The sequence below is a fragment of the Lacinutrix jangbogonensis genome (genome assembly GCF_000797445.1).
GTDB classification, from domain to species: Bacteria; Bacteroidota; Bacteroidia; order Flavobacteriales; family Flavobacteriaceae; genus Lacinutrix; species Lacinutrix jangbogonensis.
The window spans coordinates 173,014-230,684 of record NZ_JSWF01000028.1; the positions used below are offsets into that span (position 1 = coordinate 173,014).

At 30.4% G+C, this 57,671-nt stretch carries 60 protein-coding genes and 1 pseudogene (2 of these 61 only partly in view); 10 read left to right on the top strand and 51 right to left on the bottom strand.

From position 1 onward, the window contains the following. A protein-coding gene (locus RH82_RS09710; protein WP_034060296.1) for an alpha/beta hydrolase family protein crosses the window boundary here: on the top strand, positions 1-12 show its 3' end. 828 nt of this gene lie to the left of the window's left edge; the window shows 12 of its 840 coding nt (coding positions 829-840); the start codon falls outside the window, past its left edge; it ends in the stop codon at positions 10-12. A gap of 16 nt (positions 13-28) precedes the next feature. Here the strand turns inward: RH82_RS09710 and RH82_RS09715 are convergent, their stop codons facing one another. Beyond that, positions 29-826, bottom strand: a complete 798-nt coding sequence (locus tag RH82_RS09715; RefSeq protein ID WP_034060298.1) for a universal stress protein — start codon at positions 824-826, stop codon at positions 29-31. 90 nt (positions 827-916) lie between these two features. Between RH82_RS09715 and RH82_RS09720 the strand changes: the two genes are divergently transcribed. The 3 genes from RH82_RS09720 to RH82_RS09730 all read left to right on the top strand — a co-directional run bounded on the left by RH82_RS09720 (position 917) and on the right by RH82_RS09730 (position 3,628). Continuing rightward, positions 917-2,251, top strand: a complete 1,335-nt coding sequence (locus tag RH82_RS09720; RefSeq protein ID WP_034060301.1) for an MATE family efflux transporter — start codon at positions 917-919, stop codon at positions 2,249-2,251. A 138-nt stretch (positions 2,252-2,389) separates the two neighbouring features. Then, on the top strand, positions 2,390-2,839 hold the full coding sequence (locus RH82_RS09725) for a 6-pyruvoyl trahydropterin synthase family protein (RefSeq protein ID WP_034060303.1): 450 nt from the start codon (positions 2,390-2,392) through the stop codon (positions 2,837-2,839). A gap of 36 nt (positions 2,840-2,875) precedes the next feature. Further along, on the top strand, positions 2,876-3,628 hold the full coding sequence (locus RH82_RS09730) for a UDP-2,3-diacylglucosamine diphosphatase (protein WP_034060305.1): 753 nt from the start codon (positions 2,876-2,878) through the stop codon (positions 3,626-3,628). Here RH82_RS09730 and RH82_RS09735 read toward each other — a convergent pair. The 6 genes from RH82_RS09735 to RH82_RS09760 all read right to left on the bottom strand — a co-directional run bounded on the left by RH82_RS09735 (position 3,625) and on the right by RH82_RS09760 (position 9,082). Further along, complete coding sequence (locus RH82_RS09735; protein WP_034060307.1) at positions 3,625-4,284, bottom strand: peptidoglycan-binding domain-containing protein; 660 nt, start codon at positions 4,282-4,284, stop codon at positions 3,625-3,627. The genes RH82_RS09730 and RH82_RS09735 overlap by 4 nt on opposite strands. 79 nt (positions 4,285-4,363) lie before the next feature. Further along, the gene (locus RH82_RS09740; RefSeq protein WP_034060309.1) at positions 4,364-5,623 is read right to left on the bottom strand and encodes an MFS transporter; all 1,260 of its coding nucleotides are present in this window, start codon (positions 5,621-5,623) and stop codon (positions 4,364-4,366) included. Positions 5,624-5,681: 58 nt separating this feature from the next. After that, complete coding sequence (locus RH82_RS09745; protein ID WP_034060312.1) at positions 5,682-6,005, bottom strand: OmpA family protein; 324 nt, start codon at positions 6,003-6,005, stop codon at positions 5,682-5,684. Between the two features lie 59 nt (positions 6,006-6,064). Next, complete coding sequence (locus RH82_RS09750; RefSeq protein WP_034060315.1) at positions 6,065-6,814, bottom strand: hypothetical protein; 750 nt, start codon at positions 6,812-6,814, stop codon at positions 6,065-6,067. A gap of 82 nt (positions 6,815-6,896) precedes the next feature. Beyond that, entirely contained in the window at positions 6,897-8,585 is a 1,689-nt protein-coding gene (gene recJ, locus RH82_RS09755) for a single-stranded-DNA-specific exonuclease RecJ (RefSeq protein ID WP_034060318.1), read from the bottom strand. Positions 8,586-8,659: 74 nt separating this feature from the next. Continuing rightward, positions 8,660-9,082 carry an OsmC family protein gene (locus tag RH82_RS09760; RefSeq protein ID WP_034060320.1) on the bottom strand — a complete coding sequence of 141 codons (423 nt, stop codon included), beginning with the start codon at positions 9,080-9,082 and terminating at the stop codon, positions 8,660-8,662. Positions 9,083-9,140: 58 nt separating this feature from the next. Here RH82_RS09760 and RH82_RS09765 point away from each other — a divergent pair, with 58 nt between their 5' ends. Further along, positions 9,141-9,731 carry a carboxymuconolactone decarboxylase family protein gene (locus RH82_RS09765; protein ID WP_034060322.1) on the top strand — a complete coding sequence of 197 codons (591 nt, stop codon included), beginning with the start codon at positions 9,141-9,143 and terminating at the stop codon, positions 9,729-9,731. A gap of 328 nt (positions 9,732-10,059) precedes the next feature. After that, positions 10,060-10,905: pseudogene (locus tag RH82_RS09770) on the top strand (IS256 family transposase, variant Zn-binding type); the annotation flags it as partial. A gap of 255 nt (positions 10,906-11,160) precedes the next feature. Here RH82_RS09770 and RH82_RS09775 read toward each other — a convergent pair. Genes RH82_RS09775 through RH82_RS09785 form a run of 3 tightly spaced genes read right to left on the bottom strand, consistent with a single transcriptional unit; the run spans position 11,161 to position 12,781 of the window. Then, complete coding sequence (locus RH82_RS09775; protein ID WP_034060324.1) at positions 11,161-11,808, bottom strand: hypothetical protein; 648 nt, start codon at positions 11,806-11,808, stop codon at positions 11,161-11,163. A gap of 5 nt (positions 11,809-11,813) precedes the next feature. Then, positions 11,814-12,443 carry a hypothetical protein gene (locus tag RH82_RS09780; protein WP_034060326.1) on the bottom strand — a complete coding sequence of 210 codons (630 nt, stop codon included), beginning with the start codon at positions 12,441-12,443 and terminating at the stop codon, positions 11,814-11,816. After that, a complete protein-coding gene (locus tag RH82_RS09785; RefSeq protein ID WP_034060328.1) occupies positions 12,443-12,781 on the bottom strand; it encodes a PadR family transcriptional regulator in 339 nt (112 codons plus the stop codon). Before RH82_RS09785 ends, RH82_RS09780 begins: the two co-directional genes overlap by 1 nt. 107 nt (positions 12,782-12,888) lie before the next feature. Between RH82_RS09785 and RH82_RS09790 the strand changes: the two genes are divergently transcribed. Next, positions 12,889-13,944: a ferredoxin--NADP reductase gene (locus RH82_RS09790; protein WP_034060330.1), complete on the top strand. Its 1,056-nt coding sequence runs from the start codon at positions 12,889-12,891 to the stop codon at positions 13,942-13,944. A 28-nt stretch (positions 13,945-13,972) separates the two neighbouring features. Here RH82_RS09790 and RH82_RS09795 read toward each other — a convergent pair whose 3' ends face one another. From RH82_RS09795 to RH82_RS09800, 3 genes are read right to left on the bottom strand one after another with little or no spacing between them, the layout of a single operon-like run. After that, the gene (locus RH82_RS09795; RefSeq protein ID WP_316930922.1) at positions 13,973-14,659 is read right to left on the bottom strand and encodes a glycosyltransferase family 9 protein; all 687 of its coding nucleotides are present in this window, start codon (positions 14,657-14,659) and stop codon (positions 13,973-13,975) included. After that, positions 14,626-15,006, bottom strand: coding sequence for a glycosyltransferase family protein (locus RH82_RS19115; protein ID WP_316930923.1), 381 nt, complete (start codon positions 15,004-15,006; stop codon positions 14,626-14,628). The genes RH82_RS09795 and RH82_RS19115 overlap by 34 nt, the downstream gene beginning before the upstream one ends. A 60-nt stretch (positions 15,007-15,066) precedes the next feature. Continuing rightward, positions 15,067-15,672 carry a DUF4254 domain-containing protein gene (locus RH82_RS09800; protein WP_034060572.1) on the bottom strand — a complete coding sequence of 202 codons (606 nt, stop codon included), beginning with the start codon at positions 15,670-15,672 and terminating at the stop codon, positions 15,067-15,069. Positions 15,673-15,747: 75 nt separating this feature from the next. On the opposite strand from RH82_RS09800, the gene upp reads away from it, so the two are divergent. Beyond that, complete coding sequence (gene upp / locus RH82_RS09805) at positions 15,748-16,407, top strand: uracil phosphoribosyltransferase (RefSeq protein WP_034060573.1); 660 nt, start codon at positions 15,748-15,750, stop codon at positions 16,405-16,407. Here the strand turns inward: upp and RH82_RS09810 are convergent. Continuing rightward, positions 16,396-17,319 carry a DUF6427 family protein gene (locus RH82_RS09810; protein ID WP_034060332.1) on the bottom strand — a complete coding sequence of 308 codons (924 nt, stop codon included), beginning with the start codon at positions 17,317-17,319 and terminating at the stop codon, positions 16,396-16,398. The genes upp and RH82_RS09810 overlap by 12 nt on opposite strands. A 41-nt stretch (positions 17,320-17,360) precedes the next feature. Here RH82_RS09810 and RH82_RS09815 point away from each other — a divergent pair, with 41 nt between their 5' ends. Continuing rightward, a complete protein-coding gene (locus RH82_RS09815; RefSeq protein WP_034060335.1) occupies positions 17,361-17,588 on the top strand; it encodes a DUF6341 family protein in 228 nt (75 codons plus the stop codon). On the opposite strand, the gene purD is transcribed toward RH82_RS09815, so the two are convergent. Continuing rightward, on the bottom strand, positions 17,583-18,854 hold the full coding sequence (gene purD / locus RH82_RS09820) for a phosphoribosylamine--glycine ligase (protein ID WP_034060336.1): 1,272 nt from the start codon (positions 18,852-18,854) through the stop codon (positions 17,583-17,585). The two genes, RH82_RS09815 and purD, sit on opposite strands and share 6 nt — an antisense overlap. Before the next feature lie 310 nt (positions 18,855-19,164). Between purD and RH82_RS09825 the strand changes: the two genes are divergently transcribed. Continuing rightward, the gene (locus tag RH82_RS09825) at positions 19,165-20,475 is read left to right on the top strand and encodes a phenylacetate--CoA ligase family protein (RefSeq protein ID WP_034060340.1); all 1,311 of its coding nucleotides are present in this window, start codon (positions 19,165-19,167) and stop codon (positions 20,473-20,475) included. Positions 20,476-20,477: 2 nt separating this feature from the next. Here RH82_RS09825 and RH82_RS09830 read toward each other — a convergent pair whose 3' ends face one another. From RH82_RS09830 to RH82_RS10010, 36 genes are all read right to left on the bottom strand, one after another. After that, complete coding sequence (locus RH82_RS09830; RefSeq protein ID WP_034060342.1) at positions 20,478-21,266, bottom strand: glycosyltransferase family 2 protein; 789 nt, start codon at positions 21,264-21,266, stop codon at positions 20,478-20,480. Positions 21,267-21,268: 2 nt separating this feature from the next. Further along, complete coding sequence (locus tag RH82_RS09835; protein WP_034060344.1) at positions 21,269-22,678, bottom strand: exopolysaccharide biosynthesis polyprenyl glycosylphosphotransferase; 1,410 nt, start codon at positions 22,676-22,678, stop codon at positions 21,269-21,271. A gap of 3 nt (positions 22,679-22,681) precedes the next feature. Then, complete coding sequence (locus RH82_RS09840; protein WP_034060346.1) at positions 22,682-23,674, bottom strand: UDP-glucuronic acid decarboxylase family protein; 993 nt, start codon at positions 23,672-23,674, stop codon at positions 22,682-22,684. Then, positions 23,674-24,972, bottom strand: coding sequence for a UDP-glucose dehydrogenase family protein (locus tag RH82_RS09845; RefSeq protein ID WP_034060349.1), 1,299 nt, complete (start codon positions 24,970-24,972; stop codon positions 23,674-23,676). The genes RH82_RS09840 and RH82_RS09845 overlap by 1 nt, the downstream gene beginning before the upstream one ends. A 150-nt stretch (positions 24,973-25,122) precedes the next feature. Further along, entirely contained in the window at positions 25,123-26,154 is a 1,032-nt protein-coding gene (locus tag RH82_RS09850; RefSeq protein WP_052158295.1) for a polysaccharide biosynthesis protein, read from the bottom strand. Positions 26,155-26,158: 4 nt separating this feature from the next. Then, the gene (locus RH82_RS09855; RefSeq protein ID WP_034060352.1) at positions 26,159-27,295 is read right to left on the bottom strand and encodes a DegT/DnrJ/EryC1/StrS family aminotransferase; all 1,137 of its coding nucleotides are present in this window, start codon (positions 27,293-27,295) and stop codon (positions 26,159-26,161) included. Between the two features lie 3 nt (positions 27,296-27,298). Beyond that, complete coding sequence (locus RH82_RS09860) at positions 27,299-27,805, bottom strand: sugar transferase (RefSeq protein WP_034060354.1); 507 nt, start codon at positions 27,803-27,805, stop codon at positions 27,299-27,301. An 87-nt stretch (positions 27,806-27,892) separates the two neighbouring features. Continuing rightward, a complete protein-coding gene (locus RH82_RS09865) occupies positions 27,893-29,245 on the bottom strand; it encodes an exopolysaccharide biosynthesis polyprenyl glycosylphosphotransferase (protein WP_034060357.1) in 1,353 nt (450 codons plus the stop codon). 362 nt (positions 29,246-29,607) lie between these two features. Continuing rightward, positions 29,608-30,306: a WecB/TagA/CpsF family glycosyltransferase gene (locus RH82_RS09870; protein ID WP_241148037.1), complete on the bottom strand. Its 699-nt coding sequence runs from the start codon at positions 30,304-30,306 to the stop codon at positions 29,608-29,610. After that, a complete protein-coding gene (locus RH82_RS09875) occupies positions 30,266-31,471 on the bottom strand; it encodes a hypothetical protein (RefSeq protein WP_034060361.1) in 1,206 nt (401 codons plus the stop codon). The genes RH82_RS09870 and RH82_RS09875 overlap by 41 nt, the downstream gene beginning before the upstream one ends. Before the next feature lie 15 nt (positions 31,472-31,486). Beyond that, on the bottom strand, positions 31,487-32,470 hold the full coding sequence (locus RH82_RS09880; RefSeq protein WP_052158296.1) for a polysaccharide deacetylase family protein: 984 nt from the start codon (positions 32,468-32,470) through the stop codon (positions 31,487-31,489). A gap of 51 nt (positions 32,471-32,521) precedes the next feature. Beyond that, the gene (locus tag RH82_RS09885) at positions 32,522-33,472 is read right to left on the bottom strand and encodes an O-antigen ligase family protein (protein ID WP_162182455.1); all 951 of its coding nucleotides are present in this window, start codon (positions 33,470-33,472) and stop codon (positions 32,522-32,524) included. Positions 33,473-33,774: 302 nt separating this feature from the next. Further along, positions 33,775-34,845, bottom strand: a complete 1,071-nt coding sequence (locus RH82_RS09890) for a glycosyltransferase family 4 protein (protein ID WP_034060364.1) — start codon at positions 34,843-34,845, stop codon at positions 33,775-33,777. A gap of 42 nt (positions 34,846-34,887) precedes the next feature. Beyond that, positions 34,888-35,736 carry a sulfotransferase domain-containing protein gene (locus tag RH82_RS09895; RefSeq protein ID WP_034060365.1) on the bottom strand — a complete coding sequence of 283 codons (849 nt, stop codon included), beginning with the start codon at positions 35,734-35,736 and terminating at the stop codon, positions 34,888-34,890. Then, a complete protein-coding gene (locus RH82_RS09900) occupies positions 35,726-36,709 on the bottom strand; it encodes a peptidoglycan bridge formation glycyltransferase FemA/FemB family protein (RefSeq protein ID WP_034060366.1) in 984 nt (327 codons plus the stop codon). The genes RH82_RS09895 and RH82_RS09900 overlap by 11 nt, the downstream gene beginning before the upstream one ends. A 5-nt stretch (positions 36,710-36,714) precedes the next feature. Then, positions 36,715-37,740: a D-glucuronyl C5-epimerase family protein gene (locus tag RH82_RS09905; RefSeq protein WP_034060369.1), complete on the bottom strand. Its 1,026-nt coding sequence runs from the start codon at positions 37,738-37,740 to the stop codon at positions 36,715-36,717. Then, entirely contained in the window at positions 37,730-38,815 is a 1,086-nt protein-coding gene (locus tag RH82_RS09910) for an O-antigen ligase family protein (RefSeq protein WP_034060371.1), read from the bottom strand. The genes RH82_RS09905 and RH82_RS09910 overlap by 11 nt, the downstream gene beginning before the upstream one ends. 153 nt (positions 38,816-38,968) lie before the next feature. Then, positions 38,969-39,700: a polysaccharide deacetylase family protein gene (locus tag RH82_RS09920; protein WP_034060375.1), complete on the bottom strand. Its 732-nt coding sequence runs from the start codon at positions 39,698-39,700 to the stop codon at positions 38,969-38,971. Beyond that, the gene (locus tag RH82_RS17850; protein ID WP_052158297.1) at positions 39,700-40,569 is read right to left on the bottom strand and encodes a sulfotransferase family protein; all 870 of its coding nucleotides are present in this window, start codon (positions 40,567-40,569) and stop codon (positions 39,700-39,702) included. Before RH82_RS17850 ends, RH82_RS09920 begins: the two co-directional genes overlap by 1 nt. Positions 40,570-40,574: 5 nt before the next feature. After that, positions 40,575-41,882: an oligosaccharide flippase family protein gene (locus RH82_RS09930; protein ID WP_034060377.1), complete on the bottom strand. Its 1,308-nt coding sequence runs from the start codon at positions 41,880-41,882 to the stop codon at positions 40,575-40,577. Between the two features lies 1 nt (position 41,883). After that, positions 41,884-42,633 carry a 3'(2'),5'-bisphosphate nucleotidase CysQ gene (cysQ, locus tag RH82_RS09935; protein WP_034060380.1) on the bottom strand — a complete coding sequence of 250 codons (750 nt, stop codon included), beginning with the start codon at positions 42,631-42,633 and terminating at the stop codon, positions 41,884-41,886. A gap of 11 nt (positions 42,634-42,644) precedes the next feature. Next, positions 42,645-43,898: a sulfate adenylyltransferase subunit 1 gene (locus RH82_RS09940; protein WP_034060383.1), complete on the bottom strand. Its 1,254-nt coding sequence runs from the start codon at positions 43,896-43,898 to the stop codon at positions 42,645-42,647. A 54-nt stretch (positions 43,899-43,952) separates the two neighbouring features. Further along, positions 43,953-44,858, bottom strand: coding sequence for a sulfate adenylyltransferase subunit CysD (gene cysD, locus RH82_RS09945; RefSeq protein ID WP_034060386.1), 906 nt, complete (start codon positions 44,856-44,858; stop codon positions 43,953-43,955). Beyond that, on the bottom strand, positions 44,855-45,454 hold the full coding sequence (gene cysC, locus RH82_RS09950; protein WP_034060387.1) for an adenylyl-sulfate kinase: 600 nt from the start codon (positions 45,452-45,454) through the stop codon (positions 44,855-44,857). The genes cysD and cysC overlap by 4 nt, the downstream gene beginning before the upstream one ends. 10 nt (positions 45,455-45,464) lie before the next feature. Beyond that, on the bottom strand, positions 45,465-45,917 hold the full coding sequence (locus RH82_RS09955; RefSeq protein ID WP_034060388.1) for a DUF2061 domain-containing protein: 453 nt from the start codon (positions 45,915-45,917) through the stop codon (positions 45,465-45,467). Between the two features lie 23 nt (positions 45,918-45,940). Then, a complete protein-coding gene (locus RH82_RS09960; RefSeq protein ID WP_034060390.1) occupies positions 45,941-46,411 on the bottom strand; it encodes a hypothetical protein in 471 nt (156 codons plus the stop codon). 11 nt (positions 46,412-46,422) lie between these two features. Beyond that, on the bottom strand, positions 46,423-47,637 hold the full coding sequence (gene wecC / locus RH82_RS09965) for a UDP-N-acetyl-D-mannosamine dehydrogenase (RefSeq protein WP_034060392.1): 1,215 nt from the start codon (positions 47,635-47,637) through the stop codon (positions 46,423-46,425). A 2-nt stretch (positions 47,638-47,639) separates the two neighbouring features. Then, positions 47,640-48,764 (bottom strand): non-hydrolyzing UDP-N-acetylglucosamine 2-epimerase, encoded by a 1,125-nt coding sequence (wecB, locus tag RH82_RS09970; protein ID WP_034060393.1) that lies wholly within the window; start codon positions 48,762-48,764, stop codon positions 47,640-47,642. Between the two features lie 139 nt (positions 48,765-48,903). After that, a complete protein-coding gene (gene rfbD / locus RH82_RS09975) occupies positions 48,904-49,779 on the bottom strand; it encodes a dTDP-4-dehydrorhamnose reductase (RefSeq protein WP_034060395.1) in 876 nt (291 codons plus the stop codon). An 84-nt stretch (positions 49,780-49,863) separates the two neighbouring features. Continuing rightward, the gene (gene rfbC, locus RH82_RS09980; protein ID WP_034060397.1) at positions 49,864-50,412 is read right to left on the bottom strand and encodes a dTDP-4-dehydrorhamnose 3,5-epimerase; all 549 of its coding nucleotides are present in this window, start codon (positions 50,410-50,412) and stop codon (positions 49,864-49,866) included. 18 nt (positions 50,413-50,430) lie between these two features. Further along, positions 50,431-51,291, bottom strand: coding sequence for a glucose-1-phosphate thymidylyltransferase RfbA (gene rfbA / locus RH82_RS09985; RefSeq protein ID WP_034060399.1), 861 nt, complete (start codon positions 51,289-51,291; stop codon positions 50,431-50,433). Continuing rightward, entirely contained in the window at positions 51,292-52,308 is a 1,017-nt protein-coding gene (rfbB, locus tag RH82_RS09990) for a dTDP-glucose 4,6-dehydratase (RefSeq protein ID WP_034060401.1), read from the bottom strand. It lies immediately after the preceding gene. 226 nt (positions 52,309-52,534) lie between these two features. Continuing rightward, on the bottom strand, positions 52,535-53,791 hold the full coding sequence (locus tag RH82_RS09995) for a nucleotide sugar dehydrogenase (RefSeq protein ID WP_034060403.1): 1,257 nt from the start codon (positions 53,789-53,791) through the stop codon (positions 52,535-52,537). Between the two features lie 99 nt (positions 53,792-53,890). Continuing rightward, complete coding sequence (locus tag RH82_RS10000) at positions 53,891-54,958, bottom strand: hypothetical protein (protein ID WP_034060405.1); 1,068 nt, start codon at positions 54,956-54,958, stop codon at positions 53,891-53,893. 17 nt (positions 54,959-54,975) lie between these two features. Then, complete coding sequence (locus tag RH82_RS10005) at positions 54,976-56,664, bottom strand: DUF6909 family protein (RefSeq protein ID WP_034060407.1); 1,689 nt, start codon at positions 56,662-56,664, stop codon at positions 54,976-54,978. A 43-nt stretch (positions 56,665-56,707) separates the two neighbouring features. Next, positions 56,708-57,671: the 3' portion of a GH3 family domain-containing protein gene (locus RH82_RS10010; RefSeq protein ID WP_034060408.1), read on the bottom strand. It continues 521 nt past the right edge of the window; 964 of the gene's 1,485 nt are visible here — the last part of the coding sequence; its start codon lies beyond the right edge, outside the window; its stop codon occupies positions 56,708-56,710.

Below are 57,671 nucleotides of genomic sequence, written 5' to 3' on the forward strand. Positions count from 1 at the left end.
CAGATTTGCTAGAACGTTCTTAACCGTTTTATTTTAAACCGCTAAGTACTAAAACTGGAAATTCACTGATATGAAAATCTTTTTTCAACATTACATTCTTCTCCCAAAGCATTGTGAAAAAACCACGTTTACGTCTAACAACACATAACAAATCTGGATTACTTGATTTATAATGTTCTAAAACGCCTAGATAAGTTGTAGCATTTTGAGATTTAGTGGTACTTGTTATCATACTATCTAATTGACTGCTCACGTTAAAATCATCAGGGTTGTAAAATGGTGTTTCTACTAAAAGTAAATTCACTGTAGCATTAAAACTGTTTTTAATAGACTTTAATGGTTCTAAGGCTTCTTCCCTATTAATTATCGCAGATTTTAATGCAAATAAAATCGAAGCAATAGGTTTAAAAACAAACCCTTCAGGAACTATTAATGCAGGAATATTGGTCTGTTTAATGATTTTTCCAGAGGTTTTACCTAAATACACCTCATCTTTAATAGAGTTAGTTCTTGGTTCTAAAATAATCATATCAATATCAAAAGCCTTACAAACTAAATCAATAGTATTAACTAATTTTCCTTTAAACGTCCTCGTAATAACTTCTACATCTTTGTGATCAATTTGCGATACATGATGCTCTAGAAACGCCTTACTTTCACGTTCAATAATATGATCGATCTTTATCATAGTTCCGGCTTTAGTATAAACGTTATATATTTGAACAACGTAAAGTCTAGCACCCGTAGCTTCAGCAAAATCTACAGCGTATTGTAAGTGACTTTTAGCATTTTTAGACGATCCAACTGGAACTAAAATATTTTTCATGACGTGATAATTAAATGAATTTACGCTACAAAAATACAGTTTTTATGCTAAATCTTACGACCTTAGCTTATACTAAAAATTAAAGCCATTTTGAGCACTAATATTAGCTTAAAGCATATAAATAAAATAGCTATTCCAGCACTCATTTCAGGAGTATCAGAACCTATATTATCTTTAACAGACGCAGCGATAGTTGGAAATGTAGATTTTAATGCTACAGAATCTCTTGCAGCGGTTGGGATCGTTTCTACATTTTTATCCATGTTAATCTGGGTATTTGGCCAAACTAGAAGTGCTATTTCTTCTATTGTTTCGCAATATTTAGGAGCTAACAAGTTAGATGAAATTAAAAATCTTCCTGCTCAAGCAATTTTTATTATCACAACGCTAGGTATATTAATTATAATGGCTACTTATCCTTTTGCCGAAGCTATTTTTAAACTTTATAATGCAGAAAGCCAAATTCTAGAATATGCTGTAGATTACTATAACATTCGCGTTTTTGGTTTTCCATTTACACTATTTACTATTGCTGTTTTTGGAGCTTTTAGAGGCTTACAAAACACGTATTACCCAATGATTATTGCCATAATTGGAGCGGTTGCAAATATTATTTTAGATTATGTTTTGGTTTATGGTTTTGCAAATGTTATTCCTGCTATGCATATTCAAGGTGCTGCTTATGCCAGTGTAAGTGCGCAATTTTTAATGGCATTACTTTCAGCTTATTACCTTGTTAAGAAAACAGATATTCCGTTAGTTGTTAGCTTTCCTTTTAACAAAGAAATAAAACGCTTTTTATTAATGATAGGCAATTTGATTATTAGAACCATCGCTTTAAATGTAACCTTATATTTCGCTACAAAATATGCTACAGGTTATGGCAAAGAATATATTGCAGCTTACACCATCGCGATAAATTTATGGTTTTTAGGTGCGTTTATAATTGACGGTTATGCGAGTGCTGGCAATATTCTATCTGGAAAATTAATTGGCGGAAAAGAATACAGTAAACTCATATCTTTAAGCAATAGCTTAATAAAATATGGCATTGCAATTGGAATAATTATCGCTATTCTAGGTACCATATTTTATTATCCAATCGGAAAAATATTTATTAAAGAACCTGATGTTTTAGAACAATTTTATAGCATTTTTTGGATTGTTCTAGCCATTCAACCTTTATGTGCTTTAGCATTTATATTCGATGGTATGTTTAAAGGGCTTGGGAAAATGGCAGACTTAAGAAACCTTTTATTACTATCAACATTTGTTGTTTTTCTGCCTATACTTTATGTTTTAGACAAATATGATTTAAAACTAACAGGGATTTTTATCGCGCTAACATTTTGGATTGCAGTTCGTGGTTTACCGTTAATAATAAAATTTAGAAAAGAATTTTTACCACTATCACAAAAGAATTAACTTTGGCGCGAGCTTAAGGCTCATTAAAACATAAAAGATGGAAATATTAAACTTTTTAGGAGGCAGTGGGTTTTTTGCTATACTAGCCTTTGTTATCGTCATAATCTATTTATATAACAGGTACAAAAACCGCAGATAATGGGAAATATTCGTATTACTAAACTTTTTTCTTTCGAAACAGGTCACGCACTTTATGGTTACGATGGGAAATGTAAAAATGTTCATGGACATAGCTACAAACTATCTGTAACTGTTTTTGGTAAGCCAATTTCAGATAATACAAATGTAAAGTTTGGAATGGTTATAGACTTTACCGACTTAAAAAAGATTGTGAAAGAGGAAATTGTTAATGTGTTCGATCATGCTACTGTTTTCAATAAAAACACACCTCATGTAGAGTTAGCAAAAGAACTTAAAGACAGAGGTCACAATGTGCTTTTGGTGGATTACCAGCCAACAAGTGAGATGATGGTGATCGATTTTGCTGAAAAAATTAAAAACCGTTTACCGGCAGACATACAATTACACTCCTTAAAACTTCAAGAAACAGATAGTTCATATGCAGAGTGGTATGCAAGTGAAAACTAAATTCCTGAGAAAGCAAGAATTAATTATATTTACAACATGCAAATTCCAAAAGGAAAGAAAATATATTTCGCTTCAGATAATCATCTTGGTGCTCCTACAAAAGAGCAATCATTTCCACGTGAACAAAAATTTGTCGCTTGGTTAGATGAAATAAAAGAAGATGCAGCAGTTATATTTCTTCTAGGAGATTTGTTTGATATGTGGATGGAATACAAAACTGTAGTCCCAAAAGGTTTTACAAGAACGCTCGGGAAACTTGCAGAAATTAGTGACTCTGGCATTCCTATTCATTATTTTGTTGGTAATCACGACTTATGGATGAATGGCTATTTTGAAGAAGAATTAAACATTCCTGTTTACCATAAACCACAAGAATACACGTTTAATAACACGACATTCTTTATTGGCCATGGAGATGGTTTAGGTCCTGGAGATAAAGGTTATAAACGCATGAAAAAAGTGTTTACTAATCCGTTTTTTAAATGGTTATACCGTTGGCTCCATCCAGATTTTGGTATGCGTATAGCACAACATCTTTCTGTGAAAAACAAAATGATTTCTGGAGACGACGACGCTAAGTTTTTAGGTGAAGACAACGAGTGGTTAGCGCAATACTGCAAACGCAAACTAGAGACTAAACATAGAGATTTGTTTGTTTTTGGACACAGGCATTTACCATTAGATATTAAGTTAAGCGACAAATCTAGATATGTAAATCTTGGCGACTGGGTAAGCTATTATACTTATGGTGTTTTTGATGGTGAAACTATGGAATTAAAGAAATATTAATTCATCAATATCTTCAAAGTCATTAAATCTATTTTACCATCTGGAAATAAGTTATTCTTTTCTTCAAAGCTTTTTAAAGCTTCAGACGTTATGTTTTTATAAACACCATCTACAGGAATAGCATACCCATTTTTTACTAAAAGCTTTTGCATTTCGAAAACAAAGGCGCTTTTCTCTTGAGAAAACAAGGTTTTTTGTGGCATCATATCCAATAATATTTGTTTTTGTTTTAAAGTAGCTTCCGCTTTATTATAGTCTGCAATAGAAACGCCTTTTGCTTCAAACAGCTTTATATCTTGATTTGTTAGACCTTTACTTTTTAGTGTTTTAGATTGCTCTAAAACAGCCTTGTAGTACTTTAATTCCGCTACTTTTCTTCCGTATTCAGAAATTGCTAATGTTGTTTCTTCGTCATTATCTTCAGGACTTCTTACATCTATTCCATTAGCACTCCATTGCATTTGCATATAGTTGTTTGCTTCTTCTAAAGCACCATAATAATTATAAACTGTTTCTGGATTGTGGTAATTTACATCTATAGCTTCATCAGGTTTAATATTTGCGTTTTTAGGATGAAACCGTTGGTATTCTTTGTATTCAGAATAAGTGAAAATTAGGATAATTACAGCAAGTATAAAGAGAAGTATTTTTTTCATTGATTGCTTGTGATGTATAAATACAGTTGATTAGTGAAAACAAATATAAGGGAATTTCAACTTAATTAATATTTAAGTCTTAACCGTTAGCCTCAAAATCTTTAGTTAAATCTAGTCTTCTAAAACTTGGTGATGCAATTGCGGTAGTAATAACAGTAATTAATGTCATGGTTCCTCCAAAAACAACAGCAGTGGCTGTTCCCATAAGTTTTGCCGTTACACCACTTTCGAAAGCGCCTAACTCGTTAGAAGAACCAACAAACATCGAGTTAACCGACGATACGCGACCACGCATATTATCTGGTGTTTTAAGCTGAAGTATGGTTTGCCTAATAACCATAGAAACGCCATCTGTTACACCACTAAAAAATAGCGCCACAACCGAAATCCAAAACGTTGAAGACATCCCAAACACTATAATACAAACACCAAACCCAAAAATGGCGAAAAGCAATTTTAGTCCTGCATTTTTACTTATTGGAATATAAGCGGTTACTAACATTGTTAAAAAAGCGCCTACTGATGGTGCAGCTACTAAAATACCAAAACCTCTTGGTCCAACTTTTAAAATATCTTCTGCAAAAACAGCTAGAAGTGCCACTGCTCCACCAAATAAAACGGAAACCATATCTAAGGTTAATGCTCCTAATATGGCTTTAGTTTTAAACACAAAACTGACACCTTCTTTTAAACTTTGAAGTATCGGCTCTCCTATTTTAGGGTTTAATATTGGTTTTTTAGAAATCTTAAACACCATTATTAGCGAAGCCATTACCATGCCAAATACAATGCATAAAGACCAATGTACACCAATCCAGCTTATTGAAAACCCAGCAAATGCAACACCTAAAACACGTGCCATTTGCCAAGTAGAACTACTCCATGTTGCGGCATTAGGATAGATTTTTTTTGGAACAATTAAAGCGACTAATGAGAAAATAGTAGGTCCAAAAAACGAGCGTAAAAAGCCGCCAAAAAATACTAGAGCATAAATAGAATACAACAAACTGGTTTTAGACCAGGTTTGAGAAATGGTATTAGACGTTAGCCAAAACAAAGCAAAACTAATAACTGAAAATGCTACAATACATAGAGCTAGGAGGTTTCTTTTTTCACGTTGATCTACAATATGTCCTGCAAATAATGCCATTGTAAAGGCCGGAACAATTTCCATTAAACCTATAATACCAAGAGACAAAGGATCTTTTGTTAACGCATAGACTTGCCATTCTATTACAATAAATTGCATAGACCATCCAAAAATTAATAAAAAACGCATAATTAAAAAGACGTTGAACTCTTTAAACCGTAATGCTGCGTATGGATCGTTTTTAGCCATTAAATTTTAAGGTAGTTTTAAATATTAACGCAAAAGTATACTAAGGATAGTTGTTATTTTAGTTTTTCTTAATTAGTTTAAACTCCACACGTCTATTTTTTGCTCTATCGGCTTCAGTATCGTTTACCGTAATTGGTTTAGAACTACCAAAACCAAACCATTTAATCCTTTCTGGTTTTAAACCTTTATTAATTAAATAGCTTGAAACTGATTTTGCACGTTGCAAAGACAATTCATTATTTCTCTTTGCTAATCCTATAGTATCTGTATGACCATAGATTTCGATATTCAGGTTTACATTATTGGTTAAATAAATGAATAATTTATCTAATTCTTCAATAGAAATGTTTTGTAATTCAGCTTTATCGAACTCGAAAAACACGTTTTTAAAGGTGTAAGTTTTTTGAGTTTTGAGAAGAGAAACCTCTTCTTTTTTTATTATTATTTTTTTACCTCTGACGGTTTTTCAATGATTGAATCATTATCAATATTTTCAACTGAAACATCATCAATATAATAATAAGAAAACTTGGGTTTTATATTTTTTTTAATTTGTTTTTTTTTAGTCTTACTATTAGACTTAAAATTCCCAATTGAAAAATAATTCTCAAAACCATTTGAAAAAAAAGAAAATGAAACTTTTATCCAATCTTCAGTTTGCTGATAATATACATTCTTATTATTCTTAATCAATGTGAAACTTTTTGAAGTTACCCTTTTGGGTCTTATATATTTCTCACACCAATTTGAATGATAACACTTACTCAGTTCTTCTTCAGTAAACAAAACGCTTAAGTTTAAAATACTATGTGTTGATTTTTTAGCAAGGCTAACATAAAATGAGACTATATATTCTTCCCCTTTTACCAAACGCAACTTCAGTTCTCCTTGAACATATTCTCTATAATTATCATCTGTGAATACATAGATTCCAGCATAACCTTTTCCAGTTCTAGCCTTCTGAGACCCATTATAATTTTCTAAACCTTTTAGACCTCTTTCAGTTTTACAAGAATTGTAATAATCTGTACTACCAGAATTTGGTGTAGACCAGTTTTGGACATCTCTATTAAAACTACCTATAACTATTGGACAATTAATATAGGCCTCAAAACTAGGATTCAATACCAAATTTTGCGCATTTATACTTCCGAATAAAAAAAGAAAAAGTAACATTGCTTTTAATTTCATAATAATTTAAACGCATAAGCAATAGACATATTATATATTTTTGACATTAAGGGAGAAGTTTGAGTGCCAAATAACACTACTATTATTGAATATCTCGCAACTTCAATTGTAAAGACACATTACCCTTCCATTCATTCTCATCTATAGAATATGTCGCTTTAAATAGTTTCTTATTTTTAATAAGGCTTAGCTTATTGCCTAAACCAAAACCAATACACACTATTTTATCGCTATTGGGTTGTTTTACGGTAATTCGCAAATGCTTATCGTCTTCGCCAACACATTTACCATAACCTGTATCATGCAAATTATCACTCATAAAAACTGGCGACATATTTCCTGGTCCAAAAGGTGCGAACTGACTTAAAATACGATAGAATTTATCTGAGATATCGTTAAGCTCAATCTGTCTATCTATTGTAATTTCTTGGGTTAACAATCTTTTATCTATTGTAGCTTCTACAACGTCTTCAAATTTTTGTTTAAAAGCGTCGTAGTTTTCTTCTTTAAGTGTTAAACCTGCAGCATATTTATGGCCTCCAAACTGCTCGATATGTTCCGAACACGCTTCTAAAGCATTATAAACATCGAAACCCTTTACAGATCTTGCAGATGCCGCTAATTTGTCTCCACTTTTAGTAAACACTAAAGTAGGCCTATAATAAGTTTCTATTAATCGACTAGCAACAATACCAATAACACCTTTATGCCAGTCTTGGCTATAAACAACAGTAGTAACCCTTTTCTGTTCTTTTTGTTTTTCAATGTGCTCAAGAGCTTCGATTGTAATTTGTCTATCTGTTTCACGTCTGTCTGTATTAAAATCTTCTATTTCTTTTGCAAAAGCCGCAGCTTTTTCAATGTTGGTTTCTGTTAATAAATCTACTGCATATTGACCATGCTTCATTCTGCCAGCAGCATTTATTCTAGGCGCAATAACAAACACAACATCTGTAATAGTTAGTGTTTCTTTTTTAATCTGATTTATTATAGCCTTAAATCCAGCTCTAGGTTTCTCGTTAATAACTTGCAGTCCAAAATAAGCTAGAATTCTATTTTCTTCTGTAATAGGAACAATATCTGCTCCAATAGCTGTGGCTACCAAATCGAGATATTCAACCAAATCGTCAATGGTTTTTCCTTTTTTTAATGCTAATGCTTGAATCAATTTAAAACCAACGCCACAACCACACAATTCTTTATAAGGGTAATTACAATCGTCTTGTTTTGGATCTAAAACTGCAACTGCATTTGGTACCGTTTCTCCTGGTCTGTGATGATCGCAAATTATAAAATCGATATTTTTTTCTTCCGCGTAAGCGATTTTATCAATCGCTTTTATACCACAATCAAGTGCTATTATTAAGCTAAAATTATTGTCTTCGGCAAAATCAATGCCTTGAAAAGAAATGCCATAACCTTCTCCATAACGATCTGGAATGTAAGTAGCAACGTTTGGATATTCGGTTTTTAAATAGGAAGACATCAACGACACGGCTGTTGTACCATCGACATCATAATCACCATAAACCAAAATGTTTTCGTTGTTTTCTATCGCTTTTTCGATACGACCGACCGCTTTTTGCATATCCTTCATTAAAAAAGGATCATGTAAATCGCTTAAACTTGGTCTAAAAAAATCTTTAGCTTGAGCGTAAGTCTCTATTCCTCTTTGTGCCAAAAGTGCTGCAATAGGCTCTTCAACTCGCAATGCTTGTTGTAAAAACTGTACAGTTTCAAGATTCGGTTTTGGTTTTAGAGTCCAGCGCATTTTTTTTAGTTAAAAGAGAAAAATATTTACAGTGTCATTATGAGATTCTTCGTTGTACTCTGAATGACAAACATTTAATTATTATGGAATATAATATTCGTTTTAACCTCAGCAAACTGACGAAACATTTCCATGACACCACAATATTTTTCAACTGAAAGAGCAACAGCTTTGGTTATCTTTTTTTCATCTAAAGCACTACCATAAAAATGATAATCTACAATTACAGTATGGTATGTTTTTGGATGCTCGTCTGTAAGCTCGCCTGCGACTTCAATTTTAAAATCAGAGAATTCTGTTTTCATTTTTTCTGCAATAGAAACCACATCTAAACCAGAACACGCTGCTAAAGAAGATAACATTACAGCTTTTGGCCCTAATGGTTTGTAAGGGTCGTTACTGTTTTCAGACTGCCCTAAATTAAACAGATAACCATTGGGATTATCGCTTTCGAAAATCATTTTTTCTTTCCAAACAGTTGTTACTTTATGTGACATAATTGAAGAATTTTTCGTTAATTGATACTCTCAAAAATACTATTAAAAAACCAAACATATGCCACTAGTAACACCTTTAGATGCTGAACACGATTTAGAAACAAAAAAACTTGCAGAATTTTTTAATGAAACTTTAGGGTTTTGTCCTAATTCTGTGCTCACCATGCAACGCAGACCTGCAATTTCAAAAGCTTTTATAAACTTAAATAAAGCGGTTATGGCTAATGAAGGTAAAGTAACTTCTGCCTTAAAACGTATGATTGCTTGGGTAAGTAGTAATGCTACTGGTTGTCGTTATTGCCAAGCACATGCTATAAGAGCAGCAGAGCGTTATGGCGCAGAACAAGAACAGTTAGATAATATTTGGGAATACAGAACACATGCTGCTTTTAACGATGCAGAGCGCGCAGCTTTAGATTTTTCTTTGGCGGCTTCTCAAGTGCCAAATGCGGTTGATGCAGACATAAAAAAACGTTTACACGCCCACTGGACTGAAGGTGAAATTGTAGAAATGTTGGGTGTTATTTCGTTATTTGGTTACCTAAACAGATGGAATGATTCTATGGGAACAACACTTGAAGGAGATGCTATAGATAGCGGAAACCAATACCTTGGAAAACATGGTTTTGAGGTTGGGAAACATGTTTAGATGAAATTGAAACCTTGTTAGAAATAGTGAGGTTTTTTTGTTAGTTATTTTGACCGAAGTTATAACACAACATTATTTAGAAAGTCATATTAATAAAACATATAAAGTAGTAGTTTAAAATGTGTCTTTTTTCAGATTAATAAAAGATAGCAGAAAAGAAGTTAACTTTAAGTTCAGATCTTAACTGCTGTTTTTTATACACGTGGTTATGCCTCGGTATTATTGTTTTTGATGTAATAGACAAAATGGTTGCTGATAATCTTGTTAGCCCTTATATTGATTAGGTTTATAGTAAATCAAAGGCTTTGAATAAAAAAAATGTGTTTATTGTAAGAGTTCCCTAACCAAAAAATATGGGATTAGAAATGAAAAACAACGCTACAAATGTTTATCCTGCGGCACGTTTTTTACAGGAGGAAAACAGACTTACCAGCAACTTGCTAGAAAGCACGGATGTTCTAAGAGAACTATCCAGCGAAAAATGGATTTATACAAGGTTACAATTCCAAAGCACATTCCGAGTAAAATTGTAGTTTTAATGGATACAACCTATTGGGGTAGAAGCTTTGGTTTGATGTTATTTAAGGACGCCTACACCAAAGAAAATCTACTTTGGTATTATGTCCGTTCAGAAACTAATACACTTTACTTAGAAGGTGTTAATCACCTCATATCAAGAGGCTATATTATAGTTGCAATTGTCTGTGATGGAAGAAAGGGGCTTCTAGGATTGTTTAAGAATTTACCTGTACAGCTTTGTCAGTTTCATCAGGTTGCAACCATACGACCATACATAACTAAAAACCCTAAGATGCCTGCTTCAATTGAGCTTAAAGCACTTGTAAGCTTGTTAAAACAGAACGATAAAGAATCTTTTGCTGGAGGCTTAGGATTATGGTTTACAAAATGGGAATGCTTCCTAAATGAGCGCACTACAAACCTCGAAACAGGAAAAAGTTACTATACTCATAAACGACTCAGAAGTGCTTATAGAAGTCTAAACACAAATATAAAATGGCTCTTTACTTGGTATGATAATTTCGATCAAAATATACCTAATACAACAAATATGATTGATGGTCATTTTTCAGATTTAAAAAACAAATTGAGGAATCATAATGGCTTGACTAAAAACAGGAAAATCAAATTTATAAATGAATTTTTAAAAGGATAATACACTTTAAAACGACATAAAAAAGAAGCAGTAAAAGGCTTCATAACTTGTTGTTTTTGTCTAGCTTAAAATAGGTGTCAGACGTGTTCGTTTTTATTAGAATCTAATTCTGTTTTATTAGGTTAAAATTTATGATATTTTCTGTTTCCTCAATAGCAAAGAATTAAGAATAAAATCAGCAACCATTTTGTCCACTTGGAAAATATTACACCAAATTAGCAACCATTTTGTCTATTACGCCTTAATTTCATACTACTAAACAATAGATTTATATTGAGTTAAATACGATTTTATTATAGTGAAAGATACTTTTGCAAAAACATAAATTAAAACAATACTAATAGTTAATGCCGTAGAAATAAAAATTGTGCTAATTCCTTCTTCTATTCTTGGTCTAATAATAATTGAGATAAAATTAAGCGCTTGAACTAAAACAAAATACATAAAACCTAATCTTTCTACTCCAGAAAAGCGTGAATATTTGAATACTTTACAAGCAATAATATAAATCGTAATTAAAATTACGATTAACACTAAAGGAACTCCAAACACATTATTAATCGACTTAACGGATAATTCTGCTAAATAAAAATGCGATAAAAACATTAAAACCACAAATAGAATTATTGTTTTATAATCAATTAATTCTTTAAGTATAAGTTTAGTGTTTTTGTTAATAACAGAATTAATAAAATTATTATTCTCCTTTAATAAGCTTGCTTTATTTTCAACCATATACTTTATAAAAACATCGTAAAAAGTAGCTACTGAATTGGCTTTCATAATAGCTTCAATTTCTGAAGCCACATGATCTGTAATTTCCATGCGAATATCTGCATGAATCACATCAGAATTTTCTAAGTAATTATCGATAAACTGGATTTCTTCTTTAGTTAATTTCATACTAACTATGCTGATACAATTTTACTGTAGTTTATATTAGTCTCTTTAAGCAGTCTATTAAAAACAATTAGTCCAGAAATGCCAAAAATTAACGCTGTAAACCAATAGATATAGAATAAATTACTATCAAACGGCAAATAAGCATTTACTGGAGTAAATAAAAATAAACTTGGCATAGACATTATACCGCAAACTGTTTGATAAGATTGCATTTTTTTTAATTTAGATGAAGTCCTAATTTGTTTATAAAGAGCAATGGCAAGTGGTATAACAATAGATATTAAAAACAACCAAAGTGTTACTTTTTGAATATTTAACTCCTTTATACTAAACAAAGCAAAAGCTATTAATGCAGTGAAAATTATAAACCTTGGTTTATAAAAAAACAAAGCTACTTGCTTAATAATTTGTTTTTGATAGATCCAATGAATTTTACTTTGCCTTTCTTTAGTAAAGGTTTTAATAAAATCACGATTCCTCATTAAAAAAGCATGCAGTTTTTCGGTTTGGCTCTCTAATTCATGTTTTGAAGCTAAGTGATCTATCAATTCTATACGGACATCTATAAACTTAACTTTATGACGAATTAAAAATTCATCTATCTTTTTTATATCTTCTTTACGTAACTCTACCATTACTCCAAACTAAATTTAGGGTTTACCAATGCTTGCATAGTTGCAATATAATTAGCTAACTCATTTAACTTATTACTGGTTTCTTTTTCACCGCTTTCTGTAATTTTATAGTATTTACGTAAACGGTTATCTACTTTTTTAACCTCAACATCAAGCAAACCTTGAGCTTCAAGTTTATGTAATGCAGGATACAATGCGCCTTCGGTAATTTTTAATTCGCCTTTGGTCAACTCCTTCACTTTTTGGGTAATCTCGTAACCATACATTTTATCGCTTTCGTTTAAAAGCTTCAAAATAATAGTGGTTAAACTTCCTTTATATAATTTAGAATTACTCATACTTCAAATATACATAATTTTCTTATGCATAATAATCTTAGGTATTATTTTTTTCATAATTGATTTTAATTAATTTCTTGTTCACTATTTTTACAAAAAATAAACAGATGTCACATTTTCATAAACTATCAATAAAAAACATAACCCGTCAAACAGATAAATGTGTGACGTTAAGTTTTAATATTCCAGAGCATTTAAAACAAAAATTTAACTTTTCTGCTGGGCAATACATTACGCTTAAAACTATTTTAAACGGTGAAGAAGTGCGTAGAGATTACTCTTTGTGCTCATCGCCTAAAAGCGGAAACATTACTGTGGCAATTAAGGAGGTTGAGAACGGAACATTTTCTAAACATGCAAATAATACTTTAAAAGAAGGAGACCTTCTAGAAGTTGCAGAACCTCAAGGCCGTTTTACTTTTACTCCAGATAATTCTAAACCTAGAACTATAGCTGCATTTGCCGCTGGAAGTGGCATTACTCCTGTTTTAAGTATTGCAAAAGCTGTTTTAGAAGAAGAATTAAACAGTACATTTATATTAGTTTATGGAAATAAAACAACTAAGGACACCATTTTTTTAAACGAAATACTAGAACTACATCACGAATACAAAGACCGTTTCGACATTAAGTTAGTGTTTAGCCAATCTCAAGAACCAGATGCTTTATTTGGTCGCATAGAAAAGAGCACAGTTAATCTTATTGTAAAAAACAAATACAAACACACTTCTATAGACGCCTTTTATCTTTGTGGTCCAGAAGCCATGATACATACAGTAAAAGATGTATTAACAGAGAATAATATCTCTGAAGACAAGGTGTTTTTCGAACTTTTTAAAGTTGCTAAAGCAGAGCAAGCGATAGAAAATGCTGTAAACAAAGGAGAAACAGAAATAAAAGTGATTGTGGACGACGAAGAAAAAACCTTTGTAATGTCTAAATCTCAAACTATTTTAGAAGCCGCTTTAGATAAAGATTTAGATGCGCCTTACTCGTGCCAAGGTGGTATTTGTAGTAGTTGTATTGCTAGGGTTAAAGAAGGCGAAGCGACGATGAGACAAAACAATATACTAACAGATAATGAAGTTGCCGAAGGTTTAGTATTAACTTGCCAAGCGCAACCTACGAGCGCAAAAATTGTTGTGGATTATGATGATGTATAAAAAAAGACTCTTTTAGATCTTATTAATTTTATAGTATCGATTCTATCTTTCTAATTATAGCCTCTGGAGCAATTGTTCTAGAGGCTTCTTTATAGCCTTCTGGATATTTATTACCGTAAATTGATGTTGGAATTAGGGGAAACTGACTTCTATTGGCAAGCAAACTATAATCTTCTGGTTGATTAAAAGGTGTAAAACCTGCAAAAGGATGTGTAACATTCCAAATCGTTATTACTTTTTTCCCTAACATTGCAGCAATATGTGCGTTTCCAGAATCCATAGACAGCATAACATCTAGATTAGAAATAACATTTAACTCTTGATTTAAAGACAATTCCCCTGCTAGATTAACAACATTATCATAATTGTTTTGAAAGATATTTAGAGTTTTAATTTCCTTTTCTCCGCCTCCAAACAAGACGATTTTATGGGTTTTTGATAAAACAGATATTACGTGTTCTAATAAATCTAAAGGATACATTTTAGACTCGTACTGCGCAAAAGGTGCAATTCCAATCCAACTTTTGTTGTCTTTTCCTAACAATTTTTGTGTACTATCTTCAAGTTTAGATTGTTCAGGAAAAGTAGGATTAGAAAGGTCTAGAGTATAACCTAATGTTCTAAAAACATCAGCATAGCGCTCTTGTGTTGTTTTTAGTTGCTCGAATTTGCGACCTTCTACTAAAGCTTTCTTTTCACCTCTACCTTTATCCAATTGCTTGAAAGTTCTTCCGAAGAAAAAAACTTTAAAATCTTTGTTCTTAAAACGTTGTGTAAGTCTGCAACCTTATCTATTCCTAGATTCTTTAACGCTCTAGAGAGTCTATAAAGTCCAAAAAAACCTTTATGTTTTCCTGTTAAATCAGGCGAAAAAACAGTAACATTTTTTAAATCCCTAAAAAAGGGTTTAAAAAACGCTCGTGTTAACACGGTAAGTTTAATATTAGGATGTTGTTGTAAAAAAGCACGCAAAACCGGAACAGACATTGCAACGTCTCCCATTGCTGAGAGTCTAATTACTAGAATGTGTTTTTGTTTTACGGCCATAATATTATATGTCATTGAACGCATTCAAAATATTAAAAAGCGAGATTCCTCACTTCGTTCTGAATGACACAATTATTATTTTTGGTTTCTTAAAACAGGATTAAGCTCATCGTCATTATACATTTTCATTTGCTTATACACTTTCATGTATTTATTGCCTTTACTAATGTCTTCTAATAAAGTATCTATAGCAGTAGATAAGTCTACACGCTGTTCTAATAAAATGTCTAGTTTAGTTTGACAAGCAGCTCTATGCGTATTAGAAGCGTTAGCTCTTGTTGCTTCCTCTTCCATATGGTACACTTTAAGTGCCAAAATAGATAATCTGTCTACTCCCCAAGCTGGGCTTTCGGTATTAATTGTAGCATCGCTTTTAGAAGAAACATCATTATATTTTTCTAAAAAATAACCATCAATATATTCCACCATGTCTGTTCTGTCTTGGTTAGAAGCATCAATTTTTCGCTTTAACTTTAAGGCAGCCACTGGATCTATTTGTGGATCACGAATGATATCTTCGTAATGCCATTGCACAGTATCTATCCAACATTTTCTATACAGTAAATGTTCTAATAAATCTGATTTATCATATTTATTAGTAAATGGTTGATCTACAGTATTAATCTGGTGGTATTTTGCTATTACATCTTGAAAAATAGCATTTGCTTTAGTTGAAAACATAGTCATTTATTTTTTATCACTGTAAAATTACGTATAAATATTTAACTTTACCGTTCAATACTTACTTACAACATGATGCAAATTCATAATTTATCCGATGAGAATTCAATTTTAAATACTTTTATATCCGAAATACGAGATGTCGACATTCAAAAAGACAGCATGCGTTTTAGAAGAAACATAGAGCGTATTGGTGAAATTTTAGGTTATGAAATGAGTAAATCATTAAGTTTTAAAACCCAAAACGTAACAACACCGTTAGCTGAAATTGCAGTAAAAACCATTGACAATGACGTTGTATTATGTTCTATTTTAAGAGCTGGAGTACCATTACATAATGGCTTGTTAAATTATTTTGACAAAGCTGAAAACGCCTTTATCTCTGCTTACAGGCACCATTTAGAAAACCCTGAAACGTTTGAAATTATTGTGGAATATCTTGCTTGCCCAAGTTTAGAGGGTAAAACACTAATTCTTGCAGATCCTATGATAGCAACAGGGCAATCGCTACTCGCTACTTTTGAAGCTTTAAAACCATTTGGAACACCAAAAGAGATTCACTTAGCGGCAGTAATTGGCGCGCAAGAAGGCGTTGACTTTGTTGCTGAAAATTTTCCAAAAAATACACATTTATGGATTGCAACCATTGATAAAGAACTTAATAGTAAGGGTTACATTGTGCCTGGCTTAGGTGATGCAGGAGATTTGGCTTTTGGAGAAAAACTACAACACTAATAATACAAACGGAATTACTAAAATAAAAATAACAAAGAGCGTTTTAAACCATTTTTCGTTTATGGTTTCTATATAGTTTGAAATAATAATAGCTAATGGAGCGAATAAAAACAAAAATTCACTTCCGCTCTTTTTTGGTGCAATAATGACTAAAAAAAGCGCTAAAATAAACATCGCAAAAATGACCTTGTATGATGGTCTAAAGGTTTTCTTTTTATTACTAATATCCTTTAAATAAAAAATTGAAGCCCATAAACCAAAAGACAACAACATCGTTATGGCCACAATAAACTGAATAGAATTATAAGCATTAAAATTAAAACTCACGTTTGTATCCATGTTTAATACAGAAAAAAAGTCATCGCTTAGAATAATAGAGAGACTTATAGAAGTCATGGCCACTGCTGTTAAACCAATACATGGTACAATCCATTTTTTTACTTCGGATTCTGCGTGAAATAAAAGAGCCAGAAATATTAAGATAAAAAAGAGTAGCGACCAAAAATAAAACAGACTTGCAAGACCAATTAAAAAACCTGCATCAAACAGCTTTTTTATGTGCTCGTTTTGTGTCCTTAAACTAATAATTCTCCTTAGTGCCAAAAGCACTAAAAAATTAGATAATACAATTTCCCAGTTTAAAAAAACCTGAGGAATAGTAAGTAAAAATGCTGTAAAATATAAAACTTCGGTATTTCTTTTTTTAGACAATGAATTTTTAGTAACAATAAAGTCTACTAATAAAACCGATAAAAAACAACATAAAAAAATAGGAGCAAATTTAGAAATTGAATCTCTATTTAAAGTAATATAGCTATACTTATAAATAGCAACAAACAGTGCTAATAGAGATAACGAAAAAACAATTAAAAAATTAATTGGTTTAGATTTACTAAAAATGCTTGTAATCATTATCTGTTTTTGTATTTTTGCTATATAAATTTACTATTATTATGAAAGACTTATTTTACGCTATCCAAGACTTTTTTGTAAATGTTGCATTTGCACCTTACGATATGTTTAGAGCATTAGAATTAGAAAACTGGTTTGCAGCAAACGGTGTTAACTGGCTATTTGCTGTTATTGGCTTAGTAGCAATGGTTTTCTGGATGTTACAATTAAAGAAATTTGACAGTAATAACGAAGAAGATAAAAGTATCTCTTCGCACTCGTACCTATAAATCGAAACCAATATCTTTTCGATAATTAATCTTATCAAAATGTAGTCTTTCTATATTTTGATAAGATTTTTTTATGGCCTCTTGATATGTATTTCCAAAGCTCGTAATTGCCATAACTCGACCACCAGAGGTCACTACTTTATCATCTTTAAGTTGAGCTCCTGCGTGAAAAGCTATAGAACCTTTAATACTTTCTATACCAGATATTACCTTTCCTTTCTCATAAGCTTCCGGGTATCCACCAGAAACTAACATAACTGTTGCGGCAGAACGCTCATCTATCTCTATGCCTATTTTATCCAAAGTCTGGTTGGCAACGGCTTCAAAAACTTCAACTAAGTCATTTTTTAAACGCGGTAAAACAACTTCTGTTTCTGGATCACCCAAACGCACATTATATTCGATAACAAAAGGCTCATTTCCAACTTTTATTAAGCCTATGAACACAAAACCTTTATAAGGTAAATTATCTTTTTGTAATCCGTTAATGGTAGGAATAACAATACGTTCGTTTATTTTAGACATGAAAATATCATCTGCAAAAGGCACAGGAGAAATAGCTCCCATTCCACCGGTATTTAAGCCGGTATCTCCTTCTCCAATGCGCTTATAATCTTTGGCTGTTGGAAGGATTTTGTAATTTACACCGTCTGTTAAAACAAAACAGCTTAATTCTATGCCATCTAAAAACTCTTCAATAACCACTTTGGTACTCGCTATACCAAATTTAGCATCTACAAGCATGGCTTTTAACTCTGCTTTAGCTTCATCTATATCTTCTAAAATAACCACTCCTTTTCCGGCGGCTAAACCATCGGCTTTTAACACGTATGGTGGCTTTAATGTCTCTAAAAAGGCATAACCGTCTTCTACACTATTGGCATTAAAACTTTGGTATGCGGCTGTTGGAATATTATGTCTAAATAAAAATTCTTTAGCAAATTCCTTACTACCTTCTAATTCTGCTGCTGCTTTTTGTGGGCCAATAACCGCAACGTTTTTAAGCGCTTCGTCTTCTAAAAAGAAATCATGAATACCTAAGACTAACGGGTCTTCTGGTCCAACAACAACCATAGTAATATTATTGTTTAATACGACTTCTTTTATGGCTTTAAAATTGGTTACACCAATGGGAATATTAGTGGCAACTATTGCAGTGCCCGAATTCCCTGGAGCTACGAATAAGTTTTTACACTTGTTGCTTTGTGCTATTTTCCAAGCGATAGTATGTTCTCTACCTCCAGAACCCAGTATTAATATATTCATAGTTGATGTTGTTTATGCAAAAATACTGATTTGAATTAAAACACTCTTCCGAAATTAAGTTTTTCAACTGAAACCTATCCTATAATAAAAAGGTTTGAAATTGATTTGGTATTAATGGTTGAGTAGATTAAAAACACTAACAAAGGAAGTCCTATTTATATGAAAAGGTTGAATAATAGAGTTATTGAGCTTTAATGGAATCAATCTGTAAATTCAATCTTATGTTTTTTTACCAAGATTACAGTCTCATTTATTAAATTACAATGCATTTTTTTATTAAATTAGATTTTAATTTCTTAAATATTTACAATTGAATCTATTTGATCTTTCCTTAAAACTAAAAGGCTTTCCAATTAAAAAAGCGAAGCTTGTTTTGGAAAAAATAAGTGCATTAAATACCACAGAGAAAGAACAGCATATTATTGACAAAAGAATAGCGATTTTAACCTATCATTTAAAGTGTAATTCATTCTATAAATCATTTGCAACAGATGCTCATGTGAAAAATTGGAATAGTATTCCTATTTTGACTAAACGTGATTTACAGCAACCTATAAATAATAGGCTTTCAGAAGGTTTTTCGAGTAAAAATTGTCAAATTAATAACACATCTGGTTCTTCAGGCTACCCTTTATCATTCGCAAAAGATCAGTTTTCTCATGCTTTATCTTGGGCTATTTTTATGGATAGATACAGTTGGTATGATTTAGATTTAAACACCTCCAAACAGGCTCGATTTTATGGTATTCCTCTAGACAAAATGAGTTATTACAAAGAGAGGCTTAAGGATAAATTAAGTAATAGGTTTCGGTTTTCGGTTTTTGATATGAGTGATGCACAACTTTCTAAAAATGTCGAGTTATTTAGTAAATCGTCTTTTGAGTATCTCTATGGCTACCCAAATGCATTGACGCTTTTTGGAAAGTATTTAAAGCGTGAAAATATTATTCTAAAAGATAAATGTAAAAGTCTAAAAGCCTATATCGCAACCTCTGAAACATTGTTTGAAAACGATAAAAAACTCATGGAAGAACAATTTGGTGTTCCAGTAATTAACGAATATGGCTGTGCAGAATTAGGCCTAATAGCATTTCAAAATACTAACGATGAATGGCTTATTAATAGTGACGATTTATATGTTGAAATTTTAGATGAAAACGATAAAATTCTACCTTATGGTGCTCAAGGTCGAATAGTAATTACATCGCTTTATAATAAAGCGCACCCATTTATTCGCTACGATATAGGTGATATTGGCATACTGTCAAAACACAGTACCCTAAGTAAGCCTATTTTAAAATCTTTAATAGGAAGAACTAACGACACTTTAAACTTACCTAGCGGTAAAACAGCTGCAGGTTTTACAATGTATTACGTTACAAAAACGGTTATTGAGGACACTTCCAAAATAAAAGAGTTTATGTTAGAACAGTTTAAGCTCGACACATTTAAAGTGAGTTATGTGGCTGATGATAAACTTACAGAAACGCAAAAAGCTACAATTAAAAAAGCCCTTGACGACTATTTAGAACCTGGTTTAACGGTTTCCTTCGAGAGGAAAAAAAGTCTAGAACGCGCTAAAAGTGGAAAAGTAAAACAGTTTATTTCATATGTAAAATAATACTATTCTAATTTTAAAGAAGAAATAGTAACCGTTTGCTTACTTTTTATAAAAAAATGTTCTACAAGAAATACTAACATACAATACATTGATTTTAATGTAGAAAAACCTAAACCTCTTTTATAAACCCAATAGTTGTGTTTTAATAATTCTACTTTGTTAGAAGACATAGAGTTTTCTCGAACACGGTAAAAGGCTAACGATTCTTTGACGCTTTTAGCAGGTTTACCTGAAGCTTTTATTGCATTTAACCATAACAACCAATCTTGACGTTTGCGTAAATTAGGCGATGTTATTTTACCCAGTACACGAGCATTGTATATCCCTGTTAAATTGCCAATATAATTGCTTTTTAAGTATTTGTTATAGGTTAATATTGGTAAGGCTTGTACTAATTTATTTAACGGTTTTCCTACTTCGTCAATTTGCTCGTAACTACTAAAACATACATGGCAATTTTCCTTTTGCATGAATGCTATTTGCTTATTTAGTTTTTCTGGTTTCCAAAGGTCATCTGCATCTAAAAATGCTATATAATCGCCTTTGGCAGCTATTATGCCTTTGTTCCTGGAAATTGCGGCTCCTTGATTGGTTTCGTTTCTAAGGAGCTTTATATTGCTATTTTTCGCAATATGGTTTTTAGCAATACTAATAGTCTCATCGGTAGAACAATCGTCTACTAAAAGTAATTCCCAATTAGAATAGGTTTGTTGTAATACAGATTGAATGGTCTCGTTTATAAACGCTTCCGAATTGTAAAGTGGTGTAATTATAGAAACAAGTGCTTTCATAATTAATAAGCTTTTTCTTGACCTTTATAAATATTTAAAGTAGTCTGAATAATAATTTTAAGGTCTAATAACAAAGACCAGTTTTCAATGTAAAAGTTATCGAATTTTATACGATTAATGATATCTTCATCACTTTTAATTTCACCTCTATAACCTTTTATTTGCGCTAAACCAGTTATACCTGGCTTTACATGATGACGGAAAATAAAATTATACTTATCGATTTTTTTAGAGTAGTCTTCCGTGTAAGATAACATGTGCGGTCTTGGTCCCACAACAGACATGTCTCCTAAAATTACATTAATAAATTGTGGCAATTCATCTATACTCGTTTGGCGTAAAAATTTACCAATTTTAGTCAATCTTGTATCGTTTTGTTTCACATAAGTGCCTTGAACCTCTTTAACTGTTCTTAAAGATCTAAACTTATAACAGTTAAATTCTTTGTAGTTTATTCCATTACGTTTGTGCTTATAAAATAATGGTCCTTTAGACTCTAGTTTTATTAAAATAAATAGAATAACGGAAACCCAAGACAATATAAAAACGATAATAATCAACGAAAAAATAACATCGAAAATACGTTTAACTAACTTATTAAAATCGTTATTTAAAGCTACTTGTTGTATGGATAGTACAGGAAGATAATTGTAAAAATCTGTTTTTAATCGCTTAGAAAACAACTTTTTAGTTTCTGGTATAAATTTAATATTGCAATGGTGAATATTAGCATATTTCACAAAGTCCTTAACTTGGTTTTCAGTGAGTTCGTCTAGTGCGCAGTAAATTTCATCGATACCTTCTTTTGATTCTAAAAACAAAAAACTATCTTTTATATTTCCAGTAATATCTTTAGACTTGCTATTACTAAAACAAGCTAACAATTTGTAACCTAGTTCCTTTTTTTGAAGGAAAATTGACTTTAATTCCTTTGCACCTTCGGTATCTCCTATAATAACTATACGCCGAATGTTTCCTTTTAGCCTTAAACGGAAGGCTCTAAGTAAATAGTAACTTATAATTTTTACAGAGCCAATAATTAAGAAGGCTGAAACCAAATATTTAAAAGTTACGAAAGCTTGAATATTAACACTCCTAAAAACACCAATAAAAGCATAAACTAGTAGGGAAAATATTAGAAATTGTTTAATTAAAAGTGAAAAAATATTTATAGGAGAAGTATATCTGTAAACCTTATAATAGCTAATAAAAGAAGTTGAAAACATCCAAAGTATAATGGAATATACTATATACAACAGTTGTTTATTGTTGAAAAAAGTTGTGGAGAAAAAATAAAGGTTTTCCTCATTAAAATTGAATAAATAAAACGCTAAAAGATTAATAATAGACAAGTCGAAAAGCACCAAAAAAGGTCTCATTAACCAAGAATATCTTCCGCGCGTATATTCCATTTACTATTTAATATTATAACTTGAAAAATCTTTGTGTTCGCTTTTATATAACTCGTCTTTACTTAGGTTTTTAAAGTAATCGAAAGTGATTTTCATACCTTCTGCTCTCCCTACTTTTGGTTCCCAACCTAATAGTTTTTTTGCTAAAGAAATATCTGGTTGTCTCTGCATAGGATCGTCTACAGGTAAATCTTTATAAATTACTTTTTGTGTTGTATTGGTAAGTTTAATAATTTCTTCAGCAAAATCTTTTATTGTAATCTCATGTGGGTTTCCAATATTAACTGGATAACTGTAATCACTTAAAAGTAATTTGAAGATACCTTCTACTTGATCGTCTACATAACAAAAAGAACGCGTTTGAATACCATCTCCAAAAACAGTTAAATCTTCACCACGCAACGCTTGACCCATAAAAGCTGGAATAACACGACCATCATTAAGTCGCATTCTTGGACCATAAGTATTAAATATACGAACGATGCGTGTTTCTACTCCATGAAATCTATGGTAAGCCATTGTTATGGACTCTTGAAAGCGTTTAGCTTCATCATAAACACCTCTGGGTCCAATAGTATTTACGTTTCCATAATACTCTTCCGTTTGTGGATGTACTAAAGGGTCTCCATATACTTCTGATGTAGAAGCAATAAGTAATCTCGCCTCTTTAGCTTTAGCTAAACCTAACAAATTATGTGTCCCTAAAGATCCAACTTTGAGTGTTTGGATTGGTATTTTAAGGTAATCTATTGGGCTCGCAGGTGATGCAAAATGTAAAATATAATCTAAATCACCTTCAATTTTAATAAACTCTGTTACATCGTGTTTTATAAAACTAAAATTAGCTTGATCTTTAAGGTGAGATATGTTTTTTTTATCTCCCGTTATAAAGTTATCCATACCAATAACCCGGTAGCCTTCATTAATAAAGCGGTCACATAAATGGGAACCTAAAAAACCTGCTGCTCCTGTTATTAATACTTTTTTTAAGCTCATTATCTTCCTATTGATATATATTTAAATCCTTCGTTTACAATATCTTTAACATCATATAAATTTCGTCCATCGAAAATAATGTTACCATTCATTGCGGACTTCATTTTATTAGTATTTGGGGTTCTAAAAAGACTCCACTCGGTACAAATTATTAAAGCATCTGCATTTTCTAAAGCATCATACATACTTTGTGCATAGTTTATTTTATCTCCTAGCTTTCTCTTTACATTTGGCATAGCTTCTGGATCAAAGGCTGTAATATTAGCTCCAGAATCCAACAAACTATCTATCATATAAAGTGCTGGTGCTTCACGAATATCGTCTGTTTCTGGTTTAAATGCTAATCCCCAAATAGCTATATTTTTGCCTTTTAAATTATTCTTGAAATGTGCTTTAATTTTAGGAATTAACACCAATTTCTGTTTTGCGTTTACACTGATAACCGCGTCAAGAATTTGAAAATTATAGTTATTGTCTTTTCCTGACTTGTGAAGTGCTTTTACATCCTTTGGAAAGCAAGAACCACCATAGCCGATACCTGGAAATAAGAAACGCTTACCGATTCTAGAATCGGTGCCCATTCCTGTTCTAACTTTATCGACATCTGCACCTACTTTTTCGCAAAAGTTAGCAATCTCATTCATAAATGTAATTTTTGCAGCTAAAAAGGCATTTGAGGCATATTTGGTAAGTTCCGCAGATTTCTCGTCCATTACGATTATTGGGTTTCCTGAACGCACATAGGGATTGTAAAGTTTCTCCATAAGCTTAATAGCTTTGTCACTACTTGCGCCTATAACAATTCGTTCTGGCTTTAAAAAGTCGTCTACAGCAAAGCCTTCTCTCAAAAATTCTGGATTAGAAACCACATCAAAATCTACAGTAGCGTTTTTAGCAATTGCTGCTTCCACTTTTTCTGAGGTACCCACTGGAACGGTACTTTTATCTACTATAACTTTATAATCTTTAATAAGTTTACCTATATCGTCTGCAACCCCCAAAATGTATTTTAAATCGGCAGAACCATCTTCATCTTCAGGTGTTGGTAAAGCAAGAAAAATAATATCCCCATGCTCTAAACCTTCAGCTAAATTAGTTGAGAATTTTAGACGGTTTGCTTTAATATTTCTTTCAAATAAAACCTCTAAATACGGCTCGTAAATAGGTACCTGACCATTCTGCATTTGTTTAACTTTATTTGCATCTATATCTATACAAAGCACATCGTTTCCTGTTTCTGCAAGGCAAGTTCCTGTTACTAAACCTACATACCCTGTACCTATTACTGCTATTTTCATTGACTATTTTTCTTATGTTCTAAAATCTTAATATGCTATTGAAATAGCTATTTTTTTATTGCACAAATTACAATAAAAGAAAGGGAATATTTCTATTCTAGCAAATATAAAAGAAACCCTTTATAGTTGTATTATTTTCTACAAAGATGTTTAATCTAAATCTTCAAATTCTGAGTTTCGACTTTTAAACGTTTTTAATATCCTTTTAAGTTGCGTTACAACAGCGATGGTATCTTGTTCGTTCGCTAATTTTTGAAGTATATTTATATCTACTGTAATTTCTTTTAAAGATAATATTTTCTTTTCCTTTACTAAGTAAATTTCTGGATGCTGTGTTTTTTCTTTATTTACATCACTTGCAACTAGATCTTCGTGTAGTTTTTCTCCTGGTCTTAAGCCAATTGTCTCTATTTGCACTTTTTCTTCTTTAAAATTCAATTCATTTATTGTCTCTTTTGCTATTTCTAAAATAGACTTAGACTCTCCCATCTCAAATAAGAAAACATCTCCTGTTTTTGCAAATTTTAAACTTTCAAACAATAATATAATTACTTTTGAAAGACTAATAAAATACCTTGTTGCTTCTCTATCTGTAATTGTAAGTGTTCCATTATTTAATAATTGTTCTTTAAATAATGGAATTACAGATCCGTTAGAGTTTATAACGTTACCAAATCTTAGAGTTATAAATCGTGTAGATTCTGGATGTTTTTCACTTAATGCATTTATATATTTTTCCGCGAGAAGTTTAGTAGCTCCCATTACATTTGCTGGTTCGACAGCTTTATCTGTAGAAATAAAAATGAAGTTTTTAACCTTGTGTTTTATAGATGCATCTGAAAGTATTTTAGTTCCTATACAATTTACTTCTACACCAGGAATTGGATTTCTTTCTATAATTGGCACATGTTTATATGCTGCTGTATGAAAAATAAAATCTATAGCATGTGTACTAAATAATTTTTCTATGAGTGCTATATTCGTAATGCTACCAAGTACAAATTTAATGTGATCTATTTTTAATCCTTTTAAACGTAAAGTTTCTTCTAGGTTAAAAAGAGGTGTTTCAGCATTATCTAATAGAATAATTGTTGCAGGCTGATTTTGTAGTATAAAATGCGTTAAAGCGGATCCTATTGTTCCCGCTGAACCTGTAATTAGGACACATTTATTTTTAAACATAACATTATTTTCTTTTTATAAATTCAACTAAAACTTCAGCTATAAAAAGCCTATCGTTTAAAGACATATTAGATCCCGAAGGTAAGCAAACACCTTGATTAAATAAATTGCTACTAATTGTTGTTCCGTAAAAAGGGTTATTTGTAAAAACGGGTTGTAAATGTAATGGCTTCCATAAAGGTCTCGCCTCTATATTATGCGCTGCTAAGTAATTTATAAATTCCGTTTTATTAAAATGCGCTTGGGTATTTATTAATATGCACGTTAACCAATAATTAGATTTAAAATTCGTGTCTTCCGATTTAAACACTGTAATATCTTTACTTCCCTTAAATAGGTCTTGATAAAATGAATGGTTTAATTGTCGTCTAGCAATGCGTTTAGAAAGCACTTCCATTTGTCCTTTTCCAATTGCCGCACAAACGTTACTCAACCTGTAATTAAAACCTATTTCTTTATGCTCGTAATGTAACGCCTTCTCCTTAGCTTGTGTTGCATAAAAGAGTGTTTTCTCTTTATCTTCCTTATTACGACTTACTAAGACGCCACCACCAGAAGTGGTTATAATTTTATTACCATTAAACGAAAAGATTGAAAAATCACCAAATGTGCCACACTTTTTATTTTTATATTCAGAGCCTAAAGCTTCAGCCGCGTCTTCAATAACAGGAATATTGTATTGTGAAGCAATTTCTAAAATCTCATCTATTTTGGCTGGCATACCGTAGAGATCCACAAAAATGATCGCTTTAGGTTTCTTTTTTAACTTTATACGGTCTATTATAGCTTCCTCTAAGTAATTAGGGCACATATTCCACGTTTCTATTTCGCTATCTACAAAAACAGGTGTGGCTCCTAAATAGGTTATTGGATTTGCAGTAGCTACAAAGGTGAAACTTTGACACAACACTTCATCTCCAGCTTTAACATTTAATAATTTTAATGCTAAATGAATGGCCGCTGTACCCGAAACTAAAGCAGTTGAAAAACTAGACCTTTTTAAATACTTATCAATAGCAGTTTCAAAACCTATAATATGAGGTCCAACTGGTGCTATCCAGTTTTCTGAAAAAGATTCTTTAACGTAGTATTGTTCCATTTCGCCTATATGTGGAGACGATAACCAAATCTTAGATTTCATACATTATAAAAAGGTTTTAACAAGGTAATACATATCTTTTTTAAAACTTAATTCCTGTACATACTTAACATTAAATTCGACTTTTTTAGGCCAAATAACATCTCTATTATATGCTTCAGGGTTACTTTGACTTGCAAGTAATTGCTCTTCTCTTTTAAAATATAACGTTGCAGGTCCTGTAACACCAGGTTTTACAGATAAAATAATAGCATCGTCTCCCATTAAAACATCTGCAAATCCTAAAATGTCTGGTCTGGGTCCTACAAAACTCATATCACCTAAAAACACATTAAAAATCTGTGGAAGTTCGTCTAACTTAGAACGACGTAAAAAAGAACCTATTTTAGAAATGGTTTGATTCTTTTGATATGTTTTAATCTTATAAATTATAAACTCTTTTTTAAGATAGCCAATTCGGGTTTGAGTGAATAACCCAAGTGATTTTGTATCAATACTTGCTATGACAATTAAAAGTAAAATCAGCCACGAAAAGAAAAAAGAAATAATAATGAAAAAAAGATGTCGCTTAACCTTTTATAGTATTTATAATGTGTAATTGTTTTTAACATTTATAATATTTGTAACTACACAAAGGATTTAATAAGCTTTTTCTTCTCCTCTGAGAGCGTTTAAAAAGGTTTGTATTACAATTTTAATATCCATTAATAACGACCAATTTTCAACATAAAAAATATCGAACCGAACACGATTTATAATGTCCTTTTTAGTTTCTATTTCCCCCCTGAAACCACTAACTTGAGCTAAACCAGTTATACCGGGTTTTACAAGCTGTCTTACCATAAATTTATCTACACTTTTAGCGTACATATTTGAGTGACTAATCATGTGTGGTCTTGGTCCAGCAACAGACATATCTCCTAAAAATACATTAAAAAACTGAGGTAATTCATCTATACTAGTTTTTCTAATGAATCTACCTACTTTAGTAACACGCATATCATTTTTTGTTGCCTGTTTTAGGTTTGCATTTTCATTAATTGTCATCGATCTAAATTTAAAACATTCAAATTCTGTATGACTATGACCACTTCTATATTGTTTAAAGAATACAGGCCCTTTAGATTCTAACTTAATTAAAATTGCAATGATTGGTGCAAACCAAGATAAAATGAAAACAATTATTAAGGAAGAAAAGATAATATCGAAAATACGTTTAGCAATTTTATTTATAGGCTTATCTAGAGGAACCTCGCGGAGTGATAAAACTGGAATATAGTCGTAATATTCATATTTTAATTTTTTGCTAAAAACTTCTTTATTATCAGGAATAAATTTAAGCTCTTTTAAATTATTGTCTGCAAAATTAATTAGTTTATTTATTTGGCTATTAGAAAGTTCTGAAACTGAAAAATAGATTTTATCGATTTTATTTTCTAAAACATATTTAAAACACTTTTCTAATGAAAAATCTTCTGACCTAGTATTGAATTGTTTGCTTAATTCGTATCCAAAATCTAGTCGATCTTTAAAAATTTTAATAAGCTGATTCATTATACTATTATCACCTATAGCAACAATATATCTAATATTCCCTTTAAATACAGCCCTATATTTTAAAAGCAATATATAGATTAAAATTTTAAACGTGAAAACCAATGCAGAACAAGTTGCAAAATAGTATGCCAAATATAATCGACTTACTTCTGATTGTTTAAAAAAACCAATAAAGGCATATAAGATTAAGGCATAAAAACACATTTGTAAAAAAACAAGACGCACAAGTGGAATCATTTTTGTACTACGCTGGACATTATAAAAACCTGTTTTAAAAGCTATTAAGAGCCAAAAGAACAAGCTATACCCTATGAGTAGATACAAGTTTGTGATCTTTAACGGAAATATAAATAATAAAGAGATTATAATACCAATATCTATACCACAAGCTATTGGTTTTATAAATCCCGAAAAACGATGCTGTCTATAATTCACTTCTATACATTATATTCCAAAACAACCTTAAGGTTAAGAGGCTTAGATTATTAAATATTGTTTTAAACTGAAATTGTTTTTTAAGGATATTTAATTTTTATAACTAATTATAAAAACCTTCATATTGCAAAGCTTTATTTAAGCTTAGACTGTTCCTTTTTGAGAAAAACTAAAAATATAAATGCTTAGAAAACTGGTGAAGTCCTGATTGTATAACTATTTTCATATTGATTTGGTGTCTATTAATTAATATAACTATACAAATATAATAAACTAATGCTAAATTTTAGGATTAACTTAACAAATGGTAATTTTTTCTTAAAGAAATGAACAACATTGATCTTAGACCAATTTAAAGAACATTACTTATTTCCTTTAAATCTTTCCTTAAGAACTAAAGCTATAAATTTACTATTACCTACTAAATAGCGCTTCCACATTCGTTTTGGTTCTTGAGCAAATCTATAAAACCATTCTAAACCTGAATTTTGCATCCATAATGGCGCACGCCGTACTTTACCAGAAACAACATCGAAACTACCTCCTACACCCATTACAAAATTCACTTTTTTTAATAACTCTTTGTTTTCATATAGAAAGTTTTCTTTTGTTGGAGAGCTAATCGCTACGAATAAAATATTAGCACCACTATTAGCTATTTCTCTTGCAATATCCTGTTCTTCATCTTTTTTAAAGTATCCGTTTCTATAACCTGCCACAATATTTAAAGAATATTGGTCTACGTATTTGTCCACAACCGCCTTTACAACGTTTTCTTTAGCTCCGAAGAAAAAAACCTTATAATTCTTTTTATGTGCTAACTCTACAAGGTTAACCATTAAATCAATACCTGCCACACGTTGTTTTAAAGGCTTTTTTAACACTTTTGACGCCCAAACAACGGCTTGTCCGTCTGCATTTATTAAGTCGCTTTCATTGACGCTCTCTCTTAACTGTAAATCTGATTGCATCGCCACAATTTTTCCTGCATTAACAACGACGTGATGTAATTGATCTCCTTTACTTATTGTATGGTCTACAATATTTAAAGTTTCTCGCATTGTTAAATTGTGAATATGCGTATTGAGTATGTTGATTTTGTTCATTTAATTTGAGGTATTCTCTTAAAACAACTATATAAATAGCAACCGAAGGGTAGCTGAAGAAATTCCCTGCCAAAAGTACAATAATGAATAATACAGATAACAAAATGGTAATATAAATATTTGGTTTAAAAATTAAAAATGCTTTAAAAAAAACAGAATAGTAGAAAAAACCACCAATTATTCCAAAAAAATAAAAAATATCGACAAACTCCATTTGAGATTTGGTTTTTAAATCGGAAACACCTCCAAAAAGGTAATTCACAATACTCCAATTTCCCTTAATAAAAGGTAATGTTCGTTCTAAAAACAATACATCTCTGTATGACATTAACGATGACATTAAACCGTGCTTCTGTCTAATTTCATTAAATATTCCAAATTTAAAAAAAACGAAATACACACACATACAACTAAAAAGTAATAATAAACACCCAACGATCTTTTTGTTGAAACGCATATATTTCCATAAATAGATTACAAAAAAGCTAAACAAAAAGAGGTAACACACTTTTGTTCCTATAAAAAACATAGAGAAAATAATAATAAGATTTGGAATCTTTTTAAAAACAGCTTTCTTATATTTCGCAAATAGACATATAAGCGCTATACAATACGCATAAGAACCTGTTGCCGTGGAAACAAACAAACCATTAAAACCAAAACGATCTCCTAAATAAGAATGGAATGCTTCTACATTAAACAGAACCCCAACAATTATCATAAATGCATTAAAAAGCATTATATACTCGAAAAACATAAATAGTAATTCTCTTTGAGAATCTGATAATTTGTAATTTAAAAAAAACAGAAGAAGAAGAATAGGGAAAATCAGTTTTATAAAAGCAATTAAAATACTAATAGAAAAACCATTAGCTATCGCTATTTGCCCAATTAAAAATGTAATAAAAAGTCCACCTATAACCAAAAGTTGTTTTGGTTTCTTTATTAAAAGATAAAGTGTTAGGCACACAAAAGTAATTCCTTTTGTAACCTGAGGTAATAAAGAAATTTCTCCTGTTGAAAATAAAACGACTTTAAAATAAGCTTCAGTTATAAAAAAAAGAAGCAATAGTATTGAAACCCCGTGAACATTAATTCTTTTCTTTTCTTCCTTTAACATTAATAAAAATATAATTTACACCTCACTAAATATTTTAACAGAGTCACATTTCATTAATTTATCCCCTATAAATTTATCAAATTTATTTAATGAAAATTCTGTAAAAGCTTTTGGGTGTCCTATAATAACAAAATTTTTCTTATTTTCTTTTGTGTATTTTTTATGAGCGCTATTTAATAAAATCGCCTTATAGCCATCCATTGAAACCACAGAATAAGAGGGTTTAGTTAACAGTCTTTTTATTTGTTGATTTGAGGTAGGTGATGCATTACCATCTCCATAAGGTTTATGTTTTTTTGATCCAATTTTTTTTATAAACACAAATTTCCAAAAGAATGATGGGGAAACTTTTGTACTGGCTATAGGGATCTCTATAAAAGAACCATCTTCGTCTTCTATACAAGGATCATTTGAAAATTTCCAATGATCTAAATTCTTAGCTGTTGAAAAATTAAACCATTGGGTTTTTGTTGAGTTTTTTCCTTTATAAAATACTGTACTATCAATTTTTAAACCATATTTCAAAAAAGCAGTTTTAAGTTTTTCAAAAGGTTGAATGCACCAGCCACCTGCTCGATAAGTATTAATTTTTTTATCAATAATTTCCTCTAACACACTTTTATATTTATAAAAAATATTTTCTATTTCATCTTCTGAAAACGCGTCTAACCTATACCTTTTAAGATCAAAAACCCAACCGTTTTCACTATATTCAGTATCTTCCCAATGAGGATGAATGTGTAACTGTATATCGTGACCATTATCTGAAAGTTCTTTTATTTGATTACGAACTAAGTTATAATCTTGTTCTAGTTGAGGGTATTGATGCTTGTACTCCTTCAGTTTTATTAAGTATCCAGAATCCACAAAAAAAACACATTTAAAATTATGCTTATTTGCTATTTTGATTAATTCATTGGTAGGTTCTATAATACATTTTTCTGGTGTTCCTGAATCGCCAAAAAATAGTTCGTAATCTAAAGTTATAAAAATATTCATCAGAAAAAAATTATTTAAAAAAGTTATGTTCTATTAAAAACTAATTTTAGTTTAAATGCTCTTCACATTACTGGTGGACGGTTTTTTATTAAAAAAATACAATAAGGAGTTTATAATTGAGAAAAACACAATTCCAAAATGACGCTCAAAAATATTTTCAGTAACACATGTTATCGTTATTATAATTAAAAAACCTATATAAATGTAGTCATAATTTAAAATACTTATATAGAATAGTTTAATAAACATAAACATAAATAGCAGGAGTAGGGGTAAGCCTCCTATTAATATCAATCCTATATATTGATTGTGTGTATTAAATTTCTGAGAAAAGGCGTTTTTAAGTCCCTTTTCTTGATAACAATGTAATAGTTTTGATTTATTTACATAATTACTTCCATAACCAAACAACCAATTATCTTTAATGGATTCTAATCCACAAAAACTAATACTTAATCTCCTACTAACAGAAGCACTTTCTCCTGGTTTATCACCATAAACAGCGTATTCAAACTTAGAGTGAGGACTAAAAACAGTATCGATTACACGTTCCTTTACTATGGGAACATTGCTTAGAACAATAAAAGAAAAGGAGATAAACAAAGAAAATATAACTGCTCTTTTTATTGTAAGTCGAGATATTAAAAACAATATTAATATTAATATTGTTATTAAAAATTGTATACGACTTCCTGATAACATTGTAATTAATACGCTACTCAACATAATAAAAATTGAAAATAGTTTTTCTTTTTTTGAAAATTCACCAAATGTAAATAAGATAAATAAAAGAACCACATTATTAATAAGTCCTAAATATGTAGCGTGAACATAAAAATATTTTAGCAAGCCTCTGTAGCTAAAAAAGTACCAGTTTATTTTTGAGAAATCAGGAAATTTACTTATTTGCCTATAAAAAGCAACAATTATAAGTAATAAATTATATATAAAAATAGAAATGGATAAGTACTTAAAAATATTTTCTCTAGAAACTTTACTCAAAGTCTTAAGTAAAAAAAAGAGTATTGGAAATAATATTAAAGGAATACATCGAATTAAAAACTCTGATTCTTTATTGAAATTAAAAAAAAACGCACTAATTGTGAGATAAATAAAAGGTGAAATTAAAAAAAAGCATTTTTTAATTTCATTAAAATTAAATTTAACTTTTGATTTAATAAACAAAATAATTATTGTCAAAGTAAATAGTATTATAAGTATACTATTATACGATGGTTTTAGCAATAAAGAGAAAATCATTAACGCTATTAATAAATCTATCTTTTTTAATCTTAAAACTTTACTCAATTCTTTAATGTTTTAATTTGATTAAATAAATCCAAAGCTGTTTTTTCTGAGCAAAATTGTTTAGCCGTTTTTATAGCTTCGTAAGACATCTTTTGTTTTTTTACTTCAGAAAGATCAATATATAACAAAATTTTATTTACTAAGTCTAAACTGTTGTTTGTTTCAAACAAATAACCATTAACACCATGGCTAATATACGTTTTTAACCCACCAATATTACTACCTATTACTGGACATCCACAAGCCATAGCTTCAAGTCCTACTAGGCCTAAACTCTCATGTAGTAGTGTTGGAAATACATTAATATGCAATTGATTTAAATAAAAAGGTAATTTAGTATGTGAAATAGCACCAACAACTTCTACAGAATCTTCAATATCTAAAAACTTTAGCTTCTCTTTTAATAAATTATGATCTGTACCCCCTCCTATCATAATTGCTCTAAACCTAATCTTTCTTTCTTTTAAACCATTTAAGGCATCTAAAAAAACCTGCCACCCTTTTCCTTGTGTAACTCTAGAAAAAAAACCTAATGTAAGTAACTCTTCTTTTTCTTCGACTTCAAAGGGTTTGAAATTATTAACATCTATTCCTCCGGATGCTGATACAAATATTTTACTAGCATTAACTTTAAAATTTTCTGTCAGAATGTTTTTAAAAAACTCCGAAGGGACTATGATTAAATCTGATAATAATAATATTTTATTTGGTGTTTTTCTTAATTGGCCTTTTACATCAATAACGTCTCCACCGTGAAAATTTATTATTATTTTCTTATTTTTATTAAACCTTAAAAAAATTATTAAAACTTTAACTGCAATAGCATTATAATGTAAATAAATAATTTCAAAACCAGAAGACCTAATTAGATTAAAACATATAGATACTAAATATTTTAGATATTTAATTGCTTTCTTAATGGTATTTCTTTCTAATCCTTTTATTAAAGATTTAGCGGTAAACTCTACACCTAACTTAGTCAGTTTTTTTTCCGAATTTTCTACAAAAACGCCATAATATGGTGTTTCTATACTAGGATACATGTTAGAAATAAGAAAGACTTTCATAGCTTTAAACGTAAGTTTTAAAAATTATTATCATATTCAATTCTATATTTTATGTATTTCCCACAATCTAGTGTTAAAGCCAAATTCTTCTTCAAGTTTAATTGCATCTAAAAGCAGTTCCTCTTTTAGGACTAGTTTCTGCTCAATAGTTAATTTATAATCTTCTTCACTAATTTTTTTACCTCCATACTTTCCTAATCCCAATCGCACCTTATCTTTAGCTATTTGAGGTATTAAGGGTGTTATGTTTAGCTTTCTTAAAAACTCTCTCAATAACCTATAAGATTTAAAGCTTTGCCCGATGGCCGATTTTTTATCATTGTGCAAATAAGAAGTATCATATTGAAAGTCAGTTAATTCTAGAAATGAATTAATCTCTTTCATTACCAATTTAGAGTCTGTTCTTAGTCTTTCGAAATCTACAAATAAAAAATCTTTTTTATCGAAAAATTTAAGATATTTAGCTACTTGTTTGTAATATTTTGCTGACTCTATAATCCTAGTGTCTAAACATTCTGTGATTGGTCTAATCGAATCTCTATCTGTTAAAAACTGATGCGTTTGAGACTCTATTTTTTTAAAAGGATCTCTAACAACATAAATAAATTTAACATTAATATTAGATTCCTTTATCCTCTTTGGTATGTTAATAAATCCATCTTGTGTATAATCTGTAGTAGCGTCAATTCCATAGTCATGTTGTTCTGCTACATACTCAACAAATTGTTTTTGATACCATTGAAGACCTTTTTTCCAATTCTTAATATTACCAAAAAAGTTTGGCTCTTTTTTGAACCCTCCAGCGACTTTAGGATGTTGTCTAATGTATTCATACAAACTAGATGTTGCTCCCTTTTTAGTACCTATGATTAGGCAAAACTTATTTAACATTGCTTTGTTCTTTTAATATTTGATCTATTGGATCTCCGAGATATTTTTTTCCTTTCAATAACAGTAATATATTAATTGATAGGTTCATTAATTTGTATTTAAAAGGGTTTACTATTACTTTAAAAGCAAAACCTTCCTTTAGAATAGGATTAAAAGAGGTTTTAAACTTTTGTATATTATAGTACTTTGATTTTTTAGCAGGATTAATTCTTGCTCCTACAAAATCATAATTTTGTACACCTTTATCTCTTAATAATTTCATTGTTTCAAAGTGTAATAAATTTAAAGCTCCTGGAGAGGGTTTGGGTACACTCCCCCCAAAAAGGTAATATGCTGTTTCATTATTAAATGGAACCCCTATTACGCCTTGCGTCTCACAATTTTTAACGGCCTTTAATACTAACATATTAGCCCCTAATTCTTGAGTTATTTTTTTTACGTATTCTAATGAAGGTGCTATTAACTCTTCTCCTTGACGTTTAAAAGTCTCATTCATTAGATGCCATAAATCATAACTACTCGCTTCTACAACTTCCACATTGTCTTTAGTTGCTTTTCTTACCATATTTCTAGTTTTACTCACAATAGAGAGCATTAACTCATCATCAGGTAAATTAATAGGTTTAACATAAGATCCCCATGGAACTGAAATAGAATTTTCTGGAACAGCATTAAACACAGCGTTTGATTGTGCCTTTGAAATACAATCAACATTCAAATTCGATTTGATAAACTCAATCAAATCATTGAGGTATTTAATCTCTGTTTTATTTGTTAGTGTTTTATCTAAACTAATTATCTCATTTGTAAAGATAAGTCTTCGGAATATTAATTTTTTATCTATTATAAAAGGTAAGATATTATTATTTTCATCACGAAACCAACCATATTCATTTGATCTACTTTTTAAAAAAGATTTTTTAGCAAATACGGGGAATTTAGAATCATCTATATCTCTTAAAATTTCTATCATTTTTTTTAATTAAACATATTATATATATACACTAAGTCTGAATATAGAATATAAGAAGAATATAGGATATAAGGTACAAAGCCTGATAAGTCTTCTTCAAAAACTTTTGCATATTCATTTAAACTTTCCAATTGACTTTTTTCAAATAAAACCTGTAATTGTATGATATGCAATTTATGATACCAGGGATTACAATAGGTAAAATGATTTTTCATTGAAGGTTTGTCTAAAGAATAAGCACTCCAGCCCCCTAAATCAAATTCCTTTATTTTTTCACTTAAGATCTTTACGTACTTATCAAAAAGTAATCCCGCTTTTTGATTTTTTGTAATTATATACGCGTCATGCAAACCAATTAAGGTATAATTAAACCCGTTTAAAACATGGGTGGGTTGTTCTGTTGGATATTCTTCTAAAAACTCTCCAAAGATTTTAGAATTATTATATATCCCTCCTTCTTCTATGGTTTTCTCGAACTGCAATAAACTCTTATGTATTGATTTAATATAAATTGAATCTTTTGTTACCTGATATGCTCGTGAAAAAACAGATAATGCGAAACCTTGAGACAATGCAGATTGCCAAGGTGCTTTTATTATTTTATCCAATGTATGTAATGGCACATCAAAAGTAATTCGACCAGAACTGTCTTGTTTATTAACTAACCACTTTGCATTAACTAAAAAGGACTTTAAAGCAATGCTATCCTTGCTTCTGTAAGCATTAGCATTTTGAAGGTCCCTTAATGCTGCTAGCCCAATAGCTATAGGGCTATAAAAGACCTCTTTACCTTTTGTAAGATTTGTCTTTTTAGATCTATCTATCATATAGACACCATCAGAATCTTTTATAAGCGCATTCTTATCTTTATAAAACAAGAATTTAATAGGATAATTAGTAGAGTATAACCCTAAAGTATTCGATTGTTTTTCTACCTGCCAGGTATTATGAATATTTACTGATCTTATAACAATTGTTAACATATAAACAGAGATAACAATGAATAATATGCTTTTAATTTTAATTTTCATAGGTCACTTTATTTTTCATTAATCCCAAAATAAAAATTGAAGCTAATATGCCAGCCACCGTTGGACTATAAAACACATGCCCTGCCATAAATCCATGAAGATAAGCTAAACAACATATAATTAAAACAGACAAGCTGAAAAACGATTTCTCATTTAGAAATTTAAAAGTTAATTTGAATAATAATAGTCCATAAAAAAAAAGCATTATTGATAATAATACCGTTCCATAAGCCCCTTTAATATCATGATAATCTCTTTCTACGTAAGCTCCTTTTTCTTTTGATAGTTTTTTCTTGTCTCCTTTAGAACTTCTTGCAAAATTATTGCTAAATGAACTCATTCCTTCTCCAAAAATCATTTTAGTATTCCCTCTACTATCAAAATAATCATTTGCCCAGTTTGTTACATCGGATCTAACTCCTTTTTCTAAAATCTTCTCATATTTAGTTGAAAAATAATTAGAACTTTGAATCATACTATACATGTATATTGTCGTCGAAATTAAAGCAATAAAAGAAAGAAAAAATATTATCACTTTTTTCAATACACTCATTTTTCCATATAAAAATTGAAGAAATATATACAATAAAAAGATTGCAGTTGAAATTAACATTCCTGTTGTCGTTGCCATAAACAACAAGGATAAATATCCGGTTAAAAGCCAAAGCCAATGGATTCGAAAATCTCTTTTGTTAAATAAAAAAAAAGCGAATAGAATTAAAATAGTAATTCCAATATCATTTTGAGCTGAAAAAAAAGATTTAGTTCCAAACCCCCATTTTCCATAAGTTGACAGTCCTAAACCTGTAATAAAAGAAAAACAAATTAAGCCTGTAGCTGCCTTATAATACAACTTTAAATATTTAATTATATACTTCTCTTTATTAACAACAGTTATTCTTCTTAAAGCTTCATAAATAATGAAGAAAAAAGTACTTTTTAATAAGAATGAAAACTCATAAGGCAAACTAAACTGATCATCTAAAAAAAACCATAGAGGAAGATGAAAAGCCCATACAATAACAAAAAAATTAACGATATTTATATCTTTTTTTTTAATATATACGAAAAGCATGTGATCCACAGAATGCCTCTATACAATTTACCAATTGAAAAATTAATATCATTAAATTCAAAAACACCATTAATTATATCAACAAAAACTGGGATAAATATGATTAAATAGAGTCCTAATTGTGGCTTTTTTTTTACACTTAAAATTAGTTGATTAACCATTTCTTATTTTTTTAAACATCCCCCATAATCCAGATACTTTTACAGCAGCTTCGTAAAGGTTAGGAGTGTCGGTTAAACAAATTCTTTTGAGCTTAAAAATGTCTGTATTTGAGTCATTAAATCCAAAATCGACAGTAACAGCATTGGTATATTCTAACTGTTCTACAATTTTGACATCTCTTTCTCCATATTTACCATATGGGTAAGCAAAGGAAGTTAATTTTTTATTTAATTTTTTTTCTAAAACAGTTTTTGATTTACCTATCTCTATTATAGCCTTGTCCTCATCGATTTCTAGTAAATTAGGGTGAGATATCGTATGGCCTTGTAAATCGTATACCCTATTTGCTGTCTCAAAATCAAAATCATTAAAAAGGTAGTATCCATCTAATTCACTCTTATCTGAGCAAACATATATTGTGGGTTTATTTTCATATTTATTAAATAAATTTATGAGTTCCATATTACTTTTCCTACCATCATCAAAAGTAATTACTAAAGGGTAATTAGGTAATGTGTTTAATTTATTATTAATTTTTGCTTGAATAAATGTTTCTAAAGTAATAACACTATATTTTTTATTTAAAAATGCTATAATTCTTTCTGCATTATTTAAAGGTAATTCATGCAGAAGTAAAATAGTTGTTTTTTTCTTTTGAAATAAGACTCTAATTAGCCAAGAGAATCCTAAAAAATACATTACTATAAAAATAATATTTTTCATTAATTCCAGATCTTAATTTTATTATTCATAAAAATTTCTAGCTTTTCTATATCTTCTTTATATAATGTGCTTAATAAATATGTTTTTAATTCTTGACTAATAGTTTCAAAATTGTCGTTTTTTTTATTCAGAGTTTTAAAAAAAACTCTGATTCCTTCTCTAATTTTAAAAGATGGCACTATTATTCTTAAAACGTTACGTAATACATTCCTTTTTTCTGAATAAAATAGTTTGTGAAATTTTTTATTTTTCACTATAATTTTTGAATTGGAGACTAGGTTTACATTTAAACTCTCATTAGGATTAACTTGTAGAAACTCTAATATATCTTTAGCAACTGATTCTGGGTTTTCTTTAAGGTTCTCTAAAAATGAAATTTTAATATTAGACTTACCAAAAGCATCAATAAATTTACGCATGTGATGAAAATACAAGCCTCTGCCTATTAAAACATCGTAAAAAGGCATGTTTTTATCTATTTGTTTATTCTTCTTAAAATACTCATTAATATTAAAGCCCTCTATTTTACCATGTCTTTTTTGGTGTAAATATTCCGAAAAACACCTTAATGCTGGATTCCTTAATATTAAAAGTATTTTAATGTCTGTACCAAAGTTTTCTACAATCCTTTTTAATGCTTGTTCTGAATACAAATATGTAGCAGAAATTTCACCAGAAATTACTTTGTCATGATTTGGATTAAAAAAAGACTCATAACTCTTTAGACCTTTAGCGTAATTAATATCGTTATCAAAAAAGTGGAAATCTTTTTCTAAAGGAATACATATTTGCGGGTGTTGTATTAAAATATTATGAATAGTCGTTGTTCCACATTTAGCTGCTCCTACATTTAAAAAATGTAATTTCATTGATATTATAATTTAAAAGGAATGTAAAAAGATTTAATTTTCAACTTGTTATAGATATAAACTGCACTAGATATATTCCAAAACGCTAAAGCAAAAATTGTACCTAATGCTCCTCCTAACATTCCCATTTTTGGGATTAACAACAAATTTAATATAATATTAATAATTAAAGCTATAAATAAAAAATTCTTAAAAACTTTTTGATTTCCTGTCATTTGCAAAACTACCCCAACTGGACCACAAAAAGCATTTACAAATTGACCTACGCATAATACTATTAAAATAAATTGGCCTTCAATAAACTCATCTCCAAAAAAAGATAATATGTAATCATTGAATACTATTAAAAACAAAATAGTAACCAATGAACAAAAGAAATTTATTTTAGAGACTAATTTTATAAGTTTTGAATACTTAATAGTGTTTCCTTGAGCATACAAATTGGCTAATTGCGGTGCTAAAATAGAATTTAATGAGTTTAGCCCAAAACTTATCAAAGTTGAAATTTTAACGACAACACTATAAACACCAACCACACTCTCTTTTTCATAAAGCCCCAATATTATGCTATCAGCCCAGCCCATGATTACAACTATGGAAGCTGAAAACATCATTGGTAATGAATCAATAGTGAAATTTTTTATTTTTATTTTCCTAGAATCTTTAAACTTACTATTTAAAATAGGTCTAACTTGAAAAGCAATTAAAATTGCAGTAATTAATAATGCGAAAAAATATGCTTTAATAGGGAAGGAATCCTCCTTAACATTAAAAACAAACGTAAGGATTGATAAAATAATTATTGCAAATAAAAATCGAGAGGTATTTGTGTAAAAAGAAAATTTAGAATTTTGTTTCTCTACTCTAAAAACACTTGTTCCTAGACTTATATATACAACAATAGGAATTGAGTAACATGCGTAATTAATATACTCTAGATGAACAACTTTGTCGAAAAAAATTAATGCTAGACGCTCTCTTAGCATTAATAAAATTATCATTATTATAAACGATAAAAATAATGAAATTAAAGTTGCTTGATTAAACAAGCGTTTATTAGCATTTCCTATTGATAAATATCGCACAAGGTTTAAGTCATAACCTAGTTTTGGAGCTATTGCTCCTATCATCATTATTGAAAAAGAAATTGCTATTAAACCATTTACATTTGCTCCATACCACTTTGCAACTACCCAAGTAAATAAAAAACTAAATAATACTCCTGCAATTTTTATAAAAAAAAACGCACCTCCTTTAAAGATAAGGTCTTTAATGTCTGTATCCTCAAGCTTTGTTTTAATTTTATTTATCATTTTAACCTACAATAAAATAAGGATTCAATAAATTCTTTTTGTTGTAATTTAAAACTTTCTTTGTTTTAGGTTCAATAACTTCAATATTTAAACCCAATAAAACAGCGTGTGCAGCAGCTGTATCCCACTCCATAGTTGGAGCAAATCTAGGGTAAACGTCTGCATTACCTTCTGCAATCAGCATAAATTTTAACGAACTACCCATCGATACTATGCTGGTTTTTTTAAATTGGTCAATAAAATCTTGAGTTTCTTGGTTTAGATGAGAACGAGAAGCAACAATACGAACCGTATCACTATTCTTTTTAGATTTACTTAGAGTTGTAATTTCTTTACCATGAATCATGAAAGCTCCTTTACCAACTCCACCAAAATACAATTTATCAAGTACCGGAGCGTACACAACACCAAACACCGGCTTTTTGTTTTCAATAAGCGCAATATTTACAGTAAACTCTCCATTGCGCTTAATAAACTCTTTTGTACCATCAACCGGATCAACCATCCAAAAAGCTTCCCAATTCTTACGTGTTTCGTATGGTATGGACTTACCTTCCTCGGAAAGTACAGGGAGTTTGGTTTCTTTTAAGCCTTCTACAATTATTTTATGTGCTTCTTTGTCTGCTTTTGTTAGTGGGCTTTCATCTTGCTTTAATTCAATCCCAAAATCTTTGTCATTATAAATACTTAAAATTGCTTTTCCTGCATCTCTTGCTACTTCAATAATATGTTCTATATCTTCTGCTTTCATTTTATTTGCTATTATACTATCATTCCTGCAGCAACTGTTTCGTTTGTTGCATCATCTACAAGAATAATACTTCCTGTGGTTCTGTTTTCTCTGTAAGCATCAACCATTAATGGTTTTGTTGTACGTATTTTAACTTTACAAATATCATTCATGTTTAGCTCTTTGTCGTCGTTAACACGTTCTAGAGTATTGATATTGTATTTATAAACCACTTCTTTAATCATCGCTTTTTGGTCGTTAGAAGTGTGCTTTATTGTATATTTTGCTCTTGGTTTTGCTGAATCATTATTTAACCAACATAACATTACTTCAATATCTTGTGATGCTTCTGGTTTATTGTTAGAACGCACAATCATGTCTCCACGACTAATATCAATATCATCTTCTAGTGTTATAGAAACTGACATTGGTGCATGTGCTTCTTCTAATGCTGCGTCTAAAGTATCTATACTTTTAATTTTAGAAGTAAATCCAGATGGCATTACTGTTATATCATCTCCTTTTCTAAAGATACCACTTGCAACACGTCCTGCATAACCTCTATAGTCTATAAAACCTTCACTTTGTGGTCTTAAAACGGTTTGAACAGGAAAACGAGCGTCTACTTTATTAATATCACTACTAATATGCATAGTCTCTAAAGTGTGTAACATTGGTGCTCCTTGGTACCAAGGCATGTTTGTAGACTTGTTTACTACATTATCTCCATCTAAAGCACTCATTGGAATAAAGCGTACATCTGTTACTAGCATTTTTGAAGAAATATCCTCAAATTGTCTAACAATATCATTGTACACTTTTTCAGAATAGTCTACCAGATCCATTTTGTTTACACAAACAATAATGTGTGGTATTTGTAATAAAGACGCTATAAATGCATGTCTTTTAGTTTGTTCTATTACACCATGTCTTGCATCTATTAAAATAGTTGCAACGTTAGCTGTCGATGCTCCTGTTACCATATTACGAGTGTACTGTATATGCCCTGGAGTATCTGCAATAATAAATTTACGCTTAGGTGTTGTAAAGTACCTGTATGCAACATCTATGGTAATACCTTGTTCACGTTCATCCTTTAAACCATCTGTGAATAAGGCTAAATCTACACCTTTATGACCTTTCTTTTTACTTGTGTTTGTAATAGCTTCAAGTTGATCTTCGAATATAGATTTAGAATCGTATAATAAACGACCTATTAACGTACTCTTTCCATCGTCTACACTTCCTGCTGTTGTAAATCGTAATAATTGATTGTTATCTAACATTTTTGTTTTTTTATTGAATAGATTCCTGCTTTCATAGGAATTACAAATTAATCTCTAGAAATACCCTTGACGCTTTCTATCTTCCATTGCAGATTCAGAACGTTTATCGTCGCTTCTATTTCCACGTTCTGTGTTACGCATTCCTGCAACTTCTGTAGCAATTTTTTCTAATGTATCTGCTTCAGATTCGTCTCCTCCAGTAATTGTAATATCTCCTAAAGTTCTAAAACGTATTTTTTTAGTTACTACTTCTTCGTGGTCTTCAAGTATTAAGAACTCTGAATTTGGAATCCATGTATCTTGTCTCCAAACCACTTCACGTTCGTGTGCAAAATATAAAGATGGTATTGCAATATTTTCTCTTTTTATGTAGTTCCAAACATCCATTTCTGTCCAGTTACTAATAGGAAATGCTCTAAAATGTTCTCCTTCAAAATGCTTACCGTTAAATATGTTCCATAATTCTGGTCTTTGGTTTTTAGGATCCCATTGTCCAAAATCATCTCTATGTGAAAAGAAACGTTCTTTTGCTCTTGCTTTTTCTTCGTCACGTCTTCCGCCACCAATAGCACAATCTATTTTATTAGATTCTATAGCGTCTAAAAGCGTTGTTATTTGAAGTGCGTTACGTGTTGCATTTTTACCTTTTTCTTCTGCTACACGACCATCGTCTATAGATTCTTGTACAGAACCAATAATTAGTTTTACGCCTAAATCTTCTATAACATCATCTCTAAATTGAATAGTTTCAGGAAAGTTATGCCCTGTATCAACGTGCATTAATGGAAATGGTATTTTTGCAGGATAAAAAGCTTTCTTAGCTAAATGTGTTACTAAAATAGAATCTTTTCCTCCTGAAAACATTATTACTGGGTTTTCAAATTGTGCCCAAACTTCACGTAAAATAAAGATTGCTTCACTTTCTAATTCATCTAAATAATTTAAGTAATATTTACTCATTGCTCCAGTTTTAATTTAGGTTTTATATAATTCATGATATCATGAACAGCTTCTTCTACCGTTTTTTCTTCGGTTTTAATTTCAATCTCTGGGTTTTCTGGTGCCTCATAAGGTGCAGAAATTCCTGTCATATTTTTAATTTCACCAGCTCTAGCTTTTTTATAAAGACCTTTTACGTCTCTTCGCTCGCATTCTTCTACACTAGTGTTTACATAAACTTCGACAAAGTTAACATCTTTAACGATATTTTTAATGTTCTCTCTGTCTTTTTTATAAGGAGAAACAAACGCGGCTAATACGACCAAACCAGAATCTACTATTAAATTAGATATTTCCGCTATTCTTCTAATATTTTCTGTTCTATCTTCTGGATCAAAGGTTAGATCTTTATTTATGCCTTTTCTAATATTGTCTCCATCAAGCGTGTAGGTTTTTATACCCAATTTATATAGTTGTTGTTCTACAACATTTGCTATTGTTGATTTTCCAGATCCAGAAAGACCTGTAAACCAGATTAAAAATGAATTGTGTTTATTATTATTTTGCCTATCTTTTTTTGATATTTGATAGTTATGAGGGATGATGTTTTCTTTCATTTATTACTTCTTATTTAAACCTAAAAAGATAGTTTCTAATTCTTCCTAATGGTAATTTTAGCCATATTTTTTCATGTACATAATAGAGTACGAATTTGGTAAATAATTCTGTAAGCGCAATATATAGAGCAATTTCGTTAAAACTTTTTAATACGATACCTGAAATAACAAAAGTCATTGTAGTGGCAACAATTCGCCATGAAATGGATTTATAAAGAATTTCTCTATTGGTTGTTGCTTGTTTACCAAGATAACGTAGCCATATTCTTTCATGAAAATAAAATATTGCTAATTTTATTAAAAACTCTGAGGCGCCAATTTTTATTGCATCTTCTATACTACAATTCTCTAATAAGCAAGTAATAAGTAGTACTACTAGAATTGTATCTGTCGTTGCTACAAAACGCCATGAAATTCCTTTAAGGATACTTCTTATATGTGAAGATTTTTTTAAGGTTGCCATATTTAATTATTATGCTTTATAGATTAAAGACCAATATTTCTAATCCATAATGTTTTGCCATACTCCTTAGCTCTATATTTATCTCGATCATACAAAAATAACCGAATACTATCAATAAATTTTATTGGAGCCTTTACATTTTTTATAATATACTTATTATCTCCAAAAGCTTCTATACTAGGTTTACAGTCCCATATATAACTTGGCTTTACATTTCCATTTTTATTCGTAATTGTATCACTAAAAACACGTATTCCTAAAGAGTATCTCTCTACATCAATTGGTTTTGTCTTTGAATCTAACTTAAGAATTAAAGAAAACTCTCCTATTTCTTTCCGTTGAATCAAAAACTTTTCTATTCTAAAACTCTTAATAAAAGTGTGGTTGATATTTCGAGTATTAGAAATATTTTTTAACCCATTCACTAAATACCCGTCTCTTTTACAAGAGGCTAATAAAACAAAAAAAATGAGTATTCCTACAAATCTCTTCATAACTTAGTCTACTATTTAAACACGCCACAAAAATCTAACACAACTTTATCTGAAGGCAGTTCTAATGTTTTAAATTCGTCGTGTGCTACTAAAAATGCAACAATATCTGCTTTTTCAACAGCTTCTTTATATTCTGTTATTTTAAATACGTTATGCTCTGTAATATTAGGTTCAACAATGTAGTATTCTCCATTATTAGCGTTTTGCAATACTTTTTGAGCAATATATTTAGCTGGAGACTCCCTTAAATCATCAATATTTGGTTTAAAGGCTAATCCCATTAAAGCAATACTTGGCTTATGGCCATGTTTTAATTCAAATTCTAATTTTGCGGTTTGTATTTTTTCAGCACACCAAAACGATTTGTAATTATTTATCTCTCTAGCTTTTCCAATAATTTTAGATTCCATTGGATATTCTGCTACAATAAAATAAGGGTCAACTGCGATACAGTGTCCACCTACTCCACAACCAGGTTGTAATATGTTTACTCTTGGGTGTTTATTTGCTAATTCAATAAGATCCCAAACATTAATATCTGCTTTATCACAAATAAGTGATAACTCATTTGCAAAAGCTATTTGTACGTCTCTAGATGAGTTTTCTACTAATTTACACATTTCTGCTGTACGTGCATTGGTTCTATGTAAATCTCCTTTTATAAATTCTCTGTAAAAAGCTAAAGCTTTTTCTGTTGATTTTTCATCTACACCACCAATAACTCTGTCGTTATGCACTAACTCGTACATTACATTTCCTGGTAAAACACGTTCTGGACAATACGCTATATTAATTTTACCTGCTAACTCTGGTCTTTCAGTAAAAATTAATTGCATCATTTTCTCCGTAGTTCCCACAGGAGACGTAGACTCTATAATATATAAATCGTCTTCTTTTAATAATGGTAATACAGCACGTGTTGCGGATTCTACAAAAGAAATGTCTGGTTCGTTTTTAGCTTTAAATGGCGTTGGAACAACTATTAAATAAGCACTAGCTTCAACTGGAGTTGTAGCAGCCTTTAAATAGCCTTCTTTTACAGCCTTTGCAACAGCGATATCTAGTTCTGGTTCTACAATATGAATTTTCCCTTGGTTAATAGTTTCTACTACAGATGGGTTAATATCTACACCGTGAACATATGTTTTGTTTTGGGCTATTAAAGCTGCTGTTGGTAAACCAATATAGCCTAAGCCAACCATTACAACACTTGGTTTATTACTCATGTTTATAAATTAGATATGAAATTTACTATTTTACTACAAGCAGTGCCATCTCCATAAGGATTATGTAATTTGCTCATTTTTAAATAGGCCTCTTTGTTATTTAATAAGTTATTTGTCTCGTTTACTATTTTATCTTTATCAGTTCCAACTAAAAAAACTGTTCCGGCCTCAACAGCTTCAGGTCTTTCAGTTGTATCTCTCATTACTAGAACTGGTTTCCCTAAACTTGGTGCTTCTTCTTGAACACCTCCACTATCTGTAATAATTAAATAGGATTTATTCATTAACCAAACAAATGCTGGATATGATAATGGGTCTATTAATTTCACATTCTCAATGTCGGCTAACAATTCATACACCGGTTTTTGAACATTTGGATTTAAATGTACTGGGTAAATGATTTGAACATCGCTATTAGACTCAGCTATTTCCTTTAATGCACTACAAATATTTATAAATCCTTGCCCATGATTTTCACGCCTGTGACCAGTTACAAGTATTAGTTTTTTAGAATTATCTACTACAGGTTTTAAATTTTCTACTTCGTTATCAGAATAATTAGATGAAGTCACCTTTCCAGAACTAAAATCTAATGCGTCTATTACGGTATTCCCAGTAACAAGAATATTGCTTTCTGAAATATTTTCGTTTAATAAGTTTTGCTTAGACGTTGTAGTAGGCGCAAAGTGATAATCTGAAATACTACCTGCAATACTTCTATTTACCTCTTCTGGAAATGGAGAACGTTTATTAAAAGTTCTTAAACCAGCTTCTACATGACAAACTTTTGCTCCAGAGTAAAAAGAAGCTATACTGGCAGCCATTGTTGTAGTGGTATCACCATGAACATATACATAATCAGGCTGAAACTCTTCTAAAATTGGTTTAAGATTAGTAATAATATCTGCTGTTAGTGAGTATAGATTTTGATTTGGTTTCATTAAATCTAAATCATAATCAGGTTTTATCTCAAAAAAAGATAAAACCTGGTCTAACATTTCTCGATGTTGAGCTGTTATACATACTTTAGTTTCGAACTCATTTTTGTTTTTTAGAAACTCCTTAACCAAAGGTGCCATCTTAATAGCTTCTGGTCTGGTCCCGAAAATGATAAGGTTTTTTTTCATTAATTATTGATGCTTTTTGCGAGTACAAAAATAGTATTTTTAAAAAGATTTTTTTGTTATTTTAAAAAGAAACTTGCTTTCGTCGATTAAAGTGTTTTTTTAACGTTGCTTTACAGTAATTATAAAGAAGTGACCGTTATTACTTTAATTTTTGAGACGATATAGATTCAATAATTTGTTCTAAGCTACTTTTCCAATCTAAAATATCCAAATTAAAAACGCTGTTAATTTTTGTTTTATCTAAAACACTATATTTTGGTCGTTTCGCTTTTGTTACAAATGTCTTTGAAGTTACTGGATTAATTTTAATTGACGTATTCGTTAACTCAAAAATTGCTTTTGCAAAACCAAACCAAGTTGTTTCGCCTAAATTGCTAAAATGGTATATACCATATGCTTGGTTGTTACTCTCTATTATTTTTATTATTACTTCAGCTAGATCATTAGCATTTGTTGGTGTCCCCTTTTGGTCGTTAACTACTGATATTTCATCTCTTTCTGATGCTAACTTGAGCATTGTCTTAACGAAGTTGTTACTATATTCTGAATATAACCAAGATGTTCTAATAATATAATATTTTTCTAAAACCAAGCTAATTGCTTCCTCACCTTTAAGTTTTGTTAAACCATAAACTCCTAATGGGTTTGTTACATCGTTTTCCTTGTATGGTTTTTCACTATTGCCATCGAATACAAAATCTGTTGAAATATGAATTAAAGTTATATCATACTTTTCACAAGCTTTAGCTAAGTTTTTTACGCCTTGAACATTTATATTGTTTGCTGCCTTTTCTTCATCTTCAGCTGTATCCACAGCTGTATATGCTGCGCAATTAATACAATAATTAAAATTTATTTTTTCTAAAAAAGATTCAATTACATTCTGTCTAGTAATATCAAATTCTTCTTTACTTGCAAAAGTAAATTCAATAGTATTACTTTTTTCCGAACACCTGTTTTTTATAGCCTGCGCTAATTGTCCATTTGCACCCGTTACTAAAACTTTAGTTTTCATGTGTTATTTTCTATTTTTTTTATGGTCACATGCTATTCGTTATTAACCATTTCTTTAGGTTTTGAGTTCTTCAGGACACTCGTTTCATGGTAAAATAGCGTTTTTGAATGTATTAAGAATAATGTCTTTTTCTGAAACAATAAACTCTTTTTTTGATAATTTCCAGTCTATATTTAAATCTGTATCGTTAAAAATTATGCCTTGCTCAGAATCTTTATTATAGTAATTATCGCACTTATATGAAAAAATAGCAATATCACTCAATACTATAAATCCATGAGCAAAACCTCTAGGAACAAAAAGTTGCTTTTTATTTTCTTCGGAAAGTTCTACTGAAATATAGCCTCCAAACGTTTTAGAGTTTTTTCTTAAATCTACAGCGACATCTAAAACCTTACCTTTTACCACACGGACCAATTTTGCTTGAGCATGCTCTCCTGTTTGGTAATGCAAACCTCTTAAAACACCTTTTGTAGAATACGACTCGTTATCCTGAACAAATATAGTTTCAGAATTTGTTAAATCTTTAAATTTTATTACGTTAAAACTTTCAAGAAAATAACCTCTTTTGTCTTCAAAAACATTAGGCTCAATAATGTAGCAGCCCTTTAATTTAGTTTCAAAACTTTTCATTTAATTTAGTTTCTTTTATTACTCAATAATATTAAGAAGGTGTTTTCCGTAGCCACTTTTTACTAGTGGTTTAATAAGTTCTTGAAGTTGAAATTTATTAATATATCCCATTCTATAAGCGACTTCCTCAATAGCTCCTATTTTTAACCCTTGTCTCTCTTCTATTACTTGAACAAACTGTGATGCTTGCATTAGTGAATTAAATGTTCCAGTGTCTAACCAAGCTGTGCCCTTATCTAAAACACTAACTTTTAACTTTCCTTGTTTTAAATATTCTTTATTAATGTCTGTAATTTCTAATTCGCCTCTGTGACTTGGTTTTATGTTTTTAGCAATATCGACAACTTCGTTATCGTAAAAATATATACCTGGTACGGCATAATTAGATTTAGGTTTTTCAGGCTTTTCTTCAATTGAAATAACATTTCCATTATCATCAAACTCGGCAACACCATAACGTTCGGGATCATGCACATGGTACGCATAAATAATTCCACCTTCTGGATCATTATTCTCTTGTAGCAGTCTCTCTAAACCTGTTCCATAGAATATATTATCTCCTAATATTAATGCCACTTTATCGTTACCAATAAATTCCTCACCAATTATAAAGGCTTCTGCTAAGCCATTAGGAGCTTCTTGAACTGCATATTGAAAATTACATCCAAATTTTTTACCATCTCCTAAAAGTGCTCTAAATAGAGGCAAATCATGAGGAGTAGATATAATAAGGATCTCTTTTATCCCTGACCACATTAATGTAGATAATGGATAATATATCATAGGCTTATCATAAATAGGCATTAGTTGCTTACTTACTGCTAAAGTTAATGGGTGAAGTCTTGTGCCGGATCCTCCAGCTAGAATAATACCTTTCATTTAATCGTTATATTTTGTTAAATACCAACCTATGGTTTTTTTTATTCCAGTTTCAAAATTTTCTTCCGCTTTCCATCCTAGTTCATTTTCAATTCTTGCGGCGTCTATTGCATATCTAAAATCGTGACCAGGTCTGTCTGTAACAAAAGTTATTTGTTCTTTATATGATTTTAAACCTGGTCTAACTTCATCTAAAATTTCACATATAGTATCTACAATGTAGAGATTATCTCTTTCGTTCTTTCCCCCTATATTATAGGTTTCTCCTGTTTTTCCTGTTTTAAAAACAAGTTCGATTCCTTTACAATGATCTAAAACATACAACCAATCTCTTATGTTTTTGCCATCTCCATATATTGGAATTGGTTCTCCTGATATTGCTTTTCTAATAATTGTAGGTATTAATTTTTCATCATGCTGTTTTGGTCCATAATTATTAGAACAATTAGTGGTAACTACATTCATACCATAAGTATGGAAATAGCTTCTTACAATAAAATCTGAAGCTGCTTTAGAAGCGCTATACGGACTATTTGGAGCATATGGTGTTTGCTCTGTAAATAACCCAACTTCTCCTAATGTTCCATAAACCTCATCTGTTGAAATATGATGAAATCTTGCGTTTTCGAACTCATTTTTTACTTGATTAGGCCCATCCATCCAGAAGTTTTTTGCGACATCTATTAAGTTAAACGTACCCGTAATATTGGTATCTATAAATGCGCCTGGGTTTTTTATTGAATTGTCTACATGAGACTCTGCTGCGAAGTGAATAACACCATTGAACTTATACTTCGTAAATAATTTTTCGATTAACTCCCTATTACATATATCGCCTTGAATAAAAGTATAGTTTTTAGAATTTTCTACCTCTTTAATATTAGATAGATCTCCTGCATATGTAAGTTTATCTAAATTTACTAAATGAACTTTGGGATTGTTTTCTAAAAAATAGGGCACAAAATTAGAACCTATAAAACCGGCTCCACCAGTAACTAAAAAAGTTAAATTCAACATCTTATATATGATTTTTAATTTCCCTATAAGAGTTGTTCGTCTTATAGACTGTTTTGTTTACTTATTACAAAATCTTTATGTGTGTGTATTACATAAATCAATATAGTGTCTATGTAAACTTTATAATGTTAATATTCCGTTGTAAAAATAGTCTTTTTAGAAAGATTTAAAAAATTTCATTAATGTGTTATGGCTCTAAAATAATTCTAATAGCCTTTTATTTTTTTTAAAGCCTTACTGTTGCCAAGTTTTCTGGCAAAAACCCTTTTAAATCAAATACAACTGTGTTTTCAGATGCTATGTTTTCCCAATCTAGATCCTTAAATTCATTATGTTTAACAGCTAAAATAATTGCTTTGTATTCACTATGTATTTCTTTAATTAAATCAATATCATATTCTTTTTTAACCTCTATCTCATCCGCAAAAGAATCATAAACATCGACCTCCATACCAAAGTCTTTTAACTCGTTAATAACATTAATTACTCCTGTATTTCTAATATCTGGACAGTTTTCTTTAAACGTAATTCCTAAAATCAAAACTTTTGAAGCCTTAATTTCACTTCCTTTATTTGCCAATAATTTCACTAATTTATTTGCCACAAATATCCCCATATTTGAGTTTATTCTTCTTCCTGCCAAAATCACTTCTGGATTATAACCAACAGACTCTGCCTTATGTGTAAGATAATAAGGGTCTACACCAATACAATGCCCTCCGACCAAACCAGGCGTAAATGGTAAAAAATTCCATTTTGTTCCTGCTGCTGCTAAAACCTGTGTTGTATCAATATCTAATTTATCGAAAATAATAGCTAACTCGTTGATAAAAGCTATGTTTAAGTCACGTTGGGTATTCTCTATAACTTTTGCTGCTTCTGCTACTTTTATTGAACTTGTTTTATGAGTTCCAGCAGTAATTATCCTTTTGTATAGATTATCTACCACTGTGGCTATCTCGGGAGTACTTCCAGAAGTTACTTTAATAATTTTACTAATTGTGTGCTTTTTATCTCCTGGATTAATGCGTTCTGGAGAATAACCACAATAGAAATCTTTATTAAATACAAGACCACTTTTTGACTCTAATATTGGAGCACAAATTTCTTCAGTACAACCTGGATAAACCGTAGACTCATAAATTACAATATCGCCTTTTTTTAAAACCTTTGCAATCGTTTCGCTTGCACTAATTATTGGAGTTAAATCCGGAGTATTATTTTTAGTAATTGGGGTTGGTACTGTTATTATATAGATATTTGCTTCTTTTATATCTTCAATTTTATTTGTAAAAAGTAGTGTCTTTGTAGCCTTTAATACTTCATAAGACACTTCTAGAGTACTGTCTATATTGTTTTTAAGAGCAGTGATTCTTGAATTATTAATATCAAAACCTATTACTTGAATTTGTTTTTTTGAAAACTCAACTGCTAATGGTAATCCCACGTAGCCTAATCCAATAATGGCAATTTTTTTCATCATAATTAATGCAGGTTGTAATAAAGAATAACTGAATTATTTTATTAATTTAGGAACTCTTTAAAGCAAGTTTGAATCATCTTTATATTGCTAGTAACAGAATCAATCTTCGTAGTTTTTAACGTAAATTACTGTTCTTTTACCTAAATAAAACAAGCATAATAAAAGAAAACTTAAGGCAGGAAAAACAAAAGTAAATCTTTTCAACAATCTTACTTCATGATATCCAACTGGCTGAAAACTAGATATAATATCTACAAAAACATCTTCGGTAACTCGTTTTTCATCAAGTTTTCGCAATTGGTCTCTTAATGCTAATTCTTTATCAAGCAATGCATATTCCTTGGTATCAACTTCTTGGTCCTTAGTAAGGAATAGGTCTCCCATTTTAACCGGTTGACCAGGATTATTTGCTTGATCTTGTAAAACTTTTAAATAGATAGCTTGTAACTTCTCTACCTGTTTTAAACTGTTTTCAATATTTTCTCTTTGGATTTCATATAATAATGTGTCCTTCATCTTTTTTGATGAAGAATAGGCGTTAGTAAATGCAGTATTAATTCCAAAAGTAAGGTCACTGAATATATTATTTTTATTAGATACAGCTGTAATTAAAAATATATTTCCAGAGTATATACTTCTATCTTCTAGATATTTATCATAATCTACTTGTTCTCTACCAAAACTATCCAAACCTCTAGCAAATGCCTGATATTCCTTAATTCGATCATTTTCTGTTTCTGGCCCTGGCTCGATAACAAATTCATTAATATCAGTTACATCAATCTTAGGTGTGTATTCTGAATTAAAAATCTTATCTAGTTCTTCATGTTCATTATTAGAAATTAGAGAGTTGAAAAAACCAATATTATTTACTAATTGGTATTTGGAATCAAAATAAGGCTTAACCAACATTTGAGATTTGTAAAGTGGAATTTGTGTAATTTCTACTGCATAACCAATTATTGCGGATAACAAAATGACACCTATAATAACTTTCCAGCCATCAATAAATATTTTAAGGGCATGAATAATTAGTGAAAAAATAGATTTAAAAAAAGAACCTATAAATTTAAAAAAATTATTTATTGCATTCCCAATAAGGTTAAAAAGCACAATTAAATCGATTTCCTCATTTGTGTTTTTATTAGATGGTAATTCTTGACTCATAATATATATTCTAATAATTAATTAAAAATTTGTTGTAATATTTTTCTTGTTATTAAATATGTTGGTTTCACACCAGATGTTCCTAAACCTCCAGAGGCTAGTGTGCTTCCCGTTTCTAATGGATTATCACTAGCATAATAAGCATATCTTACTTTTACATCAGGGTTTATACTACCTCGTACTTTTGATGCAGCTTGAATTGCTTTTTGGTAATGTGCGCCTTCCATTTCAAGTCCAATAACGTTCCAAGTCGAGTTAAAAAAGAATTTTAAAATGTCTTTATTTTGAAGCGATGTACCCAAAACAGTAATCATGCTACCTTCGTAAATAGCAACACCTTGATTATCTAAATCTTCTTTACTTAATTCGTTTTTAAATGGATAATTATCTGCTGTGCCTTCGAATATGTGTGCAGAAGGAATCATAATATCTCCTTTAGCACCTTCTAAAATTCCAGCTTTTCCCATAATTGAGATAGACTCAATGTTTAAATGTGTTTTTTCTTCTCCTTCTTCAAAAGGCTTTAAAAATTCATCTATAGTCTCATAAGCTTGCTCCCCAAAAGCATAATCCATTACAAAAAGCACAGGTTTTTCAGTATCATTTTCAGGCTTATTAAGTCCTAAATCTGTAAGGCTTAAATCTAGTTTGGCTGTATCAAAAATCTGAACATTTATGTTAGTTCCAGAAGTGTCTTTGATATAAATCATTCCTTGCTGTAACGCTTTCTGTGTCACTTTATTGCGTAAACTTTCGTTTTCTGAACTACTTAATGCTTCGTAAACTTCAAAAATATCTTTTTTAGCAGTTAAATTCTTTAGTGCTTGTGGTGCGTACAAAGTGTTCATAACACTATGTAGGTTGGCACTAATTATATGTATTGGTCTTGAAAGTAAACCATTAACTTTAAGTGTTTCTTTTATGGTGTTTGCCCAACTTTCTCCATGAATATGATGGCCTAAACGCTCACGTAAAACAGGACTAAAGGTAACTGTACGTTTGTTATTATTTATAACCTCATCTATTGCCAGTTTTCCCAGCCAATAGACAATTTCTAATAAACGTTCTGGGTGTTTTGTTGTTGCAAAATCATTATATACATCGCTTAACTCTTTAAAAGTGCGACCTAAAATATTTGCGGTATGTGTTATTGCTATTTCACGTTCTTGTTTCGTGAATTTCTTTTTACTTAAAACAGCAGTCTCCAATTTAACCCAATCCCTTGTTGTAGTGCCTTTATCGTCTATAACTACCCGTTTAAAAATTTTATGAGATTCAACAAAAAGAAATGTTAAGTGCGTTAAAATATCGTAAATTTCACTACGTCCACGCGTAATTTCAATATTCATTTGCTCGGCATCAATTCTGTAGCAATTACGTCTTCTTTTTGGTGGAATTATAGGTTCGAAATGAGAATCTGCATAACCTTCATCACTGGTTAGGTTAATAAAACGACACTCTTGAATACCTATTGGAAGTCTATCTATAACATATAAAAGCCCTTCTAATTCTGCTTTTTCATCTGCAATAGAACCATAAATCTCTGGTCTTAATACTAAAAGTGCTTCGCGTAAGGTTTCTCCAGAAATTCCCATTGGCTTATAAAAACCACGATTGAATAAATGTCGCATCGTAATGTACATTCTTTCAATAGCATTTGAGCTTTCTTGGGCTCTAGTTCTTTCGTGTTTTTTAAATTTACTCATGTAACGTCTTTAGCTGGCGAATATACTATTTTTTCAATAAAATTTATGGTTTTAATACATTTGCTATTTTTCGATCGTTTGCTAAACGCGGAATTTTATTTTGACCTCCTAATTTACCAATAGATTTCATGTAGTTTTGAAATCCATTTTTCTTAACAACCGATATTTTTAAGGGTTGCAACACCTTACCTACAATTAAATCTAAATAATAACTATTTTGTTGCTGTAAAGCCTCGTCTATTTTTTTCGCTAAAACGGAAAGACTTTCTGGTTCATTTTCAAATTCTATAAACCATTCATGATATGGCAAACCAGATTCTGGGCTTATTTGTGGCGCAACAGTAAACTCATTAATTCTTACCGAAGTGTTTTCTGTAGCCTCTTTTAAAGCATATTCTACTTCTTTACTAATAACATGTTCGCCGAAGGCAGAAATAAAGTGTTTTATACGTCCAGATACAATTACGCGATACGGTTTAGTGCTTGTAAAAATAACGGTATCACCAACATTATAAGCCCATAACCCGGCGTTTGTTGAAATAATTAAAACGTAGTTTTTACCAACTTCAATATCCTTTATGGTAATACGTGTTGGATGGGCTTCAAAAAACTCTTCCACCAAGATAAACTCATAAAACATTCCAGAGTTTAACTGAAGTAGCATTCCTTTTTCGTTTTGCTTGTCTTGAAATGCAAAAAAACCTTCACTTGCTGGATACAGTTCTATACTATCTACTTTTCTTCCAATTAAGTTTTCGAACTTTGCTCTATAAGGTTCGTAATTAACACCTCCAAAAATGAATAAGTTGAAGTTCTTAAAAATATCACCTACTTTCTGTCCTGTTCTATTCTGAAGTTTTTCAAAATACATTTGAACCCAAGATGGAATACCAGAAATAATAGTCATGTCTTCTGGCAATGTTTCTTCTACAACAGCATCTACTTTAGTTTCCCAATCTTCTATACAATTGGTTTCCCAAGAAGGTAGTCTGTTTTTTTGAAGGTAC

Bases quoted from the DNA above. Each gene is read 5' to 3' on its own strand.
- RH82_RS09765 (WP_034060322.1), top strand. From the start codon at position 9,141: ATGCCACTAGTAACACCTTTAGATGCTGAACACGATTTAGAAACAAAA.
- cysC (WP_034060387.1), bottom strand. From the start codon at position 45,454: ATGAAAGAAAACATCATCCCTCATAACTATCAAATATCAAAAAAAGAT.
- RH82_RS09780 (WP_034060326.1), bottom strand. From the start codon at position 12,443: ATGGTAGAGTTACGTAAAGAAGATATAAAAAAGATAGATGAATTTTTA.
- RH82_RS09730 (WP_034060305.1), top strand. From the start codon at position 2,876: ATGCAAATTCCAAAAGGAAAGAAAATATATTTCGCTTCAGATAATCAT.
- cysD (WP_034060386.1), bottom strand. From the start codon at position 44,858: ATGAGTAAATATTACTTAAATTATTTAGATGAATTAGAAAGTGAAGCA.
- RH82_RS09875 (WP_034060361.1), bottom strand. From the start codon at position 31,471: ATGTTAAAGGAAGAAAAGAAAAGAATTAATGTTCACGGGGTTTCAATA.
- RH82_RS09850 (WP_052158295.1), bottom strand. From the start codon at position 26,154: ATGTTTAAAAATAAATGTGTCCTAATTACAGGTTCAGCGGGAACAATA.
- wecB (WP_034060393.1), bottom strand. From the start codon at position 48,764: ATGAAAAAAAACCTTATCATTTTCGGGACCAGACCAGAAGCTATTAAG.
- RH82_RS09715 (WP_034060298.1), bottom strand. From the start codon at position 826: ATGAAAAATATTTTAGTTCCAGTTGGATCGTCTAAAAATGCTAAAAGT.
- RH82_RS09760 (WP_034060320.1), bottom strand. From the start codon at position 9,082: ATGTCACATAAAGTAACAACTGTTTGGAAAGAAAAAATGATTTTCGAA.
- RH82_RS09855 (WP_034060352.1), bottom strand. From the start codon at position 27,295: ATGAAATCTAAGATTTGGTTATCGTCTCCACATATAGGCGAAATGGAA.
- RH82_RS09995 (WP_034060403.1), bottom strand. From the start codon at position 53,791: ATGATGAAAAAAATTGCCATTATTGGATTAGGCTACGTGGGATTACCA.
- cysQ (WP_034060380.1), bottom strand. From the start codon at position 42,633: ATGAAAGCAGAAGATATAGAACATATTATTGAAGTAGCAAGAGATGCA.
- RH82_RS09960 (WP_034060390.1), bottom strand. From the start codon at position 46,411: ATGAAGAGATTTGTAGGAATACTCATTTTTTTTGTTTTATTAGCCTCT.
- upp (WP_034060573.1), top strand. From the start codon at position 15,748: ATGCAAATTCATAATTTATCCGATGAGAATTCAATTTTAAATACTTTT.
- RH82_RS09750 (WP_034060315.1), bottom strand. From the start codon at position 6,814: ATGAAATTAAAAGCAATGTTACTTTTTCTTTTTTTATTCGGAAGTATA.
- RH82_RS09790 (WP_034060330.1), top strand. From the start codon at position 12,889: ATGTCACATTTTCATAAACTATCAATAAAAAACATAACCCGTCAAACA.
- RH82_RS09735 (WP_034060307.1), bottom strand. From the start codon at position 4,284: ATGAAAAAAATACTTCTCTTTATACTTGCTGTAATTATCCTAATTTTC.
- RH82_RS09910 (WP_034060371.1), bottom strand. From the start codon at position 38,815: ATGCTTTTCGTATATATTAAAAAAAAAGATATAAATATCGTTAATTTT.
- RH82_RS10000 (WP_034060405.1), bottom strand. From the start codon at position 54,958: ATGAGTCAAGAATTACCATCTAATAAAAACACAAATGAGGAAATCGAT.
- RH82_RS09775 (WP_034060324.1), bottom strand. From the start codon at position 11,808: ATGAAATTAACTAAAGAAGAAATCCAGTTTATCGATAATTACTTAGAA.
- RH82_RS09890 (WP_034060364.1), bottom strand. From the start codon at position 34,845: ATGAAAGTCTTTCTTATTTCTAACATGTATCCTAGTATAGAAACACCA.
- RH82_RS09895 (WP_034060365.1), bottom strand. From the start codon at position 35,736: ATGTTAAATAAGTTTTGCCTAATCATAGGTACTAAAAAGGGAGCAACA.
- purD (WP_034060336.1), bottom strand. From the start codon at position 18,854: ATGAATATATTAATACTGGGTTCTGGAGGTAGAGAACATACTATCGCT.
- RH82_RS09845 (WP_034060349.1), bottom strand. From the start codon at position 24,972: ATGAAAATAGCAGTAATAGGTACAGGGTATGTAGGTTTAGTAACAGGA.
- RH82_RS09930 (WP_034060377.1), bottom strand. From the start codon at position 41,882: ATGATAAATAAAATTAAAACAAAGCTTGAGGATACAGACATTAAAGAC.
- RH82_RS17850 (WP_052158297.1), bottom strand. From the start codon at position 40,569: ATGAAATTACATTTTTTAAATGTAGGAGCAGCTAAATGTGGAACAACG.
- RH82_RS09835 (WP_034060344.1), bottom strand. From the start codon at position 22,678: ATGGAATATACGCGCGGAAGATATTCTTGGTTAATGAGACCTTTTTTG.
- RH82_RS09940 (WP_034060383.1), bottom strand. From the start codon at position 43,898: ATGTTAGATAACAATCAATTATTACGATTTACAACAGCAGGAAGTGTA.
- RH82_RS09800 (WP_034060572.1), bottom strand. From the start codon at position 15,672: ATGTTTTCAACTAAAGCAAATGCTATTTTTCAAGATGTAATAGCAAAA.
- RH82_RS09880 (WP_052158296.1), bottom strand. From the start codon at position 32,470: ATGAATATTTTTATAACTTTAGATTACGAACTATTTTTTGGCGATTCA.
- RH82_RS09920 (WP_034060375.1), bottom strand. From the start codon at position 39,700: ATGAAAAATATTATTTTTATAGTAATGTATTTTTTAGGATTCTCTTGG.
- RH82_RS10005 (WP_034060407.1), bottom strand. From the start codon at position 56,664: ATGAGTAAATTTAAAAAACACGAAAGAACTAGAGCCCAAGAAAGCTCA.
- wecC (WP_034060392.1), bottom strand. From the start codon at position 47,637: ATGAGTAATAAACCAAGTGTTGTAATGGTTGGCTTAGGCTATATTGGT.
- rfbA (WP_034060399.1), bottom strand. From the start codon at position 51,291: ATGAAAGGTATTATTCTAGCTGGAGGATCCGGCACAAGACTTCACCCA.
- RH82_RS09830 (WP_034060342.1), bottom strand. From the start codon at position 21,266: ATGAAAGCACTTGTTTCTATAATTACACCACTTTACAATTCGGAAGCG.
- RH82_RS09900 (WP_034060366.1), bottom strand. From the start codon at position 36,709: ATGATAGAAATTTTAAGAGATATAGATGATTCTAAATTCCCCGTATTT.
- RH82_RS09840 (WP_034060346.1), bottom strand. From the start codon at position 23,674: ATGAGCTTAAAAAAAGTATTAATAACAGGAGCAGCAGGTTTTTTAGGT.
- recJ (WP_034060318.1), bottom strand. From the start codon at position 8,585: ATGCGCTGGACTCTAAAACCAAAACCGAATCTTGAAACTGTACAGTTT.
- RH82_RS09955 (WP_034060388.1), bottom strand. From the start codon at position 45,917: ATGGCAACCTTAAAAAAATCTTCACATATAAGAAGTATCCTTAAAGGA.
- RH82_RS09815 (WP_034060335.1), top strand. From the start codon at position 17,361: ATGAAAGACTTATTTTACGCTATCCAAGACTTTTTTGTAAATGTTGCA.
- RH82_RS09785 (WP_034060328.1), bottom strand. From the start codon at position 12,781: ATGAGTAATTCTAAATTATATAAAGGAAGTTTAACCACTATTATTTTG.
- rfbB (WP_034060401.1), bottom strand. From the start codon at position 52,308: ATGTTGAATTTAACTTTTTTAGTTACTGGTGGAGCCGGTTTTATAGGT.
- rfbC (WP_034060397.1), bottom strand. From the start codon at position 50,412: ATGAAAAGTTTTGAAACTAAATTAAAGGGCTGCTACATTATTGAGCCT.
- RH82_RS09905 (WP_034060369.1), bottom strand. From the start codon at position 37,740: ATGAAAATTAAAATTAAAAGCATATTATTCATTGTTATCTCTGTTTAT.
- RH82_RS09725 (WP_034060303.1), top strand. From the start codon at position 2,390: ATGGGAAATATTCGTATTACTAAACTTTTTTCTTTCGAAACAGGTCAC.
- RH82_RS09870 (WP_241148037.1), bottom strand. From the start codon at position 30,306: ATGCGAGAAACTTTAAATATTGTAGACCATACAATAAGTAAAGGAGAT.
- rfbD (WP_034060395.1), bottom strand. From the start codon at position 49,779: ATGAAAACTAAAGTTTTAGTAACGGGTGCAAATGGACAATTAGCGCAG.
- RH82_RS09740 (WP_034060309.1), bottom strand. From the start codon at position 5,623: ATGGCTAAAAACGATCCATACGCAGCATTACGGTTTAAAGAGTTCAAC.
- RH82_RS19115 (WP_316930923.1), bottom strand. From the start codon at position 15,006: ATGACATATAATATTATGGCCGTAAAACAAAAACACATTCTAGTAATT.
- RH82_RS09810 (WP_034060332.1), bottom strand. From the start codon at position 17,319: ATGATTACAAGCATTTTTAGTAAATCTAAACCAATTAATTTTTTAATT.